Genomic DNA, 57671 nt, shown 5'->3' with positions numbered 1-57671 from the left:
TATTGAACGTTCTTCAAAAAGTTTATCTTATGCAACTACTAACGTATCTGCAGAAGATTTAAACCAGGTTAAAGGAGCAAACGTTTTGAACTCTTTGGCTGGTAAAGCTGCCGGAGTATTTGTTACTCAGGGATCAGGTGGCCCGGGTTCATCTCCAAGGATCGTTCTTCGTGGTAACAAATCTATCAGTGGTGGTAACAGTCCATTATATGTTGTAGATGGTGTTCCTGTTGGTGGATTCTCAGATTTCAACTCTGAAGATATCGAAAGTCTGCAAATATTACAAGGTGCTTCTGCTGCTGCATTATATGGTAGCCAGGCTGCTAACGGTGTAATTTTGATTACAACCCAAAAAGGTAAATTAGGAAAAACATCTGTTAATTTTGCTTCAACTGCAACATACGATAGTCCTTTTGTTTTACCTGAATTACAGACTTCTTATGGTCAGGGTTTAGGTGGAGTAGCTCGTACAGGTATCAATGATAGCTGGGGACCTAAGATCACTACAGGTAATGATTCTCACATAAAAGAATTTTTCCAAACAGGAGAAAACTATTTGAATAGTTTATCGCTGAGCAGCGGAAACGAAACTCAAAGAGTTTATCTTTCATATGCTAATACCAATTCAAAAGCAATGATCCCTGGTTACAAGTACGGAAGAAATAACGTTACTTTAAGAGGAAGCTCAAAAGCGTTCAACAATAAGTTATCCCTTGATGGTGGAATTAATTATATAGGTACTCAAACTAAAAATCAGAATGGTTCATCATGGACGAATAGTCCAATGTTTGGTCTGTATTTATTCCCAATGGGTGATAATATGGATAAATATAGCCCGAATGGTGGTGGTGTTTGGAATGCAACCCGTGGTTTTTTTGTTCAAAACTGGCCTTACATGAAAAATGAGCACAGTTCAAATCAAAATCCTTACTGGATCATTAATAAGATTCAGAACGATTCTTTCAGAAACCGTACTAACATGAATGGTTCTGCAAAAATTGATATTACTGATTGGTTAAATGTTGCAGGTAGAACTACTTTCAACAATTATTCATCAGATAGTGATAGCCGTCAGGGAGCTTCTTCAGATCCAATCAATACAGGTGCTAATGGTGGTTACCAAAAATCTGTCAGCAGTGGTTCAGAACTTTATACTGATGTATTGTTAAGTGCTAACAAAGCATTATCTGACAATATTAAAGTAAATGCAGTAGCAGGTTTCAGTAATACAATTACTAAATCTGATGCTACTTATAATGGAACTAATGGTGCTTCTAATTCACTTTATTATGCGGATTATTTCTCATTGCAGGGTTTAACCGGAAACTTCGTTTCAACTTCAAGTAAAACAAAGAGAATTGATCGTGCTGTTTTCGGAACTGCTTCATTTGGTTATAAAGAAACTTTATTCTTTGATGTAACCGGAAGAAATGAGTGGTCTTCAACCACTGAAACTCCATTCTTTTACCCTTCAGCTGGTTTAGCGTATGTGCTAACCAATACAATAGGAGCAACAGATGCTATCTCTTTTGCAAAATTAAGAGCAACTTATGCTGAAGTGGGTAACGCTTTACCGTTTGGAGCTGCTGCAAGAAATTCTAATTATGGTGTTGGTCCTGATGAGAGTGTTTCTGGTAGAGGTACATTGCCATTCTTTAGTGGTACTGATACGATCACTTTGAAGCCTGAGCGTTCAAAATCATATGAATTTGGAGCTGATGTAAGATTCTTTAAAGATAAATTGAATCTGAGTGTTACTTATTACAATGCAACTACTGAAGATCAGGTATTCACTATTACTGCTCCAACAGGTGCTGGTGCATCAAGTTTCTACATCAATGGTGGAACAATTCAAAATAAAGGTATTGAAGCTTCATTAAGCTATAATGCTTCTTTTGGTAAATTAAAATGGACTCCTTCTGTTAATTTCTCAAGAAATACCAACAGAATAAAAGAGTTAAGTACCTTATTAACTACTGACCGTTTTGTTTTGAACAGTGGTAACAGGTTAACTAATCTATTCCTTCTTCGTCCGGGAAGTGCCTTACTTCAGGGCCGTAAATATGGTGCATACCATGATTTGTTTGGAAAAACTTATCTTTATGATGCAAATGGAGTTCAGCAGTTCAATGCAACTACAGGTCTTCCTTTATTATCTACAACAGATGATCAGTATATTGGTAATGCTAACCCGGATTTCCTTTTGAATTTAAATAACCAGTTTACTTATAAGAATTTCAATGTGTCATTCTTAGTAGATGGTCGTTTTGGTGGTCTGGTATCATCTTCAACTGAACAATGGTTAGATTACAAAGGTCTTTCAAAAAGAAGTGGTGAAGCTCGTGATGCTGGTGGTGTTAACTTAAATGGTAAAGTGATCAGTCCGGAACTTTATTATGGATATATTTCAGCAAAAGCTGATTACGGTGCAGCTGGTTTAGAATATACTTATAGTTCAACAAACATTCGTTTAAGAGAGCTTGCAATTGGTTATACTTTACCTAAATTCAGCAATACATTTAAAAATGTAAATCTTTCTCTGGTTGGAAGAAATGTTTTGTTCTTCTACAAGAAAGCACCATTTGATCCTGAATTAGCTTTAGGTACAGGTAATGGTAACCAGGGTTTTGAATCTTTCCAGATTCCATCAGCAACTTCAGTTGGTCTGACATTAAGAGCTGGATTTTAATATAACTTTTATATAAAAATATGAAAATGAAATATTTCAATAATAACAATTACAAACTCTTGTGCATAGGCTTGCTTGCTCTGGCTGCTCCTTCATGTACCAAAGATTTTGAAGGATTAAATGTCAACACGGGAAACATTTCTGATGCTGATCTTGCAAAGGATGGTGCAGAAGCAGCATTCCTTCTTCCTATCATGATGAATAATATCGTGGCTACAAGTACAGGTCATCAAACTCAACAGAACCTTCAGGCAGAATCGTATGCCAATTACCTTGAGGCTCCGAGTAACTTTATTGGTAATGTGAATCCAACTACCTATGTAACCAGAGGTATTTGGCCTAACTCATACAATGTTTCTACCAATAACGTAATGAACAACTGGTTGACAATGTCTAAAAAAGGATATGATACAAAATATCCTGATTTATATGCAATTGCTCTTATTATGAAGGCAGCTGCTGCTCAGCGTTTAGTTGATACCTTTGGTCCCTATCCATATACTAAATATGGTAATACAGCAGAACCTAAGTTTGATTCACCTGCAGAGGCTTATGCTGCTATTTTTGTAGATCTTGATAAGGCAGTAGTAGCTTTACTTGCTGCTGAAGCTGCTGATAAGAATGCTGACGTTGCACGTTTTTCTAAATGGGATAGATCAAGTTTCAAAGGTGAATATACTAAATGGATAAAACTTGCTAACACGATCAGATTACGTATGGCTATGCGTATTTCAGTTGTTGACCCTGCAAAAGGAAAAGTAGAAGCTGAAAAAGCTGTTGCTGTAGCAAATGGCGGAGTGATGGATGCTGCTTCAGGTTCATTTACTGTTTCTCCTTCTAATGGTGTAAGTCCTTATTTTACTTATACTAATGCATGGTCTGATACTCGTATATCTGCAGCAGTAATTACTTACCTTCAAGGATACGGTGACGGTCGTTTACCTATTTATGCTTTGACAGCTACCGACCCTGCAGTCGCAGGTACTTACAGGGGTATCCGTCCGGGTGTTGACAGACCTTCTAAGACTATCTACGAAAACTATTCTAAATATAATGTTGCTGAAACTTCTCATACAAAAGTTGTTGATGTTGCAGAGAGCTATTTCTTAAGAGCCGAAGGTGTATTGAGAGGATGGAACATGGGTGGTGGTACTGCTAAGCAGTGGTATGAAGATGGAGTCAAAACTTCATTTACTGCAAATGGTGCCGCTGGTGCTGATGCTTACTTACAAAGTACAAGCAAGCAATTAGCTTATGTGGATCCAAAACGTCCGAATAATCAATATGATAGCGCTCCTTTAACTGATAACGTGGTTATGTGGGATGAGGCTGCCAATTTTGAAACTAAATTAGAAAAGGTAATTACTCAAAAATGGATCGCTGTATTTCCTGAAGGTACTGAAGGATGGTCTGAATTCAGAAGAACCGGATATCCTAAATTGTACAATATCATGGCTCCGCAAAATCCAAAATTGCCATTAGGTACATTTATTAAGCGTTTGACTTATCCTACTGCTGTTGCAAGTGCAAGTAAAGCTGCATATGATGCTGCTGTTGCTGCCCATCTTGGTGGAAGAGATGATGAAGATGTTAAGTTCTATTGGATGAAATAATCCGTTGATATTTTCTTTGAAAAAGCATTCCCGCAAGGGAATGCTTTTTTTTTTGCTTTATATTTTGGGGTGATCGGTAATATGTGGCTAATCTTTCTTGTCCATCATTCATTTTTAAAATTTGCTCTCCTATTAATTCAAAAACTATCTAATGCAGAACTGTTTTCCATCTGAGATTTTCAATAAATATGCCTTGACACCAATAATAATTTTGCCTTGTATATAAATTAATACCAATTACATGAATATTCGAAATTTGAACAAAATTTAAGTTTGGTCTATTATATAATATCAAGTATATAATTAGTAGAAGTATTCTAGATAGAGAATGTTAGAGGCTATCTGATCGGACTCAAAGAAGAAAGTTTTTTAAGTCTTAATGCATTTTAGGGCATGTTTTGGGCCTTTTGGAATTTATAAACTTTTCAACATTTGTGAAATAGTCAGGTAAAATAATTTCTTGTCATGTAATATATACATGTAAAATATTGATAATCAATTAGTTGAGTTATATTGACTTTGTAATATTATTGATGGAATTATATTTTATTAAACTTTAGGAAACTAAATAAATTAATTATTTTAGATAGTCTGATTGGTTGGAAATGCTATGTAGTAATTGTAACCATGAGGAGTTTATTCTTATAACTTAAAATTCAATTAAAAAAAAGAATTATGATGAGAAAAATTTACAAACTAGTCGTACTACTATTATTGTGCCAGACCTATGTGTTTGCGCAGAATATTAGTGTTACCGGTAAAGTTACCGACTCTGACAATTTACCGTTACCTGCTGTAAGCATCAAGGTAAGTGGTTCAACTCAGGGAACAAGCACAGATGCTAATGGTAGCTTTACAATCTCGGTTCCTTCTAATGCATCGCTGGTGTTCAGCTACATTGGATTTGCAACCCAAACTGTTTCAGTACAGGGAAGAACAACATTAAATGTTCGTCTTGAATCTGATGCAAAACAACTTGAAGGAGTAATTGTTACTGCTTTGGGTATTACAAAGGACCAGAAGGTCTTAAGTTATGCGACTCAAAAGGTCAACACTGACAATTTTCAAAAAGCCAGAGAATTAAACATTGGTAAATCTTTGATCGGTCGTGTTGCTGGTCTTGATGTTGCCGGTACTTCTTCAGGTCTTGGTGGTTCAACTCGTGTTGTACTTAGAGGTGACCGTTCAATCACTGGTAACAACCAGGCTTTGATCGTTATTGATGGTGTACCTATGGATAACTCGAACTATAGCCCGGGTACTGGTAACGGTGGTCGTGATGGTGGTGATGGTTTATCAAGTGTTAACCCTGACAACATTGAATCAATGACTGTTCTGAGAGGTGCTTCTGCAACTGCTCTTTACGGTTCACGTGCTGCAAACGGAGCATTATTGATCAGTACTAAAAAAGGTAGTGCACAAAGAGGTTCAGGAGTTTCTTTCAATAGCTCTTCTCAGCTAGAATCAATGATGGAACTTTATAATTTCCAGAATGAGTATGGTCAGGGTGCTGGTGGTATTTACAACAGAGCTCAGGAAGGTTCTTGGGGTCCAAAAATGACCGGTCAATCAGTTGCTTTATGGGGTAATGATCCTGCGGATGCTGGAAAAGTTTACAACATGACTCCTCAGCCAAATAACTACAAAGATTTTTACTCTGTAGGAAATCAACTGTCGAATACTTTGGCATTCTCTGGTGGTACTGAAAAGGCTCAAACCTATTTCGCATATACCAGAGTAGATGCAACCGGTATCATTGATAACAATAAGTTAAAAAGAAACAACCTTAACTTACGTCTTACCGGTAAAGTAAGCCCTAAATTATCGTATGATTCAAAGGTTACTTATTTGAAACAGGATATTGACAACAGACAATACACTGGTGAGGCTTATCAGAATAACCAACGTCACATTCTTCGTATTCCGCGTAACATTTCTTTGGAACAGGCTAAAAAGTACGATTACATTGATCCTTCTTCAGGTAAACTGCGTCAGAACTACTGGAATCCAGGATCTAACGGTGGTGAAAACCCATTCTGGACTAAAAACCGTGTTATTTCTAATGATATCAGAGATCGTGTAATGGGATTTGGTTCATTAACGTATCAGGTAACTCCGGCATTAAGCTTAATGGCTCGTGCAGGTTTGGATAAAACCATTGACGCTTTCGAAGGTAAATGGTATAATGATACTTACACTATTGCTGATTTTGGTAACTACCAGACTGAAAATAGAGATGTTACAGAAACTAACTTTGACTTGATTGGTATTTTCAAAAAGAATATCCTTGAAGAATTAACTGTTGATGCAACCTTCGGTGCGTCTCTTCAACATTTAGATAGAACATTCCAATCAACCAATGCTGGTGGATTAAACAGGGATAACCTATTTATTCCTTCAAACGGTCGTGGTCCAACAGATAGTCGTTCATTCGTTCAAACAGAAAAGCAAGGTGTATTTGCTACGGCAGATTTCACTTACAAGAATGCTATTACAATTTCTGGATCTGTTCGTAATGACTGGTCATCTACATTACCAAAAGCAAATCAGTCTTATTTATTTGGTTCAGGAGGTTTCTCAGCGATCCTTTCAAACATCTTTACTTTACCTAGTGCAGTTTCTTTCGCTAAATTGAGAGGTTCTTATGCTACAACTGGTAACGATGCAGCTCCATACCTGACTGCTCAATTTTATAACTTTGCAGCAGGTGGTGCAGCTGGTTTCATCAGCAGAGATGGTACAAAACCATTCCCTACCCTTAAGCCTGAGTTAACAACTGCATTGGAAATTGGTTTAGAAGCAAAATTCTTAAATGATCGTATTGGATTTGATTTGGGTTACTACACCAGTGATTCTAAAAACCAATTGTTCAGAGTTTCTCTTCCTCCAGCTTCAGGATGGAGTTCTGAATATGTTAATGCTGGTTTGGTGAATAACAAAGGTGTTGAATTAACTATGAATGGATCACCAATTGCTAAAGGTGATTTCCGTTGGAATATTGATTTAAACTTTGCTAAAAACATCAATAAATTAGTTGAATTATCTCCTACTTTAAAGACTTTGGCTTTAACAAATGATTTCATGGTATTCCAGCGTGCAGTTGAAGGTGAGTCTTTAGGTCAGATGTACAGTAGAGGTTATCAGCGTGATGCCAGTGGTAGAGTTATAGTAGGTACTAACGGATTACCTTTAATCACTCCTGGAACAACTGTAAGTATAGGTAATTCTCGTCCTGATTGGACTGGTGGTATTACTAATACATTCAACTACAAAAACTTTAGTTTAAGTGCCTTAATTACTGCTCGTGTTGGTGGTAATGTAACTTCATTCACAAATGCGATTATCTATTCTGATGGTCAGGTGGAAGAAACCTTAGCAGGAAGAAGTTCTTATATTTTCCCTGGTGTAACAGCAGCAGGTGCAGCAAATACCGTTGCAACAACTGCTGAGTCATACTGGAAATTTGTAGGTGGTCGTAATACTCCTGTTGGTGAAGTTTGGTCTTATTCTGCTACAAACGTTCGTTTACGTGAAGCATCTTTAAGCTATGCATTACCAAAGAATATATTTAAGAAAGCACCATTCCAGGCTGGATCTGTATCTTTAGTTGGTCGTAACTTATTCTTTATTGTAAATAAAGCTAAAGGTTTCGATCCTGAATCTTCTGCAGGTGCATCTAACACTGCAGTTGGTCAGGAAGGATTCTCCCTGCCTACAACCCGTCAGATTGGTTTGAACTTGAATTTATCGTTTTAATTAATAAAAATTAACAATTATGAAAAAATATAAATTATATATCGTTGCTTCAGGTTTAGCCTTGTTTACTGCAATTGGTATTTCTTCTTGTACCGACAAGTTTGAGGAGTATAATACTGATACAAGCAGATTAACAGAGCTTGATGCATCAGCTGTAGGTAATGCATTTGCAGCCTCTCAGCATAGGGGTGTGATGTTCTCCTGGCAGCTGTTTAACAGTTTGTTTGGTGATTTACAGGCACAGTATTTTGGTAATATCGCACAAAACTTCGGTTCAGACCGAAACGTGATGGTTGGTAACTGGTTAAATGGTGCATGGAATGGTTTTTATAATCAGGTACCAGCATTATATGGTGTATTGGATAATACTAAGCCAGGTGGTCCGGCTGCCAATCCTGCTGTTTATGCAATAGCTAATATCTGGAAAGTTCGTATGTATCAGCCAATGACTGATTATTGGGGACCAATTCCTTACTCTGCTGTTGGAAATGGTTTAAAGCAGGTTGATTATGATGCACAGGATGTTATTTACAAAGATTTCCTGACCACATTAGCTAAATCAACTGCTGATCTTCAAGCATTCAAAGGTAAAAATGTATTGGGTAACAATGACCTTATCTATAATGGTGATGTAGATCAGTGGATCAGATTTGCAAATACTTTACGTCTTCGTATAGCTATTCGTATTTCTGGGGTTGAGCCAGCATTGGCTAAATCAAATGCAGAAGCAGCTGTAGCAGGCGGAGTAATGGAAACCAATGCTCACGATGCTTATATCAAAACTACTGCAAATAACATCAATAGCATGAATCAGGCAACAGCCTGGAATGAGTTTCGTATGAGTGCTGCCATGGAGTCTGTATTAACTGGTTATGAGGATCCTCGTATAACCAAGATGTATGCTCCGATTGAAGGCACAACTGCAACCTATAAAGGTATCCGTAATGGCTATACTCAGGTTGAGTTAGGATTGCCGGCAAATCAGAACACCAAACTTTCAAACGTGAATGATAGATTTACTCCGGCAAATCAAAACACGAATCCATTTGAAGTGATCATGTCCGCTGAAGCCTGGTTCTTAAGAGCTGAAGGTGTATTAAAAGGATGGAACATGGGTGGCGGTACTGCAAAAACTTACTATGAGAAAGGTATCGAAACATCAATGAAGCAGTGGGGTATCTCTGATGCTGCTGCAATTGCTGCTTATACTGCAAGTACAAAAACTCCGATCGCTGTAACAGGCGCTGTAGTTTCACCTGCATTATCTGATATCACAATTGTATGGTCTGCAGATGCTTCTAAGCAATTAGAGCAGATCATCACTCAGAAATGGATCGCTTTATGGCCAAATGGAGTTGAAGCCTGGACAGAATACCGTCGTACCGGTTTCCCGAAACTTTATCCTAGAATGAATTCTGAGAGTTTGGTAGTATCTAAAGATCAGGTTGTTCGTCGTGTACCATATGTAATTGGTGAGACTCAAACAAATCCTGCAGGTCTTGCAACAGGTGTTGCAAAACTTGGTGGTGCTGATAATGAGGCTACCCGCTTATGGTGGAATAAATAATCAGATAGAAATATCTTTAAAAAGCCTTCCCGATATATCGGGAAGGCTTTTTTGCGTATAGCTATTTTTTAAAACTATATAACTGTTTTGTTTGTTTATAATTTTAATTCTTCCTTTCATTAAATAGGTTTATGTTTTATTGAGTCAATTTTTAATCAAATTTTCGAATTGCTGCTCTTGATCGAATTATAATTATGAAAGAATCAAAATAATTTTCATCTGCTAACAACCAAAATAAAATCTGTTTCGTATATAATTGAAAATAAATTCAAAACTTATGAAAAAATAGCTACTCATTAAATTACGAAGGCCTATCCTTAAAATTTTACCTGTAATTGTTTTGACAGGATGCAAAAAGGATGATTTGCAGGATCCATTAACCAGGTTAAGAAGGATTTTCCCTGCCTACAACCAGTCAGATTAGTTTGAACTTGAATTTATCATTTTAATTAATAAAAATTAACAATTATGAAAAAATATAAATTATATATCGTTGCTTCAAGTTTAGCCTTGTTTACTGCAATTGGTATTTCTTCTTGTACCGACAAGTTTGAGGAGTATAATACTGATACAAGCAGATTAACAGAGCTTGATGCATCAGCTGTGGGTAATGCATTTGCAGCCTCTCAGCATAGAGGTGTGATGTTCTCCTGGCAGCTGTTTAACAGTTTGTTTGGTGATTTACAGGCACAGTATTTTGGTAATATCGCACAAAACTTCGGTTCAGACCGTAACGTGATGGTTGGTAACTGGTTAAATGGTGCATGGAATGGTTTTTATAACCAGGCTCCGGCATTATTAGGTGTATTGGAAAATACTAAGCCAGGTGGTAAAGCTGCCAATCCTGCTGTTTATGCAATAGCTAATATCTGGAAAGTTCGTATGTATCAGCCAATGACTGATTATTGGGGACCAATTCCTTACTCTGCTGTTGGAAATGGTTTAAAGCAGGTTGATTATGATGCACAGGATGTTATTTACAAAGATTTCCTGACCACATTAGCTAAATCAACTGCTGATCTTCAAGCATTCAAAGGTAAAAATGTATTGGGTAACAATGACCTTATCTATAATGGTGATGTAGATCAGTGGATCAGATTTGCAAATACTTTACGTCTTCGTATAGCTATTCGTATTTCTGGGGTTGAGCCAGCATTGGCTAAATCAAATGCAGAAGCAGCTGTAGCAGGCGGAGTAATGGAAACCAATGCTCACGATGCTTATATCAAAACTACTGCAAATAACATCAATAGCATGAATCAGGCAACAGCCTGGAATGAGTTTCGTATGAGTGCTGCCATGGAGTCTGTATTAACTGGTTATGAGGATCCTCGTATAACCAAGATGTATGCTCCGATTGAAGGCACAACTGCAACCTATAAAGGTATCCGTAATGGCTATACTCAGGTTGAGTTAGGATTGCCGGCAAATCAGAACACCAAACTTTCAAACGTGAATGATAGATTTACTCCGGCAAATCAAAACACGAATCCATTTGAAGTGATCATGTCCGCTGAAGCCTGGTTCTTAAGAGCTGAAGGTGTATTAAAAGGATGGAACATGGGTGGCGGTACTGCAAAAACTTACTATGAGAAAGGTATCGAAACATCAATGAAGCAGTGGGGTATTTCTGATGCTGCTGCAATTGCTGCTTATACTGCAAGTACAAAAACTCCGATCGCTGTAACAGGCGCTGTAGTTTCACCTGCATTATCTGATATCACAATTGTATGGTCTGCAGATGCTTCTAAGCAATTAGAGCAGATCATCACTCAGAAATGGATCGCTTTATGGCCAAATGGAGTTGAAGCCTGGACAGAATACCGTCGTACAGGTTTCCCGAAACTATATCCTAGAATGAATTCTGAGAGTTTGGTAGTATCTAAAGATCAGGTTGTTCGTCGTGTGCCATATGTAATTGGTGAGACTCAAACAAATCCTGCAGGTCTTGCAACCGGTGTTGCAAAACTTGGTGGTGCTGATAATGAGGCTACCCGCTTATGGTGGAATAAATAATCAGATAGAAATATCTTTAAAAAGCCTTCCCGATATATTTCGGGAAGGCTTTTTTGCTTTTAATATCAGCTAAGCATTTAAATATCATACTTTTAGTACTAATATGGAAATATTTTCTAATGTCCATATAAGGCGCTTTATTCTTAATAATGAGGGTTTTATTTTAATCTAATTTTTTTATATTTAGTGATTGAATTGATTTTTTTCTTCAGAGAATTGGCACATAAAATCTAATAGACAAGACCTGTTTTATTACCTGTATTTTATTGTACTAGCCAGTTTTGTTTTGAAATATTCAGATTAGCTCTATCGCTCAAATTGTATTCATAAAAAGGATTTTTTAAATCAAATAGTATGCTAAAAAACTTATTTTTTGTAATCATTTCATCTCTGTTAATTACTGGCTGCGGAGGAAATGATAACAAATTTTTCACCCAAATGGATAAGGGTGATACTGATATAGATTTCAGAAATATGCTCAAGGAAAGTGAGGATTTAAATGTAATGAACTATTCCTACTTCTATAATGGTGCAGGAGTTTCTGTTGGTGATATCAATAACGATGGGCTTCAGGATCTGTTTTTTACAGGAAATATGGTTAAAAACCGACTTTACTTAAATAAAGGAAATTTTAAATTCGAAAACATAACGGATAAAAGTGGCGTTGCCTTATTACAGGGCTGGTGTACTGGTGCCACAATGGTTGACATTAACGGAGATGGCAACCTTGATATCTATGTTTGTCGTTCAGCTGATATAGACCCAGCCCGCAGAAAAAACTTATTGTTTATAAATAACGGCGATCTCACCTTTACAGAAAAGGCTGAAGAATATGGCCTTGCAGATCAGGGTTATTCTACTCAAGCCTCATTTTTTGATTATGATAAAGATGGGGATCTGGACATGTTCCTGATTAATCACTCTTTACAGAAATACAGTACCGGAGTTCAGGAAAATGTGCAGTTGCGTAAAGAGCAGAACCCGGATTTTGCAAATAAGCTGTATCGGAATGATAATGGTTCTTTTAAAGATATCAGTGCTGAAGCTGGTATTACTTCCAATGTATTAACTTTTGGATTAGGTGTTGCAGTTTCTGATATAAATGCAGACAGCTGGCCAGATATCTATGTTTCAAATGATTTTAATGAACCTGATTATCTGTTCATCAATAATGGAAATGGAACATTTACCGATAAGCTAACAGAAAGCATGGATCAGATATCCATGTATTCCATGGGATCGGATGTGGCTGATTTCAATAATGATGGATTACCTGATCTGGTAACGCTGGACATGCTTCCGGAAGATAACAAAACTCAAAAGATGCATTCTGGTTCAGAAAATTTTGATAAAATGCAATTTTTATTTGAAAAGGGCTTTTACTATCAATTTAGCAGGAACATGCTTCAAAAAAATAATGGAGACGGAACATTTTCTGAGATAGGGCAGTTGGCAGGAATTTCAAATACGGATTGGAGCTGGTCTGCTCTTTTTTCTGACTTAGATAATGATGGTCATAAGGATCTGTTTATTACAAATGGATACGTGAAGGATTATACCGACATGGATTTTTTGAAATTTACAATGGATCAAACAATTAAATCAAGGCAGGAGGGAAAAGAGACCACTGTTAAGGACTTTATTGAAAAAATGCCTACCATTCAGATGCCTAATTATGTCTTTCACAATACCGGAAATGACCGGTTTGAAAATAAAAATAAGGAATGGGGACTTGATCAGTCGGGGATCTCTGCAGGTGCTGCTTATGCAGATCTCGATAATGATGGTGATATGGACTTAATTGTTAGTAATACCAATGATTATGCAGGTATCTACAGGAATAATACTGAACTTTTTAACAAGAATTCCTACTTGAAAGTCAAGTTAAACGGCGACAAAAATAACTCATGGGGTATTGGAGCCAAAGTTATAGCATACAGTAAAGGAAAGAAATACTTTCAGGAGCAGATCCCTGTCCGCGGATTTCAATCATCAGTGGATCCCATATTAAATTTTGGTTTGGGTAGTACAAAGGTGCTGGATTCTTTGGTGATAGTTTGGCCAAATGATAAAATTCAAAAAATGAATAACGTAAAGGTTAACCAAACAATTACTGTTGATTTGAAGAATGCTAGTCAGGCTCCTCAATATCTTCCTTTTCCAGGCTCTGAAGCCTATTTAACTAATTCATCATCAATAAAATATACTCATAAAGAAAACTCTTTTAACGATTTTACCATTCAGACTTTATTACCCAATTATTTGTCAAGGCAGGGGCCATGTATGGCAAAAGCTGACATAAATGGGGATGGAATCGAAGACCTGTTTATTGGCGGAGCAGCCGGACAAGCCGGGTCATTATTCATACAGACTACAGGTGGTCAATTTGTTGGAAAACCTTCTCCAGCTCTCGATGCAGATGCACAATCTGAAGATACTGCAGCAGAATTTCTTGATATAGATAATGATGGGGATATGGATCTGTATGTCGCTAGTGGTGGCTATGAGTTTGCACCGGATAATAATTTATTGCAGGATCGTCTTTATATTAATGATGGTAAAGGTAATTTCTCCAGAAAAGTAAATGCACTTCCGGCCATGTTGATCAGTACCGGAACTGTAAAAGCTTCAGATATAGATGCTGATGGCGATATGGATCTGTTTGTTGGTGGTCGATTGGTTCCTGGAATGTATCCAAGTGCTCCTGAAAGTAAAATTCTTCTCAATGATGGCAAAGGGAATTATACAGATGGAACAGCTCGTATCGCTCCTGAAATTAAGCAAATAGGAATGGTTACCGATGCTATATGGCTTGATTTGAATAAAGATAAACAAGAAGATCTCATTTTAGTTGGTGAATGGATGCCTGTAAAGGTGTTTCTAAATCAAAATGGCAAATTAAAAGATGTTTCCTCTACCTATATAAAATTTGGCTCTACAGGCTGGTGGAATCGCATATATGCAGATGATATGGATAATGATGGCGATAAAGATCTTATTATTGGTAATCTTGGACTAAATGCACAGTTCAAAGCAAGTGAAAAGGAGCCATTGAATATTTATTTCAAAGATTTTGATGATAATGGTTCTATTGACCCAATTTTCTGCTACTATATTGATGGTGTATCTTATCCTGCAGCCTCCCGTGATGATCTTTCAGACCAGCTTCCGGTTATTAAAAAGAATTTTCTGGAATATCATAAATATGCAAATGCAACAATTACCGATCTGTTTACATCAGATCAGTTAAAAGATGCAAAGGTGCTTAAAGCCGAAATTCTTGAAACTATCTATCTTGAGAATACAGGAAATGGATTTAAATTAATCCATTTGCCAATTGAGGCGCAATATGCTCCTGTTTATGGCATAGCATCTTTCGATGCAAACGGTGACGGTAAAAAGGACCTGCTATTTGCAGGAAATAATTCATGGACCAGAATCAAATTTGGACAGTACACAGCTAGTAACGGTACCTTATTAACTGGCTCAGGAAATGGTGCGTTCACCTACGTGCCTCAATGGAAAAGCGGTTTAAATATTCGTGGAAATGTGAGAAGCCTTCAGACAATTGATTCAGGTAAAAAAGCTGGTGTACAGTTTGTTTTTGGTATCAATAATGCTGAAGCACAGGTGATTAAAATTAAGTGACCTGCATGATTTGAATTCTGGGAGGTCTTTTATTAAAATTTAATTTGTTGATTATAAGTATTTTAACAAGTTGATTTAAATTTAAATAGTGTAATGAAAAATAGAAGTTTTGCTTTTTTGCTTGTTGGACTGGGGTCTTTAATTTTAATTTCTTTTACCTCCGGATACATTCAGCAGGAGCCATGGAAAGCACCTGCATCAGCTGATACAATTAAAAGTCCCTTTCCATTTTCTCCTCAGGTAATTAGAGAGGGTGAAAAGCTCTATAACATGCTTTGTGTAACATGTCACGGGCAGAATGGTCTTGGTGACGGGCAACCTGGCAGGTATAAAATAGAGCCTGCAAATTTTCATAGCAGAGTGGTAACTGCTCAGAAAGATGGGGCTATCTTCTGGAAGTTAAGTAATGGTAAAGGAATCATGCCAGCCTATGGCACGGCTTTATCTGAGGAAAAACGCTGGCAGCTGATCGCTTATATACGTCAGTTCGCCAAACAGGATCTTAATTCATTGTCTAAGGCACTTCCAATAAAGAATTATAAGATCGATAAAACAATACCCAGTCCTTATTTTCCCTTGCCTCAAAAAGTTACTAATGCTATAGCCTCCGAAGAGTTAGCATTAATGGTTGATACTGTTGCCAAAGGCCTTAAGAGAGCTTGGAGTATGGCGTTTTTACCAGATCAAACGCTTTTAATTGCAGAAAGAAGTGGTAAAATATTGCGATTTAAGAATGGAAAACAAATTGATACACTTTCAGGGAATATTCCTGGAAGCCTCCGTGATATAAAGCTTCATCCTGGTTTTGAAAAGAACAGATTGATCTATCTTTCTTATTTTATTGAGCCTGTTAAAAGTGCAGGCACAGGTGGTTATACCGCTTTAATGCGTGCTAAATTAGTTGAAAATAAGCTGATTGAAGAGAAAACTCTATATAAAGCCGGCCCATTTAAAAATAATGGCGACTGGTTTGGAAGTAAAATAGGATTTGATAGTAAGGGCTATCTGTTTTTCTCAGTTGGTATTCATAGTGACAGGAAGAATGCTCAAAGTCTTTCAAATTACGATGGCAAAACGATGCGTTTTAATGATGATGGTAGTATTCCCCCGGACAATCCTTTTGTCAATACTCCCGGTGCTTTACCTGAGATCTATTCCTATGGACATCGGATGCATCAGGGTATGCGCCGGGATCCAAAAACAGGAAGAATGATGGTTGTTGAATTTGGGGAATTAGCAGGTGATGAATTGAATATTTTAAAGCCTGGAGCTAATTATGGATGGCCAATAGCAACTTACAGTCTGGAATACAGTGGGGCAATTATTTCAGAAAGTCCACTGAAAGAGGGTATTGAACCACCCATTCATCATTACGCAGTTGCACCATCTGATTTTGACTTTGTTTATGGTAACCGTTATCCAGGATGGGATGGGAATATTTTCATTGGTGGTTTGGCAACTAAAAAACTTTATCGGCTTGTTATGAAAGATGACACTTTCGTACACGATGAAGCTCTTCTGCATAATCTTGGCAGGATAAGGGAAGTTGTATATGGTCCGGATCAGTTTTTATATGCGATGACTGAAGATACAGGTATTCTTGTGAGGTTAATACCCCTGCAGAAGTTATAAAAATATCAGAGATATTAACTAAAATATTAAATAAGAGATACTTATGAAACGAAGAAATGTTTTAAAAGGCCTTGCTATGATTCCTTTGGCTGGAACTGTACTTGGTAAAGAATCTGTATTAGCCGAAACAACTGAAGGTTCTTCCGGAGTTGTTATATCTTCAATGACAACTCAAGCAAAGGGAATTTCTACTGTTACCTCTTTCATGGCTGAGGATAATATATTTCGTTCAATTGGGGTGGAACCAATAATCAATTGCAGAGGTGCATATACCATCATTGGAGGTTGCCTTGAACTCCCTCCGGTTCGGCAAGCCATGGAAGCCGCTTCGCATAATTTCGTTCAGTATGATGAATTGGCAGAAGGTATCGGACAGAGATTAGCTGACTTAACCAAATCTGAATGGGGAATGGTTTCTGCAGGTTGTGCCGCAGGAATGAAACATGTAACTGCCGCTTGTGTAACTGGTGGCGATCCTGAAAAATTAATCCGTATACCTGACCTTTCAGGTTTTGATAAAAATGAAGTGATCATTCCTTTATATTCAAGAAATACCTATGATCATGCAGTTCGTAATATTGGAGTGAAGATCGTTCATGTTTCAAATGCTGCTGAACTAGAAAAAGCGATCAACTCCAAAACAGCCATGATCTATGTAAATGCTGTAAATGGATCATTTACAGGTCAGCCATTTTCTCTTGAAGTGATTGCCAGTGTAGCTAAACCGAAGAATATTCCTATTCTTATCGATGCTGCTGCAGAAAATCTGACAATCCCTTCAGTTCATATCAAAAGAGGAGCAGATGTTGTTGCTTATAGTGGCGGCAAAGCGATCAGGGGACCACAATGTGCTGGTTTAATGCTTGGAAGAAAGGATATTTTACAATCTGCATGGCAGGCAAGTTCACCTCACCATGGTCCTGGACGTGATAATAAAGTTGGCCGTGAAGAAATGATTGGTATGATGGCGGCAGTGGAAACCTGGTTAAAACGTGATCATGATGCTGAGTATAAAAGCTGGATGAACAGGTTAAATACGATTGCAAAAAAAGTGCTTACTATTGAAGGTATTAAAACATCCATTTCAGAACCTGTTGAATTATCAAATAAGCACCCAACATTATGGGTTTCATGGGATCCGGCGAAATTCAATGTGACGGGCTACGAAATCGCCGAAGAGCTTGGAAGTACCAAGCCAAGGGTCGCAGTTGGATCTAAAGATCAAAGTGACGGAACTACTTCTATTGATCTGGTTTCAAGTCATATGCAGGAAGGTGAAGATAAAATGGTGGCAGAAAGAGTATTTGAAATTCTAAACAGAAAACGAAGTCCTAAATCTAGTGCGATGGCTGCTCCATCAGGTAATATTAGTGGTCTATGGGATGTCGATGTTAAATTTTTCAGCAGTATTATTAAACATAGCCTCAATATTCAGCAAGATGGGAACTGGGTTAATGGATCTCATAAAAGCCAGTTTGATGAAAGAAGTATTGGCGGTACGATTGAGGGCGATCAGATTAAATTAAGCAGTACTCTTTCTAAGCCCGGAGATCAGATCACGTTCTATTTTTCTGGAAATTTAAACGGAGATACTTTTTCAGGTGATATTCATATGGGTGAATACCGCACTGCAAAATTCACTGCTAAACGCAATTCTCTCAAACCAGTTCGACGAAAAGTTCTGGTTCCAAAGGGCCCACCATTAGCAACCTGATCCATTTGAAAATATCCGGTGTCAAAAGCCGGATGTTTATTCTTATTATGTGTATTTCACACATCTTTGCTGTTTTTTTTTATTTTTATACAAACTATTTCAATATTGATATGAGAAGGATATTTCTGATCTTCTTTGCATGTATTCTGCTAAGTGGCTGTGCAACTAAAAATGACTATGATTCTGTTTTCGCGAATCCCGAATTATATTCAAAGGCGGTTGGGGAGTTAACTGAAGTTATAACTCATGATATTTTTACTCCACCTGTAGCCAGTAGAATTTATGCCTATAGCAATATCGCTGCATATGAAGTAATGGCCACTAAATCGAAGGAATTCAAATCCCTAAGCTCGAAATTACCAGGATTCAAATCTGCTCCATTACCAGATAAGGGAATTAATACTGAATTGTCAGCTTTATTGGCACTTTCTTATGTTGGTCAGGAATTGACATTTTCCAAAGATTCTGTCCAGAACATAATTGATGATCATGTTCAATTGGCAATAAACCATGGTATGCCTGAAGAAATGATCGAAGCATCACAGAACTATGCGAAGTTAGTAAGCAAATCAGTTTTGGATTGGAGTAAAAAGGATAATTATAGACAAACTCGATCTGCGGTAAAATACACTGTGAATAGTACTGATGAGAGCAGGTGGGTGCCAACTCCACCGGCCTATATGCCTGCAATTGAGCCAAACTGGATGAAGATAAGGACGGTATTGATCGATTCTGCCAGCCAGTTCCTTCCAAAACCTCCGGCTGAATTCAGTAAGGTTAAAGGCACTAAATTTTATGACCTTGCTTTGGAAGTTTATGAAACAGGTAAAACATTAACTGTAGAACAAAAGGCAATTGCTGATTTTTGGGATTGCAATGGCTTTAAAGTGAATGTTTCAGGACACGTTATGTATGCAACTAAAGCGATGACCCCTGGTGGCCATTGGATGGGAATTACCGGGATAGTTTGTAAAAATCAAAAAGCAGACTTCGGAAAAACTGTTTTTTCATACACTGGAGTCTCAATTGGTATAATGGATGCTTTTATTGCCTGTTGGAATACAAAGTTTACATATGACTTAATCAGACCTGAGACTTACATTAATCAGCACGTAGATAACTCATGGAAGCCATATTTACAAACTCCTCCATTTCCTGAATATACCAGTGGACATTCTATCATATCCAGTACTTCAGCAACAATATTGGAGAAAATTTATGGAAAAAACACTCCCTTTGTTGATGATACTGAAAGAGCCTGGGGCTGGCCAGACAGAAAATTTGAAAGTGTTCAACAGGCTGCACAGGAGGCTGCTTTAAGTCGCTTATATGGTGGAATTCATTACAGAGAAGCCATGGAGGAAGGATTAGTCGAAGGCCGAAAAATTGGTGAATTTATTCTCGGAAAATTATATTAATTAATCATCATTACGTTTTATGAATTGAAGCGTAATGATGTTTTTGCAATCCTTTCATATCTTTTTTAAAAGAATTTAGCCGCCCGGTTTAATTGTTTTTACAACTATTGTGTAACAATTCTCTCTTCAAATCTAAAAAATCTGCTTGCAGGCATCCAATTTGTTATTTTAATTTAAAATCCGGGATTTTTTAAATAGAATTGTGCTGTACAATTTCGTATAGCCTATAATTAGTATTATTAAAAAAATGAAAAGAATTTTAGTACTGGGTGTATGTGCCCTTTTTATTGCCTGTAATAGTTCTTCAGAGAAAGCAAGTGAGTCCGATACAACTTCTCTGGTTTCTGCAGATACCAGTGAAGTTATTACTGTTGCAGATAGTACTGCCTCAGCTACTGTAAGTACTGTTGCAGTTGCTTCTGAAAATAAAACTGCCGAAGTTAAAGTAAGTGAAACTGTAACTGCAAAACCAGTAGTAAAAGAAAGTCAGCCGGCAGCGGTAGTTAAAGCTGTTGAGAATACTGATAATGCTGATATAAAAAAGGGTGAGATGCTTATTTCAAAATCAGATTGTTTTGCTTGTCATAAGGTACAAGATAAACTTTTAGGCCCATCTTATAAAGAAGTTGCCAATAAATATGAAAAAACGAAATCTAATATAGATTACCTGGTAAATAAAGTAAAAACCGGAGGCAGTGGTGTTTGGGGGCAAGTTCCAATGTCACCACATCCAGCTTTATCAGATGATGACGCCAGAGCTATGATTCTGTATGTTTTGAGTTTGAAATAGCTTTTAACACGGGTAAATTGGCGTTAAATCTTTTGAATGATAAGCGATCAATGCCAATATCTGGAACTTAATTTGATCCTTATTACTGTAACATTATACTATGTTTTTGAACCAGGGTTCAATGAAGTATAGATTGCATGATTATATTTATTGCTTGATAGGGGATACCCCGTTTTTTTTACTCATATATTAAATCTGATTCTAATTCTAATTGAACAAAATATGGTCTTCCATTTAAATAATAAGATAGCTAAGGCATTGTGCTTGTCAATTTTATTGTCCGGTTCTGTTCTGATCAGTACAGCTCAGGAGCTATTTGTTTCGAGTGAATTAACACCTGCAAAAAGCTTCACCTCAGGTGCCGAAGGACCAGCTGTTGGACTAACAGGTACTGTTTATGCTGTTAATTATGGAAAACAAGGTACAATCGGACAGATTACTACTAATGGAAAAGCAAGTTTGTTTATTGAGCTTCCTGCCGGTAGTATTGGAAACGGAATTCGTTTCGATAGTAAAGGTAATATGCTGATTGCAGATTATACCAAACATAATATCCTTAAAGTTAATATGTTAACCAAAGCTATCAGTGTTTTTGCTCATAATTCCAGAATGAGTCAACCTAATGATATTGCTATCGATAATAAAGACAGATTATATGCCAGCGATCCGAACTGGAAAGAAAATACTGGTAGGATCTGGCGTATCGATACTAATGGTAAATTTACGATGCTCGACAGTATGGGGACCACTAATGGAATTGAAGTTAGCCCGGATAATAAATTTTTATATGTTAATGAGTCGGTTCAGCGCAAAGTCTGGAAGTATGATTTGAATGAAAAAGGAGAAATAAGTAATAAACGTCTTATTCACGAATTTCCTGATTTTGGAATGGATGGTATGAGATGTGATGCTGATGGTAATTTGTACATAACAAGACATGGTAAAGGAACTGTTGCCAAGCTATCTCCAGCTGGAAAGTTAATCAGGGAGATTAGCACAATAGGTAAATTGCCAAGTAATATTGCATTTGGAGGTAAGGACGGAAGAACTGCTTACATTACTCTTCAGGATAAAGGTAATATGGAAAGCTTCAGGGTTGATAAGCCCGGACGCGAGTGGGTAATGTCAAAAAAGAAATAATATTAATTTAATCAATTTACAATAAAATGAAAACAGAAAGAAGATCAGTACTGAAGAAATTATTTGCTTCTGTAGTAGGTGTTGCAGGGATTGGTGCTGTAGCTAATGCAAAAGGGCTGGCTGCTGCTCCTGAAAAAGAAGCCGGAAATATCACCAGCATACAAAATGTGCCGTTATTTTCCGGGCATACTATTCATAATGGATTAGTATACATTGCAGGTAAGGGTGCACATACAGATCCATTTGACATTAAATCTCATACTGATATTGTATTAAAAGAACTTGAAAAAGAATTGATCAAGGCTGGGACTTCTATGGAGAAAGTATTAAAAGTAACTGTATATCTTAATGATATAGCAGATTACAAAGGAATGAATGAAGTTTATAAAGGTCGTTTTGGAAAGAAGCCACCAGTTCGTACTACAATAGCTGTTGCTAAAGGTGGTGTACCGGGTGATTCTCTGGTTGAAATGGATGCAATTGCTTACATCTAGTCGAAATTAAGGTCTCAACTTTAATATAAAATTTTACAGCCAATACAGATCTTCGGAAATTGTATTGGCTGTTAACTTGTCTAAATGAAACTTGACAGTTTCGAATATCTTCTTTTGAGATCTGTTTGATGCATTGATTTTACCTTAATAAGGTTTATGAACCAATGTGAATTTGGCCTTAGAATATTTTCTAAGTGATTTTTAATATCTATTATGCGAATGAAAAATTTCAATATTTTTAAAATATTACTACTCAGCACTGTATGTCTTTTCATACTGACTGCAGCAAACAATTATTCTCATGACTCCAAAGACTATCATACCATAACTTCTTTGGGCGATACTGTGAAACAGGAAGCCTGGCTTGCTCCGGAATGGGCCGATACAATAAAAAATAAAGTGCCTGTTAACTCTGAAACAATTGCAAAAGGTGAAGAACTTTATAATATGTATTGTTTCTCTTGTCATGGTGATACGGGATATGGCGATGGTCCTGCAGGGGGATCCATGGGTATCAGACCAGCTAATTTTCATGACCAGAAGGTAATAAAGCAAAAAGATGGTGCTATTTTCTGGAAATTAACAAATGGGAAAGGTAATATGCCTCCTTTTAAGGAGATCCTTACCGAAGAACAGAGATGGCAAATGGTAACCTATTTAAGAGAATTGGGAAAACAACAATAAAAATTCTTTAAATGACTCGTACATTTCAACTTAGTATAGTATTTGGACTTATAGTACTTCTAAACCCATTACTTCTTTCAGCACAGAACACAAATACCCGAACAGGACGACCAGCACCTGTAAAATTAACGCCTGCTGCATTAAGAGCTGATATTCAGGTTGAAAAGTATATGGCTGTTGGCCCAAAAGCTGTCAGATTACTAGTTCATCCACAAACTGGTATCTTCTATTATACAGATTTTGATGGAGGGATTTATAGAATTAATACAACATCAGGTACACCTGTATCTGAGATGATCTTATCTGCATCTGATCATGGTATCACCCGTCTTCAGGGGGCTGTTTTTTCAGGTGATAAATTATTTCTGTGTGGGAATATCAGTGTTAATAATGGTAAGGGTACTAAAGGTAGAATGGTTCGTTACGATATGGTATCAACAGGCAAACCAGTTATGAGCGTAGTATTTAATACCGTAGAATATGGTACTAATGCGACAACGTTTGATCATGGATGGAATGCTTTGGAGATAAGTCAGGATGGCAAATACATTTATGCAAACACCGGCGCACGTACAGATCATGGCGAAGTTCAGGATAATAAAGGAGCCTACCCAAATGCAAGAGATAATGCCCTGACTGCTAAAATATTCAGGTTTCCAGTGGATGCATTGAATCTTGAATTACCGAATGACCTGGATAAACTCAAAGCAGCCGGATATATATATGCCGAAGGAATTCGTAATGCATATGATATTGCACTTGATCAATCAGGCAATTTATTTGCGGTAGTAAATTCATCGGATTACGATCATAATGAAGATATGTTTTGGATACGGGAAGGACGCCATTATGGTTTTCCATGGGTGATGAGCGGTTTTGAAAACCCGCAGCAATATGCCGACTGGCAGCCAAATCCTGATACTGATTCCTTTATTCCACGTAGTTCTCATGCCTGGGCAGTAAAATATTTCAGAAATGACCCGGAATTCCCGGGGATCCCGGAAGGTGTGAAATTTTCGCCGGGAGTTCAGAACCTGGGTCCGGATGCGAATGAATACAGAGGACATTCCGGTAAAATTCTGGATGGAGATAATACAGGTGTAACAACCAGCACATTTACTCCGCATAGTTCCCCTCTGGGCCTGGTTTTCGATACAAATAAAGTATTATCTAAAGATTTTAATGGGGATGGCTTTGTATTAAGAAACTCCCTTGGAAGTCGTTCCAGCATGATGAAGCCTTTTACAGATCAGGGTAGGGATCTGCTACACCTTAAATTGAGCTACGATAGCGGAAGTGATAATTACTTTGTAAAAACAACAAGAATCGTTGATTCCTTTAATAATCCAACAGATGCGATCCTTGTGGCAAATGCACTATATATAATTGAATATGACGCCAGAGAAGCTAGTATCTGGAAGATTACCTTACCTGGAGGATCCAAAAAGATCAGGAAAGCTAAAAAAAAATAAAAGAATTCATTCGCCATGAAGGGTTTGATCATTACTAAACTATTGTACCCAAATGATCAAAAGCCTTAATTATAAATATTTTTTGTTTATTTATATTATCAAATTAAAACTATGAAAATTAAAGTATTAGTGTTTACAGCTTTGTCCCTTGTTTCGGCAACAGGATTTCTAACAGCACAGACAATACCAAAAGAAGAATTAACTTTTCTAACCTCAGAATGGAAAGGCGATCGTTTTCCCGATGGCCGTCCGAAAATTGCGGATAATTTACTGGAAAGGGCGAAAAAAATAGGAATTGATGATGCCTGGCAGGTTTTAAAGGTTATGGGTTATGTAAATCAGTTCGAACATGGCTGGAAAACTTTGAATGATGAAATGATCACAGGCAGAGTTGTTACGGCAATGTATATGCCAAGCCGTCCGGATATTGAAAAAAATCTTAAGGAGCGTGGAGCAAAACAAGGCCGTGTTGGAAATACAAATTCATGGCCAATTGCAGTTTTAACTAAAGGAGATGTTTATGTTGCTGATGGTTTTGGTAAGGTTGTAGCAGGTTCTCTTATAGGAAGTACATTAGCAACTTCAATCTATACTAAATCAGGAAATGGTGTAATTTTCGATGGTGCTGCACGTGATGTTCAGGGACTTGAAGAGATACAAGGCTTTAATGCCTTTGTTAGAGATTTTCACCCGGGTTTTATGGAGGATATGGTATTAATGGGCTTAAATACCCCAATCCGTATCGGACGAACAATGGTTTTACCCGGCGACCTGGTAATTGCAGGTAAAATTGGTGTTTTATTTGTTCCGGCACATTTAGCTGAACAGGTGGTATCAACTGCCGAATTTATCGTAAGAAGAGATAAGTATGCCTTTGAAGTTATAAAATCAGGAAAATATTCTAGCGGTCAGCTCGACAGTGAGTGGACAAGCGCTATGAAAGATGATTTTATTAAATGGATGGAAAAACATCCTGAAGAAGGTAAAATGACCAGAGCTGAGCTTGATGTAATAATGAGTAAAAGAACCTGGTAGATTATCAGGAAATAAATAACCTAAACCTTAAATCTTAAATTTTGAAACAGTCAAACATTTATTCTCTAGCATTAGGCATAGCAGGGCTAAGCTTGTTAGCAGCTCTTTTCTTCCTTTCTCAGGGTAATCAGGCAAATGCCGGACCATTATTAATCCTATTTTTTACAGCTTTGGCAATAGGGGTGAGAGGTACAAAAACTTTTAAAGCATTTTCTTATACCATCTGGATCTTCACAGCGGTTACAGCATCAATGTTTTATCCTCAGTACTTCACTTCAATAGGTGATTTTCAATTAAAATTAATGATCGTTCCTCTTTTACAGATCATTATGTTTGGTATGGGTTCACAAATGAGTTTTGAAGATTTCACGGGTGTAATAAAAATGCCAAAGGGGGTAATTATTGGTGTAGGTGCACATTATATTATAATGCCTTTGGTTGCTTTTGGGATTGCACATATATTTTCATTTCCACCTGAAATAGCCGCCGGAATTATCCTGATAGGTACAGTGCCAAGTGGTTTAGCGTCCAATGTAATGTCTTATCTGGCACATGCTAATCTTGCGCTTGCTGTAACGATTGGTGCTATATCTACTCTGATATCACCGTTTGTAACTCCATTGTTAATGCAATGGCTTGGTGGACAGTATATTCAGGTAGACTTCTGGCACATGATGCTTGATATTCTTAACATGATCATTCTTCCAATTGTTGCAGGTTTTATATTTAACCTTTTCTCTAAAAATGAAGCCAGCCAGAAATCGAAAGTCATTCAGCTAATTGGTTATTTTGTTGTTATTTTATTGACAAACCTGGTATACATTAAATCAAGTGGTTCAGATTTTAATGGTTTCTTAAGCGCCATTGGAAAATCCTTGTTCTGGTTCTATATTTTACCAATGCTTGGTGCTATTATACTTCGTAAAATGGTAAAAGGTGATGATCAATGGATGGGTAAAGTACTTTCTATGATCTCAATGGTTGGAATTGCTGTAATCATAACTATCATTACTGCTGCCGGTCGTGATAGCCTATTGAAAGTTGGTTTATTGCTTATTATTACAAGTCTGCTACATAATTTAGCTGGTTATGTTCTTGGGTATGGCGTGTCCTGGGCAGCAGGTATGCCAGAGAAGGATAGACGTACGGTGGCTTTTGAGGTAGGTATGCAAAATGGAGGACTGGCATCAGGATTAGCTCTTCAGATGGGTAAAATAGCTACAGTAGGGCTTGCACCGGCAATTTTTGGTCCATTGATGAATGTTACCGGATCAGCCCTTGCAAGTTGGTGGAGAAGCAGACCACCTGCTGAAGATGTTCCTGCTGAGGGTTCTGTTAAATAAAACTAAAAACAAATTGAATTTAATTAAATAGATCTGCCAGGTTTATTTCAAAATAAAATGAATATATGAAAGGCGCTTTTGGATTATTAATATTATTGACATTTTCTGTAGTCTCATTAAATGCACAGTCAAAACATGAGAAGGCTGTGGCCGCTGCTGTTGAAAAGTTGAACAAGGCAATTATAGATCCTGAAAAAAATCTACTTGAAAGTATAGCATCTGATGGATTATCCTATGGTCATTCTGGAGGAAAAGTTCAGAATAAGGCCGAATTCGTAGATGATCTGATTAACGGTTCATTTAATTTTTCGAGCATTACTCCAGTTGAACAAACTATTTCAGTTTCTGGAAAAAATGCCATTGTCAGACATATTTTTGTTGCCAAGGCAACAAATGCCGGTGTACCAACCGACCTTCGTATTGGGAATGTTATGGTTTGGAGAAAAGAAGGCGGACAGTGGAAATTACTTGCCAGACAAGCCTTCAGACTTCAATAGCAAATTCTTGTAAATTATAGGAATGCGCAAATGTTTATTTTGCGCATTTTTTGTTTTGTATAAATTGTAATTTTTAATTAAAAATGGTAAAACCTGATAGTTTAATATTTGACCTGGATGGCACTTTATGGGATGCGTTGGATACCTATCTGGCATCCTGGAACGAGGGTGCTAAAGCTGAAAATTTAAATAGAATATTTACCCGTGATGATTTGCATTATGTGATGGGCTGGGAGAGATCAAAAGTGCTTGATCATATGTTTCCCGGTACTTCTATTGAAAGGCAGGAGGAAATTTATCGAACCATCAATGAATACCGTATGAAACTTATGCCCGAGATGGGAGGTGTTTTATATGAAGGGGTTCGGGATGGATTGATCAGGCTTGCAGATAAATATCGCTTATTAATTGTCAGTAATTGTCCGAAAAATCTGATCACAGAATTTATGAAATGGGCTGAAATTGAGCAGTATATAACTGATGAGATGGCTCATGGTGTCAACTCAATGCCTAAACATCATAATATTAAATTGTTGGTAGATAAACACAACTTAAAGAACCCTGTCTATATTGGTGATACTCATGGAGATAGTATAGAAACCAGAAAGGCCGGACTTCCATTTGTACTATTAACATATGGATTTGGTACTTCTGATGATTACGATCTTAAGTTTGATGATTTTAACTCGCTCACAAACTATTTTATGAGCTTATGATTTGAATTAATTCAAGGTATTTTATTTAACATAAATTATTTTAAAACATTGCTGTCCGGTTAAATTAAGGAATAGCAAGAAATCTTCATTTACGCAATAAATGGGGTGCATTATTAATAATTCGAAAAGCAAGCCCCCCTGTAACCTTGCCACCCTCTATCGCCGGGTGGGCTCGTTACTTTTGAAGGCCAAAAGTAACCAAAAGCCTTTTTCAATCCCTAGGTGCCCTTTGCCACAAGACCACCACACATCAAAAAACAGGGATCGCTGCTTTTGGGGGATACCAAAATATGAAAGCCGTCCAGGTATGATCCCAAAATCTAATGCTCTGAGGTGCTATATGAATGAACTGCATCTGTTTTTTGATTTTTCCGGCACTGGGGATTGAATCGTCCTTAGGTTCCGTTTATCTGATATGAATGGTAGCTGAGGGCAGTGCGATGGGTAACAACCGTTCATAAATTACCGGTATTGCTGATTGCAGAGATCGGCCTCCTGGGATTTGGCAGTAAAGACGTGCTTTATCCTTGCATTAACGATCATATGTCACTGCCTTTAAGTAATCCGGAGAAGTGTTGCAGATCAATTCATATTATTCACATCCCTTAACACGGCTTGGATTACACCGATAGGATAAAGTGTGTTTTTACAACAAATACCGGGAAGCCGCGGCTCTTTTGCTTACTTTTCCAGCTGAAGGGAAAAGTAAGTGCCATCTCCCGCGGCAAGAGCGGGATAATTTCATTTTTAATTGATAATTCACATTTTTATCCGGACACTAGTGATTTTAACACAGAAAAAATAAGGGACTATGAAAAGATCATTCAAACTTGTCGGACTAATATTGCTGGGTTTACTGGCATTCTTCTTCATTTTTGTACCGCGAATGATCGATAGTTCAAAAAATAAAATATCTATTGAAGGTCCTTTCGAAAGGGTTTCATGGTATGATTCAATTCCCTTTATTGCTGATCTTCATTGTGATGCCTTGTTATGGGATCGTGATCTACTGAAGAAACATGATTATGGACATGTTGATCTGCCTAGGATGCAAACTGCAAACATGGCATTCCAGGTTTTTACTATTGTTAGTAAAGTGCCAAGAGGGATTAATATTGAACAGAATGACAGTCATTCTGATCAGATAGGATTGCTAAGCTTTGCCCAGCTACAGAAACCTGAGACCTGGTTCAATGTAAAGGAGAGAGCATTAAATCAAGCCCGGTCTTTGTATGGATTTGCGGATCGCTCAGAGGGCAAATTCAGAGTGATTACGAATAAGGATGAATTGCAAAAATTCATTACTGACCGTGAGTCTGACCGTAGTTTAAGCTCTGGCATGTTGGGACTTGAAGGGGCTCATTGTCTGGATAATGATATCAAAAATCTGGATGTTTTCTACAAAGCAGGAATTCGTTACATAGGTCTTGCTCATTTCTTTGATAATGAGTGGGCAGGATCTGCACATGGTATGAAGAAGGGTGGTTTGACAGAAAAAGGTATTCAACTGGTGAAAAAAATGGATAGTCTGCACATGACCGTTGATCTTGCACATAGTTCCCAACAAACCATCGAAGATGTGTTTAAATATTATAATGGTCCTTTATTAGTATCACATACAGGTGTTAGGGGAGTCTGCGATAATCAGAGAAATCTTTCTGATGAGCAATTGCTTAAAATAGGCGCACGTAAGGGACTTGTTGGCATTGGCTTATGGGAAACTGCTGTTTGTGGAAAAGATGCCGCTGCAACAGCCAAAACGATCAAATATGTGGCAGATATGATCGGTGTTGATCGCGTAGCACTAGGTTCTGACTGGGATGGGGCCTATGAAATGCATTTTGATGTGACTGGTGCACCCTTGATCGTTGCAGAATTGCTGAAACTTGGTTTTACCAGGCTGGAGATTGAAAAAATTATGGGAGGAAATATCAGGGATTTCTTTCTTAGTAATTTGCCTGATTAATTTACATTGATATTTCCCCCCGTATTGATACTTTTTTAATAATTCTTAATTTCCTGTCTCCATTTCACTATTGATAATAGTTTTGAATTCCTCATTTGAAATATATTGAGGAGTATAGGTACCGCCTGCATTAATTATGTTTTTATAAAATGATCGTAAATGATTACGACTTCCTTTTGCAAGCATTTCATATACATAACGAATATCCTGATTATCAATGTAAACTAATGCCTTATTAATATCATATAGATCTAAATCCTCTATAGTTGCACCAACTTTGTAGGCATTTAAAGTACTTGTATTGCCCTCAGATACCAATTGATCGTACAATGCCTTCAGTTGTATATTCTCGAATTCTCCAGTTTCATTTGCTCCAACAGGATCCTCCAGATTATACTTATTCAATAAATTTAATACAGCCAACATATGAGTACTTTCACTTTTTGATATATTATTGAAAATATTAACACCCCATTTATTAAAAAGCGTTGTATACACATCCATCGCTAATTTCTCCTCTTCTCTTAAAAATGAAAGGCTTTTCAATTCATCGACACTTAAACTCTCTTTAGGTAATGTATTTATCTGCGACTGGATATCAATTTTATTGAGATTTCCAGTATTATTATCATTATTGACAGTATTTTTATCTTTAGTACATGAGCCAAATGCAATAATGATTGCTGTCAGAATTAAACCTAAACCGGTATTTTTTAATTGATTTTTCATGACATTGATTTTTAATGTAATTAATATCATAAAGGTAAAGCTGAAAAATTCCATTCGAGGTTACTTATGTTACCAATAAATTATGATCATTTTGTAATTTGAAGAGAGCAGTTTAATAGTATATTTTTGATTTAAATAAATTAATATAATCTGTTAATTATTGTAAAATACCTTTCTTATTATCTATAAATAAAATTATCGCTTTTATGAAATTCACTTCTTTTATACTTTTTATTTTCATTTTCTTATGCTCTTCCTGTGATAGAGAAATAGAACCAAAAGATCTTTATGGAAGATGGAACTACATAGCAGTTGAAAACTTTAATCCGCCTGATAGCCTTACAAGGAACGAATTAATAGAACAAGCCCCTGCAATTGTATTTTCTACTGGTAATAAGCTTGTAATTGAATGGGGAGGAAAGCAGTTATCCCATGGAACTTACAAAATGGATGGCAAAATGATACGCTATACCGAATCACTCGAAGGTGGTAAAAAAAGAGAATTTCCTTTTTTGATTAAAGAACTGGGAGAGGACGAGCTGGTATTTGAAACAATGGAACAAAACTACACCAGGGTTAAAGCAAAAAAACGCTGACAGATTTAAAAATCCTGTCAGCGTTTTTATATGATAAGTATTGAAATATTATTTCAATTTTTTCTTAGTTGAGCTTGCAGGTTGAGTTTTGGTCTGCTGCTGTTGCCTCATGTAATCTTCCATTCTTTGCTGAAATCCTGATTTTTTCTTTTCTGATTGAGGCTTCTTTTTATTCTCCTGGATCTGTGCATGTATCTTATCATCATTCACAAACATTCGGATTATATATTGTTGAGCAAAAGTCATCATGTTAGCCAGGAAGTAGTAATAGTTAAGTCCTGAAGGGTAACTGTTCAATACTCCAAAGAAAATGATCGGGGTGATATAACCAATGTATTTCATCTGACCAGTAGCTCCTGATACCTGATTGTTGAAATAAGTATAGATCAGAGTAGAAATGGTCATCAGGATACACATTAAACTGATGTGGTTTCCAAGGAAGGGTAAATTGAATCCCATCTGGAAGAAGGCATCAAAAGTTGAAAGATCTTCCATCCATAAGAAACTTCTCTGCCGCAGTTCAAATAAGTTAGGGAAAAAGAAGAAGAATGCCATGATGATAGGAAGCTGCAGCAACATCGGCAAACAACCTCCAAGTGGATTTACACCTGCTTTCTTGTAAAGTTTTAAGTATTCCTGCTGTAGGAGGGTAGGGTTATCTTCACCAACTTTACCCTTGATCTCATCCATTTCTGGTTTAAGGATACGCATCTTAGCCATTGACAGGTAAGACTTGTATGTTAATGGTAATAGAACCATTTTAAGTAGAATGGTCAATACCAGTATGATTAGGCCATATCCCCATCCAAATCCTTCAAGGAAGTTAAATACAGGTAATACCACCCATCTGTTGATATACAATAATGGCCAGTAACCAAGGTCTATCTGTTTTTCAATATCAAAACCCTGCTTCTCAAGAATATTAAGCTGATTCGGGCCAAAATAGAAGTCCATTGGAAATGCAGTCTGATCCTGCCTTTGAACCGGTATCTGCATATTTGCTGCGAAGCTCTTTACTACACCTGCATCAGGGCTGGTTGTTACCGTTAATTCGCCCTTATCAAAACTGTTTTTTGCAATCAGTACATTTGAAAAGAAGTGTTGTTTGAATGAAAACCATTTAATCTTTCCTTCATTTAACTCTTTGGTCTCAGACTTAGTTAAATTAAGGTGGTCCACACTCTCGTCGCCTTGTTTAAAATATGCACTTGAGTATTTTTGCTGCTCACTGGGCAGGTCTTTTTCTTTTTGTTTTAGTACAGTTTCCCAGTTAAGTGTTATACTCTTTTGGGTAGGTGCAATTACATCCTGCATACCTTTGGTAGCAATGGTCAAACCAACATTATAGCCCTCGCCTTTAAGACTGTAGATATAATCGATGTACTTTCCTTCAGAATGAGTAAGCCTCATTGTTACTGAAGAGGAGTCAGTTTTGCTTACTGATAAAGAATTCACTGATGGGGTAAAGTAAAGCTCGTTGGTATTGATATTTTGTCCTGCAGCACCGAAGATCAATCCAAATTTATTGCCTTCACCCTCAAACATAACCAATGGTTCTTTAGAGTATGTTTTAAAGTTTTTAAGCTCAACCGATGCTATTCTTCCACCGCGACGGCTGATTTTTACTTTAATTGATTCGTTTTCAATAACTACAGGCTCGCTGCTTCCGGATTGGGCAGACCCAAATGGACCTGATTTGATCAGGGTTGAATCTATTGCAGGTAAGGCTACTGTTTTGGCGGTATCCTGAACAATTACAGGCGATTCTGCCTTTTTTATCCTTGCTATTGAATCCTGACTTTGTTTTGCTTTTTCCCTTTTGATATCTTCATCTGAGGGTTGCATTAAAAAAGTTGAGCCTACTAATATGATTAAAATCAAAAAGAGACCCGTAAATGTATTTCTATCCATTACGTTTAATAATCTGTTTTGCTATAATGCTTTTACTTCTTTTTTGAATGAAGAATTGAAGCGGCGACAAAGTTAACAAAAAGTGGGTGAGGATTATCAACTGTAGATTTTAATTCGGGGTGGAATTGTCCAGCAACGAAAAAAGGATGATTTTTCAACTCGATGATTTCAACCAGATTGTTTTCAGGATTTATACCTGAGGCTATCATGCCTGCATTTTCGAATTGCTCTAAATACTTATTATTGAATTCATAGCGATGGCGATGACGTTCAGTGATTCTGGTTTTACCATAAATTGCAGCTGCTTTAGTGCCTTTTTTCAGATCACATGTATAAGATCCCAAACGCATGGTACCACCTTTGTTTTTTACTTTTTTCTGCTCCTCCATCATTGAAATCACCGGATTTTTGGCGTTCTCATCTATTTCACTGCTTTGCGCATCTTTAATTCCAAGTACATTTCGTGCGAATTCTACAACTGCACATTGCATCCCAAGGCAAATTCCGAAGAATGGAATCTCATTTTCTCTGACATATTGAATAGCCTCGATCTTGCCTTCAATACCACGACTTCCGAATCCGGGAGCAACAAGTACACCATCAAGACCTTTTAGTTTTTCAGCAACATTTTCTGTGGTTATACTTTCTGATTGAATGCACTTTACTTTAACCTTGCATTCATTTTTAGCCCCTGCGTGAATAAAAGATTCATTTATCGATTTATAGGCATCGGGTAATTCAACATATTTACCTACCAGGCCAATAGTAACTTCATTGGTTGGGTTTTTTAAACGTCCCAGAAAATCCTTCCAGCTTTCAAGATCAGGTTCGTTTTTTTGAGGTAGTTTTAATTTACTTAAAACAGTCTTGTCTAATTGCTCCTTCAACATAAGCAAAGGAACATCATAGATCGTAGTAGCATCTATCGATTCAATTACCGCATTCAGATTAACATTACAGAAAAGGGCGATTTTTTTGCGTAATTCCTGAGGTATGTGATGCTCTGTACGGCAAACTAAAATATCTGGTTGAATACCATATTCAAGCAGCATCTTAACAGAATGCTGTGTAGGCTTAGTCTTCAGCTCACCTGCAGCAGCCAGAAAAGGAACCAAAGTTAAATGTATAACCAGAGAATTGCCTGAACCAAGTTCCCAGCGTAATTGTCGAACAGCTTCGATAAATGGCAGCGATTCAATATCACCAACAGTTCCACCTAGTTCAGTAATTACAATATCAAAATTGCCTGTTTCACCCAATATTTTCATATTGCGCTTTATCTCGTCAGTAATATGGGGTACAACCTGTACTGTTTTACCCAGATAAGCACCTTCACGCTCTTTATTGATCACATTCTGATAGATACGACCTGTTGTGATATTATTTGCCTGTGAGGTAGGAACATTCAGGAAACGTTCATAATGTCCAAGATCAAGATCCGTCTCAGCGCCATCTTCGGTAACATAACATTCGCCATGTTCATAGGGGTTTAAAGTTCCCGGATCGATATTAATATATGGATCGAACTTTTGAATGGTTACGCGGTAACCTCTGGATTGCAGAAGTTTTGCAAGAGAAGCGGAAATAATACCCTTTCCTAACGACGAAGTAACGCCGCCCGTAACAAAAATGTATTTAGTCATGATATCTGTAGGATTTCTAAAAGCTTTTATTGAGATAACAGAAATTATCCTGTTGAAGGCAATAAAAACATCGTATTGTACGGGATTCAAAATTAGGAAAAATTTCCATATAGATTTTATTTGTTGAGAAATTTACGGGTGTTAATAAATCAGTTGACATTTGATTATTAATAATTTTCAATAGATAATTATTGGAGAAGTAGCCTGATTTAATCAATATTCTCAAATTTTAGCTTCAAATTCAAACTGGAATATCCAATTACCAAAGTCCTTTGTTTTAACTACCTTTGTCTTTATTTAATAATTATTTCAGCAACTTGACATTTAGCGATTTTAACTTTGATCCTCAATTACTTGAGGGTTTGCAGAGTATGGGTTATGTTAAACCTACTCCAATACAAGCACAGGCAATTCCATTAATACTTCAACATAAAGATCTGATCGCCTGTGCACAAACCGGCACAGGAAAAACAGCGTCCTATTTATTACCAGTATTGCAACATATCAGTACATCGGATAAAAAGCATACTAAAGCTCTTATTCTTGCTCCTACACGGGAGCTTGCTCAACAGATCGATCAACAGGTAGAAGGCCTTGCCTATTTTGCAGGCATAAGTTCCATTGCTGTTTATGGCGGTGGTGATGGTATGATCTATGAACAACAGCGCCGTGCCATGATGGATGGTGTGGATATTGTTATTGCAACACCTGGAAGATTAATTGCACACCTGGCCTCCGGGGTAATTAAATTGGACCATCTTCAATATCTTGTTTTGGATGAGGCTGACCGCATGCTCGACATGGGTTTTTATGAAGATATTTTAAGGATCATCGGTAATTTGCCTAAAGAACGTCAGACATTGCTTTTCTCGGCAACTATGCCTCCGAAGATCAGAACTCTGGCAAATACCATTTTGAAAGATCCACAACAGATTAATATTGCTCTTTCTCAGCCTGCAGTTGGTATTTCTCAGCAGGTTTACATGGTTCATGATAATCAAAAAGTTAAACTCATTAGCTCCTTGCTGAAAGGAGGGGATTATAAGAGTGTTTTAATTTTCTGTTCCCGTAAGGAAACAGTTAAAGATCTGAACCGAACTCTCCGCAGAGAAGGTATCAAATCGGAAGCATTTCACTCAGATCTTGAACAGGAACAACGTGAGACTGTTTTAAGAGCATTTAAAAGCAGGGTTTTGCCTGTGATTATTGGAACCGATGTTTTAAGCAGAGGAATTGATGTTGAAGGAATCAGCCTGGTGATAAATTTTGATGTGCCACCAGATCCTGAAGATTATATCCATAGAATTGGAAGAACAGCAAGAGCCGAAACGACAGGAACAGCCATTACTTTTGTCAATGAAAAGGATCAGCGAAAATTCTCATTTATTGAAAACCTGATCGGAAAGGAAATCCCTAGAATGACATTGCCTGAAGAACTTGGTGAAGGGCCGGTTTATAGTCCCACAACCAGAAGGCCTTCAACAGGAGGTAATAACAGGAACGGAAAGAAAAAGGTCTGGGTTAAGCGAAAGGCTTGATTTTATCATTTAGAACAGCTATTTTTATGTCAAATGCCCTTATTTCATATAGGCATATAGGCATATAGGCATATAGGGCTATGCTATATTGATAGTTTGTGATTCTTAATTTATTCTTTGAATGATAAGTCTCGAAAACAATTTCCTAAAGGTTACTATTAATTCAAAGGGTGCTGAATTAAGTTCCCTCTTTAATAAGCTGAATGGACTGGAGCATTTATGGCAGGCAGATCCTTCTGTTTGGGGATTTCATGCTCCCAATTTGTTTCCGGTAGTGGGATCATGCATCGATAATCAAATCCTGATCGATGGTCAAAAATACCCTGTGAAAAGACATGGTTTTGCACGTCACTCCGAATTTGAACTAGTTGATTCCACAAGTACCAAGGCTAAATTCATCCTGAATTATTCGGAATCTACACTTGCAGTATTTCCGTTTAAATTTGCGTTTGAGGTAACATATGAGCTTCGGGATTCAGAACTCAGTGTTTTATATCATGTGATTAATCTTGATGATCATACCATGTATTTTTCTATTGGAGCTCATCCGGCTTTTAATATTCCATTTTACGAACATGAGGATTACACTGATTATTATTTAGAATTTGCAGCCACTGAAGTGCTGGAAAAACATCTTCTGAATAGTGATGGTTTTTTTACCGGCAATACAGAGAAGCTTGTTACAGAGTCAAATAGGATTAATCTGAGGCCGGATCTATTTAAAAGCGATGCCCTTGTATTCAAAAAACTTGTTTCAAGAGAGGTGCTGATTAAAAATCATAAGACCCCTAATTTCATTTCTATTTCTTTTCCTGATTTTACGTCATTGGGAATTTGGGCACCGCCTGGAGCTGACTTCGTTTGTATAGAACCATGGTTAGGCTATGCAGATACAGAAGGTGAATTGAAAGATTTCAGCCTTAAAGAGGGTATACTTTCTCTTGAAAGCTCCAAATCTTTCAAGGCTGAATTTATTATCGGTGTGAATTAGTCTGACATTATTTATTATTTGTCTTTCGCCTTTAGTTTATCCTGGTTCTTGCTTTCCCGGATCATGTCTTTCATATTATCCATTTCAGGGCCATCTTTTAAGGCTTTCCAATCAAATTTCTCATCAAATGGATCAAGGGCTTTCTGCGGATCAAAAATTCTGGCGTCTACAGGAACAGCCTTGTATGGAGTGAAATCCGGAGTTTCTGTAAACATATCTCCAAGATCACTGGCAGATGCATCGTACTGATTCAGGTATGGTATTCCCAGGATATTCCAGAATGTCTTAAATATGCTTCCAAAACTTGTGTGAGTATGACTTACATGATCTCTCCTGATATATGGCGATACAGCCATTAAAATACTTCGGTGTGCATCAACATGATCCACTCCATTTTGGGCATCATCTTCTGTAATTACAATGAGCATATTTTTCCAATAGGGGGTATGGGAAAGAAATTCAACTACCCTGCCCAATGCCAGATCATTATCGGCCATATAGCTCTCCCGGAAAGGATATCCTGCTTTAGGACGTTCAGCTGCACCATGATCATTGGGTAAAATAACAGTCAGAACAGCAGGCATAGCTTCTTTACCTTTACCCCATTTCTCATTAAACTCCTTTTCAAATACCGTAGCTCTGAATTGATCAGGAATAGCCATATTGTAGGTTGGATAGGAATAGGAGGTCTTGGAATACAATGATTTTGGCATTGGGTAATTCGCAATATGTTTGATCCCTCCATATTTATAATGGTCTTTATAATCACCGGGCTCGAACATTACTCCAAAACCAAAATTGAAATAGTTGATCTGATTTCTGGCCAAATGATCCCACATGGATCCTGCTTCATTATAATCTTCAGGAAAAATTGCTCCTGCCGATCCATTGATACCTAAATTACCTGGTGCATTCGAATCTTTTTTATAAGTCCTGTTATCTCCATAACCTGCTGCCGTAGTTGCCTCAACCCATTGGTTAGGGTAGGTGTTAACAAGCCATCTGTGCCCATCTGCAGATACATCAGCATCTACATAAAAATTATCACTGATTGCAAAGTTTCCGGCAAGTTTCTGATGATTGGGCATGATATCAGCATTCTCAATTCGAATACTTTTGTCACTGTTACTGAATGTTACTCCCTTACCATATCTTGAAATTGTAGAGTCGCCTTTTGCTTTTTTTACCTGACCAAAAACTTCATCATATGTCCGGTTCTCTTTGGAAATGAATACGATATGTTTTATTGGAGATTCTTTTTGGCCAGGATAAAGAGGAACCGGATTTTTCTTTCGCCAATCAAAGGATGGATCAGATTCATCTTTGATCAGGAAATTATTAGCTATGACCTCTCTGGTGGTATTCAACAATTCTTTATCCACAGGAATATCTGTAACCTGTACATTTCCATTCATCAAACTGCCAATATAACTTCCTGCTGAACCTTGTTTAAATGTTAGTCCGCCATTGGGTCCGCTTCCAAACCCTTTAGCATTGGCGATGATCAGCTTTTTACCGTCAGGTGATACTTTTAGTTTTGCCGGAAACCATCCTGCCGGAATATGGCCGATCACTTTCAGTGTTGGGACATCAATTACCGCTATTGCATTAATTCCTGATTCGGCAACATAAACCCGTTTCTCATCCGGGGAAACTGCCAGTCCAAATGGAATTATGCCTCTTAGCTTACTTAGTTTTTCCTCAGTACTAAGTTTGATATGTGTTATTATTTTTTGTTTACGACTATCAAGAACGGTTATGTTATCGTTGTTACCATTACTGATAAAGACATAATTACCTGCAGTAACAATCGAATTCGGACTTGAACCACCGACTGCCGGAACTCCGTCAACTATTTGTCCGACAAGGTTACCTGTCTTAGTTTTTGAGAATACCCTTGGTTTCAATGGGTTATTGACCTGTACAGCCCAAACTGAGAATGATTCAGGTGCATTCACCGGGCCAAGTCCTTTCACCTTGATGGAATCATTTTCAAAGCCTTTTTCTGCTTCCGGGGTGTCATATGCAAAGGCTGGTTTATCTACCGATGTATTTTGCCATACTCCCTTGTCTTTCCGTTTTATATAACTGTACTCAAACATTCCAACATTAGCTACATATACCGTGTTTTCATCTTTTGAGAGAGTTATGCCAAAAGGGTATCTTCCTACGGGGCAAGATGATATGAGTTTATTCAGTTTTGTGTCAATACAGATCATCCTGAAACCGATCTGGTCTACAGCATAAAGAAAGCGTCCGTCCTTGCTCAAAACCATATCGCCAATAAAACCATGGGAATAATCAAATTTAATGCTCTTGGATCTGCAGTCGATTGACCCCAGTGACTTGCCTGTTTCAATATCAAATTTGTATACTTTATTAGCCTGTCCGCCAGCTACATAGACAATTTTATTGTCGGGTGATATGGCCAACCCCATAAACACCGATTCAATAATACCTTTATCTCCTTTTGGTGATTCAGGGACCTGCATGATCTCAGGATTTTCTGATTGAATGTTTTTCAGGATACTGATTGAAAGCGGACTTGTACCCGAATTTGCTGTAATCGCTATATTTCCATCATTACTGATTGCAAGTCCATAGGGGTGGGGAGCAACCTGATGCGTTTTTCCTGAAGGACTGATGATCCGGCCATTAGGAAGAATGGTTTGTCCATTTTTACGGATAATAACATATTCATCACCTGCTGGCGCTGAAATTATAGCTTTAGGAACCTGAGAATAGCAGGTCGCAGAAATTAGTGCAAGAATAATAAAGCCTGTGATTTTTTTCATATTGAACTATATTGAAAATAAGATTGAATGTCGCTGGAGCTTATAAATTAATCAAAATACAAAGTATTGCATTTCTATCCGTATACATATTAAAATCATGTTATGAGATTGTATATTTTTAAAGGGAATTTATGTTTTTGATTGAACAAATAATTAAAAATGAAAAAATCCAATCTGCTTAGTCTGATCTCCGCATACGTGCAAGATATTGGTCCATATCATCCTCATAGATCATTTCACACTGCCAGCCGATTTTTTCTGCAATTTGTTGAAGCATGGGAAAATCAACATAAAGCCACTTAAACCACTTGCCCTTAATTGATTGATATTCATATTGGTATGAAATTTCCCCATAATAATTGCTGGCAATAAATTCATCAGCTTTGTACAGATAAGCAATATCAGAAGAATCAAAAATTACCTGTCCGCCTGGCAATAAAAGCCGCTTTAAATAATCCAGAAAGTTATGAAGTCCTTTGATATCACCGCAAAGCCCAATTCCATTCATTAGCATTATTACTGTGTCAAATTGCTCAGATTCAAACTGAAGGATATCAGCATTGATTACCTTTTTAACACCCCTTCTTCGCATGATATCACATGCTGATTCTGATATTTCGATCGCCGTAACATCGATGCCCCGATTCTGTAAAATTAAAGCATGGCTGCCTACACCGGCCCCGATATCCAGAGTATTGCCTTCACAAAGTTCAATAGCCATGGATTCAAGTTCTGTCAACTCATTTTTAGTCCTGTAAAAAATATCCACAGGCATATCTTCCGGCTTTCCATAACTGTTATGCAGCCATAATTTGCCTTTTTGTCTTCCCTGATAATGATCCTTTAAAACTCTGCCGAAAACATCCATTATTATGTGTGATTATATCTAAAAAATATTTTTGAGATATAAAGCTGTTAATTATTTTTTGGTGTTAATTTTAGCAAAAATACAGCTTATGATAAGATTATCCTTATTTTCTGACTAATGTCCGGATACTAAGAATATTATTATTAAAAGGTAACAGTTTTAATGATACAATACTAATATTATTAGTATATTGTCGATTCGTTTTTTTATCCGGATGTTTCATTTTATAAATTTAAAAGCATGTCAACAGAAGTAAAATGCCCTTCATGCGGCCATTCATTTCCTCTCGAAGAAGCAATTGGTAAGGAATATGAGCAGGAGTTACGTGATAAGATGATTGCCTGGCAGAAGAAGAAGGATGAGGAATTTCTAAAGAAGGAAGAGGATTTTAAATTTCAGCAAAAAGCACTTTCTGTTAAATATGAGCAGCAGCTGGCTCAGGAAAAGATCAATCTTGAGGAAGCGGTTCGTAAAAGTATTGCTGTAGATTTTGAGAATAAATTAACCTTTTTAGAAAATACCAATAAAGAGAATCAGGAAAAGTTAAAACTTGCCGGTCAGAAGGAGCTTGATTTTATTAGAAAGGAGCAGGAGCTTAAAACCAGAGCGGAAGAAATGGAATTGGAGATCCAGCGGAAAATGCAGGCCGAACGCAACCAGATCGTTGAGCAGATAAAAAAACAGGAAATTGAAAAAAATCTGCTAAAAGAAACAGAGCATCAGTTAAGAGTAAAGGAGCTGGAAAAGCAATTGGAAGATCAGAAAAAGCTGGCTGATGAAATGAGACGCAAAGCCGAGCAAGGTTCTATGCAATTGCAGGGCGAGGTTCAGGAACTAATACTGGAAGAATTGTTAAAGAGTACCTTCCCCTTTGATACTATAGGTGAGGTAGGCAAGGGTGTTCGCGGTGCGGATTGTATTCAAACTGTAAGGAATAAATTCGGTCAGGATTGTGGCAAAATTATCTATGAAAGCAAGCGGACCAAAGATTTTTCAAACGATTGGATAGATAAGCTCAAAAAGGATATGCGGGGGGCCGGAGTTGATGTGGCTGTTATTGTCACTCAAAGCTATCCCAAAGGCATGAATTGTTTTGGTGAAAAAGATGGTGTATGGATCTGTTCTTTTGAGGAAGTAAAGGCTGTAGCATATGTTTTAAGGGATGGTATTCTGAGACTTTATAATTCTTCCAAATCACAAGAGAACAGGGGGGATAAAATGCATATGCTTTATGATTATCTGACAGGGACTGAGTTTTCAGAACAATGGAAAGCCATTCGTGAAGGTTATATGAGTATGCGTTTGTCTATCCACAGAGAACGCGATGCAATGGAGAAAATGTGGAAAATGCGTGAAAAGCAATTAGATAAAGTGCTGTTGAATGCATCAAGTATTAAAGGTTCTATTGAAGGAATTGCAGGTGCAGACACGATATCGCTGAGCTTATCGGATGATGAAGATGAGGCTCTGCTGCTTGAATAATAATTGACCAGGCGATAATAGCGTACCGATACCTTTCTATCCCAATTGGATTATAAATACATCATTGACTTTGAAATTTAATAAGCCAATTGAGCTCGATATAGTTTAATGGGCTAGTGTAAAGCACTTTATCCAAAGAAACCTTCGTTGAACAAATCCTTATAAATAATCCTCAATTCAAATAATCATATCTTTTATGCAAAGTTGTGCTATTGGTTAAGATTTTGTCGTTGCTTTACATGAAATTTTATTTTTGTATTGATTTTTAAATTTCTTTTAAAAAGACGAGCTATATATTAGATATTTTAGAGTCAAGATTTACTAAATAAACTGGCGGAAGATAAAATCCACATAAATTAGGAACAGGAAATTATTATCTTAATGAAGATCTGTTTGCTTTGCTGACTCAGAAATGATAGCAATATCATAAGGCGATTGTTATTAATGAGATTGGTTATTACCAATGTTAATGAATGGGCAGGTTAAGGTTGGCGGGGCGTATGAAGAAGATGAGGGGGAATTGGGGATAGTTGCGGAGGATTCTGTATCGTATAATGTATCTAATGATGAAATATAAAAAAACACAACCTACAATTTCTTATCAAGACTTCTACAATTTAGCTAAATCAGCAAATAGCTTCAATAGCTTAACAGGTAAATTTTATGATGTGATAAGCATCAATGACTCAACGATGAACTTTGTTCGTAAGTCCTCGGGAATGCAATGGAAGATGGATTTAAAAGGCGTTCATCAAGCTTACTTGGAACTGAACGATTTTAAAACAGCCAATTTTAAGCCTTATGTGCCTCGTACACATTCACCGGCGTTGGGATTATTATTGCATTTGATGTTGTTGGTGAAGTAAGTTGTTAGAAGATGGAAGAATTTTATGAATACCTTGATAACTCAGTGCTGGAAATTTCCAAACAATTTAACATTAGTAATTTAATTGCAATTCAAGATGTTTATGATGAAAACGATTATTGGACTCGTTTAGCAAATTTTAGTTTTTTTAATAAGATATTTGATGAACATCGCTATCATTTTCTTTACGAAATACAAGGATTAAGTTGCCAAATTCACTTCGGCCTGGCAAACTGTTTTTTATTCAGGGATAAGATAAGTGCCAAACAAGGTAGGCCAAATGTTTATAATCATAGATACACATTTATGATCGAATCTACCATTCATTGTATATATGCTTATTGGAATAGGGTGGGACTCGTTTTAAATACTTATTTAAAAACTCTAAAAGATATCAAACGAACATATTTTTCAGGGGTGGTTCAGCAACTTCGACTTGATTACCCTGAGTTGTTAGGAAACCCATATTACCTTTGGATTAACGATGTAAAAACGAATTTGGATGACTTAAATAGGAACGAATTTGCACATAATAATTCTCTGATTATGCAGAATTTTCTTCCAGAATCTTATGAAGGTCAAAATCAAATAGATTTATTAGCATTCCCGGAATTGCTCTTATCGCATAACAAATATATAGTTGAAGAAATAGACAATTTGGTGAACCTGATAGAAGTATTGGAAGGAATAGTGCTAAAAAAATAAATATGAAAGTTAAAATAATATTCATTATTTTTTTTCTCAGTTTGGGCTATGCGACAGCCTTTGCGCAAGTTTCGACCATGATAAATAATTTTAAAATAGCTTATGTTAATGGAGATATTGACAATTATATCGATGAAAGTGAAAGAATTGTTGATGGTTTGACTCAAGAAGAAAAGAATAGAGGCCAACGTATACTTGAATTATTTAAGTTATTAACAGGCAAACAACAAGACATGTCAAATACTGAATTCAATAAAGCATTAGCGGATGTAGGTATTGGTACTATTTTAGAAAAAAATATTAATAACCATCTCATTTTGATTTATTTTAATGCAGGTGCAAAACGTACTTATTTGGTTTTTAATCAAGGTGCTAAGGGTTATAGGTTTAAGTTAAATGGAACTTATCATTCCTCAACAGGTAATTCTTCGAACAGTTTTGATGGAGGGATTTCTGCTCTTCACGTCAGATCAATACAATATACTACAACACCATATAAATACTCCGTAATCTCTGTTACAGAAATACCATCAATTTTTTAGCTTGTTGATCAATAAATGACTCTTTTAGTAAAGAGAAATACGAAGAAATAAATTAACATTGTTTTGGAACAACTGAAAGAGCTTTTCGCAATTAAAATCCATGAGTGTTATCAAACAAATAGCACTCCTTTGCGTGTAGAATGCGAAGATGGCTCTCAGTATATAGTAAAAACAGTATTTAATAAGAATCCACCGTTAATCGATTTAATTAATGAGGTTCTTTGTAACTATTTCCTCCAGTTATGGAAAATTCCAGTGCCTCAACAGGCACAAATTACCATAGACAAGGAATTAGTAGAATATTTCGTAAAAGAAGGTAAATACATGGATAAGAGATACGAAAATTACCATTTGTATTCTCCTCAGTTTTTTGGAACAGAATATATTAGTTCCGTAACTGAACTGGATATTTTTAATTTAAACCTTAAAAATAAGTTTGATTTTAATAAATACACTAATCCGGTAGACTTTATTAAAATTGCTGTTTTTGATAAATGGATTGGCAATATGGACAGGCGTAAGGGAAATCCTAATTTACTCTTAGCTGCCTCTGGGGATGGTTTTACCTTTATTCCGATAGACAATACGCAAGCGTTTGCTTATCAGCCTAATTATAAAGATTTGAAATTAGCTATAATGGATAGGGCAGACAATAACTCTATCATGTTAACACCCATGTTCAAAAGTATTTGTAATTTTGTTAGTGTGAATGAGGTAAAAAACTTATCATCTGAAATTTTATCAAATATTAATGATACTTTGGAAAGTATTGATGATGTTTTAGAATGTGTCCCAAAACACTTTGGATTGAGTAAAGCGGGCAAACAGAAAATAAAAGAAATCTTATCAAACAAGGAAAGAAATAAAACAATTTCAAGTATCTATTTAGGTTATTGCAAATGAAATCATTCTATAGCATCGTACGGTTTATAAATAACTCGCTAACCAACGAAAACTTAGCGGTGGGGATGGTTGTGATTTCTGGCAAAGATGTTTTTTATAAGTTTTCAGTTGAAAAGGTTAGTCTTGTGAAAAAAATCAATCCCCTAAATGTTTCATTATTAGAATATACACTCGATAAAATCAAATCTTTTATTGATGATGAAATACTCTCTAATAAGCCTTTGTTTAGTGATTTAACTTTTAACGTTGAATATTTAGAGCGCTTATCCATATATAATAACGGTTTTTTAAAATTTGACAAGCCATCGGGTATTAATATGTCTTTTGATAAAGAAAAGTTTGATAATTTCTTCAAAAGGTATATCGAGCTGAATATTGAGATACCACCCAAACCAATAATTGATCGTACGTTTACTAATGCGGTAAATAAAGCTTTTATCGTGCCTTTAAAAGATAAAATTGATATTAATTACAAAATGAAAAAAGGGGTTATACCTAATTTATTTTTTGATTATAGGTTAGACGGTATTGGAATGAACGGAGTGATTTACACTGTAAAATCTATTGATTTAAATGCTGAGCCACCAATAGATAAACTAAATACTCAAGTTACTGATTTAGAAAGTCTTAACCATCGTATAGATTTATTTGGAAGGGGAGAGTTGAGTATTCAGCCAGAAGAGAATAAACATTATTTAGTAGTAGATAAATACCAGGGAAAAAAGGCTTCTTATAGAAATTTATATGAGATGCTGAAATCTCAATCACCTAGCGATTATTCATACTCTGTCATTGGAACTAATGAACTTGCAAAAGTAACCGAGGACATCAAGAAAACCGGAGCAAAAAAGTTTTCTGAGGTTCTAAGTGAAATTCAATAATTGTCTTTCCTAAGACTATGAAACCCAAAACTCCCCCAAATACACACTATCCGATTGCCTGCTTCGGTCGGCAGCGATAAAAGCCAGGTAAACATGATAGGGGTAAGGCGAGGGATGAACAGGTACCAGTACTTCACCGGAAGTCCTGTCACTGCCCAAAACCAGGCCATAAGCACCGTTTTTCAGATCATAAGCCATCACCATGGCCTGATCATGAAGAAAGCCTCTTTCCCTAACCGGAGTCCAGCTGATACGGAAGGTATTCGGTTCCTGCATGCTGCATTGTATATTTTCGGGAAGGGGTAAATTTCCCGAACTGATTTTTACAAGCGCAGGGTCAATCCGGATTTCACCATCAATTACCTGAATACAATTCTTCATTAGCCATGATTTGGCTGCTGTAAATCCCTGAAATCGTTCATTATAGCCCTTAAATCCAACCCTAACAAAATCTGTAACAGGTTGTAGCCAGGCTTGTGCAGCCGCAAATTTTTTGCGGTTAAGAGCCTCGCCTTCCTTTGGCTTTTTGGTCCTTTTTTTATAAAGACCCTTCATATATCCTATACCATTTACAGTATAACCTATCACAGCCCCCGCCTTTCCTACAAAGGGGCCATTGATACCATTGATTAATCTTGCCATAACTCTTCGGTTTATGTCTATACTAAATATAGGAAAAGTTCCGGAGAAATTCAAATTAAACACTTGGTAACCAGGAATTAAACCCGTACTAAACACGGATATACTTCTGTTTTATTTGTGTTTTGTCCGCGTTTAGTCCGCGTTTACTCTGTGTTTCTATATAATCAGGCATCCATGTGTCTCTTACATGTCTCGGCCTATTAACTTAAATCTCAATACTCAATACTTAATACTCAATACTATTCTGCTACCTTTGCATTTCAAAATAAAAAATCTGTTTGCATGGTCTTGTTAGAGAAATTAAAGCTGAGTAAGCCCTTGGTCAGAGCGATGACTGATGCAGGCTACCTGGGTCCCAAAGAAATTCAGCTTAAAACGATGTCCCGTATTCTGGGAGCACAGGATATTATTGCCATTGCACCTCAGGGCTCAGGTAAAACAAGTACTTATGTTCTTGGTTCATTGATGCGCTTAAAATATGGCTTTGAAGAAGCTCCCAGAGCTTTGGTGCTGGTTCCGGATAAAGAGCATGTTTTAGCGGTAATTGAACGATATGAACTTTTAAATAAAAATAAAACCATACGGATCGTAGGATTATATCCTGAAGGAGGAATGGAATCGCAGATGAATGCTCTTGCAGATGGTGCTGATATCGTGGTTGCGACTCCTGATCGTGCAAGGGCTATCTATCTGAAGCTGGGGCTGAATCTCAATAAGATCATGATGTTTATAGTGGATGATGCTGCAGAAATAGTGAAGCGTGGCATGCAATTACCTGTTGCCGAACTTGCCAGAAGTATTGTAAAATGTCAGCATTTAATATTTACGGATGTATTTCATGATAAACTGAATCTCCTGACCAGTCAGTTTATGAACCAGGCAACAACTTTTGAAATTGATGACCTGGGAGAGCAAAAGCTGGAGACTATCGACCAGATCCTTTACAAGGTTCCGGATTTTAAAACGAAAGTCAATCTGCTCAATCTTTTATTAAAAGACAAAGACGTATTTAGTAAAGTGCTTGTGTTTGTAAATACGAGACTTACTGCCGAAAAGGTATTTAAAAGCCTTTTTAAATACCTTGATAAAGAAATTGCGATCTATAAACCCTTGTTTTTCGATCATCCGGGTTTTGACCTGATCGATGATTTTAAACAATCTGAGGATACAAGAATATTGCTTGTAGCGGATGATCTTAAGGAATCATTAGACCTTAATGATATTCCATTTATTTTCCATCTGGAGATGCCGCTTGAAATGGAAACTTTTATAGGCAGGATCGTAAAGAACACTTCCATTGAGAGCGGTGAAGCTCTCGCCATTAGTTTTGCAACTGATCTGGAACTGTCAATGGTGAAAAAGATCGAGCAGGCTATTGGCCTCCCAATTCCATTGGCTGAATTACCTGAAGATCTTGTTATCGAAAAGGACAAACCTAAGAAGACTGTTAAAACTGAAGTTCAGGAGACTGAATCAGGTTCAGCATTTCATGCCAAAAAACAAAGCAACATAAAAGATTATAATTACAGCTCCAGAGAAAAGGCAAAAATGAAATTTAAAAACAGGTAGTCGCGATTTTATTGTACCAAATGAAACGAACGATATTGTCCTTTTTGATAATTTTTATATTCAGCTTTTTCGCTGAAGTTAAAGCCGGTTCTGCACCAAAAAGAATCCTAATCTTTTATAAAACGGCAGCGTTTAAACATCTTTCAATTCCATCAGGAATAGCTGCTATATCCAAATTAGGACGGGAGCATAAGTTTCAGGTTGACACCAGTTCCAATGCTTCTGTTTTTAATAAGGAATCACTGAAAAAGTATAAGGCAGTTGTCTTTTTAAGTACATCAGGTGATATGCTGGATAGCATACAACAGCTCAATTTTGAAAATTACATTCGTTCAGGGGGTGGATATATGGGAATTCATGGTGCCTCAGCTGGAGAATATGGATGGTCATGGTATGGAAGACTAGTGGGTGCAGTTTTTAATGGACATCCTGTACAACAGCAGGCAACATTTAAGGTGATTGATCCAAATCATTCTTCCACACGTCATCTGCCCGCATTATGGAATATAAAAGAGGAGTTATATAATTTCAAAAATATCAATCCTGATATTCATGTGCTTTTAACCGTTGATGAGTCAAGTTACAAAGGTGGAACAAATGGAGCTTATCATCCTATGGCCTGGTATCATAAATTTGAGGGCGGCAGAGCATTTTATACTGCTTTAGGCCATGCAGATGATAAATATACAGAACCTCTTTTTCTGAAGCATATTCTAGAGGGTATTCGATATGCTATGGGGAAATAATTCAATTTTATTTACCGGTTAATTGAAAGATATTTGATCAAAGATGCTGTGTGGAATATGGTGAGAGGTTCCAGCCTTCGCTGGAATGACAAGCGTTGTTTAGGGGGAGGGGAGATTCCAGCCTCCGCTGGAATCGCAATGCAGAACCGTATAATAGATAGTGTTACCCTTTACTCATTTTTTTTCTTTATGTATTTCGCGGATTGCTATTTTGGGGAATGAGGGAATATTTTGTTTACATGCTTGCTAATAAATATCATAACGTTTTGTATATCGGTTTTACTAACAATATCCGTAGAAGAGTATACGAGCATAAACTAAAGCTCGTTTATGGATTCACGAGTAAGTACAATTGCAATATTCTGGTGTGGTATGAAAAATTTACTGATGTGAACTTAGCTATCGCCAGGGAAAAACAATTAAAGGTCTGGCAACGATCCTGGAAAAATAATTTAATTGAAAAACATAACCCTGACTGGTATGATCTTGCTGTGGATTGGTTCGTTAAAAGTAGTAAGTAACCTGAGCCGATTCCAGCGAAGGCTGGAATCTCCTCTCCTCCCTATCTGTTTGTCATTCCCGCGAAGGCGGGAACCTCCCGATCCTTAACTTAATTGTATCGTCCTAAAAAAAGTTTACAGTTTTTGATTTAATCCTGAAATATGTTTACAGGTTGACATTGACCGCGGCATGAGCGGGATGATTTTAATTTTAATTGATCATTTACATTTTTATCCAGACACTAGTGATTATCTTTCTTCCAAATTAAAGATTGATAAAAACCTCACATAAATTAAAAACCAGAATGAAGAAGCGCAAGATTGCAGTAGCTATAACAGGGGCAAGTGGTTCTATATATGCGAAGGTATTATTCGATAAGTTAACAATCCTGAAAGATCAGATAGCCGATCTTGGAATCGTTATGTCGGATAATGCTAAAGATGTCTGGACTCATGAACTTGGTAATAATGCCTACAGTGGATATGGATATAAGTTTTTTGATAAAAGAGACTTCACAGCGCCTTTCGCATCTGGTTCTGCTGGTTTCGATACTCTGATCATTTGCCCCTGCTCGATGGGAACATTGGGCCGCATTGCAGGAGGTATTTCTGATGATCTGATAAGCCGTGCTGCCGATGTAGTTTTAAAAGAAAGGCGTAAACTGATCCTTGTGGTAAGAGAAAGTCCCTATAACCTGATCCATATCAATAATATGAAAACGGTTACTGAAGCAGGCGGAATCATTTGTCCGGCAACTCCTTCATTTTACAGTTTGCCTCAAAGTATTGAAGAGGTGGCTGAAACTGTTGTGAACAGAGTTATAGATCTTGCTGGTTTTAATCATGATTCCTATCGCTGGGGAGATCAATAAATATAGCTAATTCAATTGCTGAGGTATCATACTAAGCATTTCAGGCACATTTCTTATCTTTGCCAGAATCATGAGTAAAAAGGTTGCATTTTATACATTAGGCTGTAAGCTTAATTTTTCTGAAAGTTCGGCAATCGGACGGCAATTCAATGATGCTGGCTTTGAAACTGTACCCTTTACCGATCAGGCAGATGTTTATCTTATAAATACCTGTTCAGTTACGGATCATGCAGATAAAAAATGCCGTAAAGTAGTAAAAGAAGCATTAAAACATTCTCCAAATGCCTATATCGCTGTAGTTGGATGTTATGCTCAGCTGAAACCCAAAGAGATTTCAGAAATTCCTGGAGTTGATATTGTACTCGGTGCTGCAGAGAAATTCATGATCATCGATTATATTACCGACCTGACCAAACAGGAAAAAACTCAGATCTTTAATCAGGATATTTCCGAGGCAAAAGAATTTATCTCGTCCTATTCTTTTGGCGAAAGAACCAGAACCTTTTTAAAAGTTCAGGATGGTTGTGATTATACCTGCACATTTTGCACTATCCCATTAGCAAGAGGAGCGAGCAGAAGTGATACTATTGCTCACGTTATCGATCAGGCAAATGAAATTGCATTATCTGGTGTGAAGGAAATTGTACTTACAGGTGTAAATCTTGGCGATTTTGGTATCAGAGATGGTATTCGTGAAGATAAATTCTTCGATCTGATTCAGTCTCTGGACAAGGTGGAAGGAATTGACCGAATCAGGATATCTTCAATTGAACCTAATTTGCTATCTAATGAGATCATAGAATTTGTATCTCAATCCAATAAGTTTGTTCCTCATTTCCATATTCCTTTACAATCAGGTTGTAATAAAGTTCTCGCTCTTATGCGCAGACGCTACAAAAGAGAATTGTACTCAGAAAGAGTTGCAACCATTAAAAGCCTGATGCCTGATTGCTGCATTGGTGTAGATGTAATTGTAGGCTTTCCGGGCGAAACACATGATGATTTTCTTGACACCTATAATTTTTTGAATGAGCTGGAAGTTTCATACCTGCATGTTTTTACCTATTCAGAACGTGAAAATACTCCTGCTGCTGAGATGAAAGGAGCAGTGCCAGGTTCTGTACGTGCAGAACGAAGTAAAATGCTTCATATATTATCAGAAAAAAAACGCCGGGCTTTTTACGAAACACAAATTGGAAAGTCAACCGAGGTTCTTTTTGAAGCTGATCATAAGAATGGGTTCATGCATGGCTTCAGCCGTAATTACGTGAAAGTTAAGGCACCTTACGACCCTCTGCTTATTAATGAGATCAAACAGATTAAGTTTGAAAATATTGCATCTGATGGCGATATGGAAATCTCTGAGCCTGCTGAAAGCTTAGTTCATTAAAACCTTTTCGGTCATTTTCATATTATTCTCTCCAGATTTTATAGATTAGCTTAACATTGTATATCCTTTCAAGATTAGACAAAATATATGTTTCCAACCATCACGCACCTGATTGAATATTTAACAGGTTTACACATTCCTCTCCCGATCCAGACCTTTGGTTTTTTTGTAGCAATCGCATTTGCAGCAGGTTATTGGGCACTTTCTCAGGAATTTAAAAGAAAGGAGAAACTTGGACTTGTTCATCCTTTTACAAGGGATGTTAAAATAGGAGAGCCCGCATCGATTCAGGATCTTGCTTTAAATGGAGTATTCGGCTTTTTTGTTGGGTATAAACTTCTTGACGGACTTCTAAACTATACTGCTTTTGTTGCAAGTCCACAGGAATTTATCCTCTCAACCAGAGGTAGTTTTTTGGGAGGATTGATTTTCGCTGCTTTATTTGTTTATTGGGCATATGCTGAGAATAAAAAGGAAAAGTTAAGCCATCCTAAAATTGTTAAAGAAACAGTACATCCTTACCAGATCATGGGCACCTTATTAATGTGGGCAGCTATCTGGGGATTTCTGGGGGCTAAATTATTTCACAATTTCGAATACTGGGATGATTTTGTAAAAGATCCGATTGGGGGGCTTTTATCTTTCAGCGGACTTACCTTTTACGGTGGTTTGATAATGGGTGGGGGAGCAGTGCTTTATCATGCCAATAAATACGGTGTCAAGTGGATCCATATGCTTGATATTGCTGGCCCCGGAATGATGCTCGCCTATGCTGTAGGTCGTATTGGTTGCCAGCTTTCTGGTGATGGTGATTGGGGTATAGTGAACCTGGCTACAAAACCTGCCTGGTTAAGCTGGGCTCCGGATTGGGTTTGGGCATTCAAATATCCTCATAATGTGGTAGGAGAAGGTGTTCCAATTCCCGGTTGTATTGGCCCTTTTTGTAATGAATTACCATTGCCAGTCTTTCCAACCCCTTTTTATGAGGTTTTAATGGGTTTAGCGATTTTCGCTTTATTGTGGGGTTTCAGACATAAAATAAAGACTCCGGGTTTGATGTGGTCTATCTATTTGATATTTAATGGAATAGAACGTTTTCTTATTGAATCGATTCGGGTTAACTCAAAATATCATGCATTGGGTTTAAGTTTTACTCAGGCTGAACTTATTTCAACAATTCTGGTTCTTTTGGGCATTGCAGGTATATTCTGGTCCATGAAGAATGGAAATAAATACGCTGTTTCCTGATCTATGGAACTTTCTAAACTTACCGGGGAAGTAATTTCATTAGCAAAAGAAGTTGGAAAATTTATCCGTGCTGAAGCGCTTGTGTTTGATCGTGACAACGTAGAATACAAGGGATTACATGATATGGTGTCCTATGTAGATAAAACAGCTGAAATTAGACTTGTTAAAGGTCTTTCTGCCTTATTACCGGAAGCAGGTTTCGTTACGGAAGAAAAAACCAGCAGTAAAAAAGGTGAAAAATACAATTGGATTATTGACCCTTTGGATGGAACCACCAATTTTATTCATGGAGTTCCAACTTTCTCTGTCAGCATTGCTCTTCAATGTGATGAGGAGCTTGTTTTAGGAGTAGTTTATGAGATCAATAGGGACGAATGTTTTTCAGCATGGAAAAATGGAGGCGCTTATTTGAATAATAAGCGTATCTCAGTATCTAAAGCACCAGCAATTGAGAATACATTACTGGCAACCGGGTTTCCTTTTTATGAATTCGCAGATATGGAACCTTATTTGAATGTATTAAGGGTATTAATGCAAAAATGCCATGGAATTCGCCGAATAGGCTCTGCTGCAATTGATCTTGCCTATGTAGCTAGCGGGAGGTTTGATGGATATTTCGAGTACAATCTAAACTCATACGATGTAGCCGCAGGTATCGTCCTCGTAAGAGAGGCAGGTGGTCATATTTTTGATTTTAAAGGGGGTGATCAGTGTATCTTAAGAAGAGAAATAATTGCAACAAATGGGCATATTTCAGAAGAATTTGTGAATATAATCAAGCAATATTTTAATTAAATTTACATTAATGTTAATTTATAGCTCGAACGATTATGTCAATCACTAAAAAAATATTAATAGCTCTATTGGGAGTTTTAATAATCATTCAGTTCATTAAACCTGCAAAAAATCAGTCAAGTGCGCCAAGCCCAAATGATATTTTTGCAAATTTTCAGGCATCAGACAGTACCAAACAGCTGATTCGTACATCCTGTTATGATTGTCACTCAAATAACACAGTTTACCCATGGTACGCAGAAATACAACCTGTTGCCTGGTGGCTTGCAGATCATGTTAATAAAGCTAAATCTGAATTGAATTTCTCTGAATTTGCAAGTTATACCCCTAAAAAAGCGGATCATAAACTGGAAGAGGTAATAGAAGTAATTCAGGAAGGAGAAATGCCATTAAAGTCCTACACACTGATACATGGAAATGCAAAATTATCAGAAGCCCAGAAAACAGAAATAATCACCTGGGCAAAAGAACTTAGAAATCAGATTAAGCCTAATATTAAATAAAAATCTGAACATAAAAAAAGCCCTGAACTATCAGAGCTTCTTTAAAATGATTTAATATTCTTTATAAAGCTTCCGAAACTACTTCTGTAACTTCAGGAACCATACGTTTTAGTAAATTTTCAATCCCAGACTTAAGAGTTATTGTCGATGACGGACATCCGCTACAAGAGCCTCTGAGTTCAACGGTAACAATTCCTTCTTTAAATGATCTGTAACTGATCGCACCGCCATCCTGTTCAACTGCCGGGCGAACATAATCATGTAGTATCTGCTGAATTTTTATTTCAGTTTCTGAACCTTCAAAACTTGCTAATGCTTCTTCCTTCTCTACTATATTTAGTTCTGACTCGACAGCACCTTTGACAAATTCTTTTAAAATTGGTTCAATATCTTCCCAGCTTGCTGTTTCAGATTTAGTAATCGTAACAAAATTACTGGCGAAAAAAACGCCGGTTACGAAATTGAATTTAAATAGTTCCCTTGCAAAATGTGATTTTTCAGCACTTTCCTTTGTTGCAAAGTCAATGCTGTTATTAGTTAATAGTTTATTTACTAAAAACTTACGCGTTGCGGGGTTGGGGGTAATTTCTGTATATACGTTTGTTGTTGAAGCTGCAGTACTCATAATAATAAGATTATATACAAAATTAACATTTTTTAAGTGTCGAATCTGATCAAATAAAGTTATGACACGTGAATGACTGCCTGAATCCCTGTGTAATTAGCAGGTGAAATAGATTTAAGTTCTGCCTTTACCTGATCTGAAATGTCAAGCCTGTCAACAAATTCAGCGATAGTATTCCTGTTAATTTGCTGATTGGTACGCGTTAGATCTTTGAGAGCTTCGTATGGATTAGGATAACCTTCTCTTCTCAAAATGGTCTGAATAGCTTCTGCAACTACAGGCCAGTTAGCTTCCAGATCTGCATTAATTGCTGATTCATTCAGTAATAGTTTATTGAAACCTCTTAAGGTTGATTTCAATGCGATCAGGGTATGAGCAACCGGTACTCCAATATTTCTGAGTACGGTTGAATCAGTTAGATCACGCTGAAGTCGTGAAACAGGAAGCTTTGCGGCGAGATGCTCAAAAATAGCATTGGCTAAACCTAAATTACCCTCAGAATTTTCAAAATCAATTGGGTTAACCTTATGTGGCATTGCAGATGATCCAACTTCGCCGGCTTTTATTTGCTGCTTAAAATAATTCATGGATATATATGACCACATATCCCTGTTTAGATCAATTAGTATATTATTGATACGTTTCATGGCATCACAATGTGCCGCGAAATTATCATAATGTTCAATCTGAGTGGTGTATTGCGATCGGTTAAGCTTTAAACGCTCATTTACAAACTTATTTGCAAACTCTGTCCAGTTTATGGCCGGGTAGGCAACATGATGGGCGTTGAAATTTCCGGTAGCTCCACCGAACTTGGCAGAATAGGGAATGGCCTTTAATTGAACTAACTGAGCCTCAATTCGCTCCACAAATACCTGCAATTCTTTTCCCAAAAGTGTTGGCGAAGCAGGTTGTCCATGAGTATGTGCCAGCATTGGTATTTCTGACCATTCCGACACACGTCCCTTTAAATGAATAAGTAATTCATTAATTGTTGGTAGATATGAGTTATGGATAGATAATTTAAAAGAGTGAGGAATAGCAGTATTATTGATATCCTGAGAGGTAAGCCCGAAATGAATAAATTCCTTGTGCTCATCCAATCCCAATTCTGAGAACTTATCTTTTATGAAATATTCAACAGCCTTCACATCATGGTTTGTTGTTTTTTCTATTTGCTTAACTGCTTCAGCATCCGAATCAGTAAAATTATTGTATACAGCTCTTAAGGATTCAAAATTAGCATGATTAAAATGCTTCAACTGTGGTAATGGTAATTCACAAAGTGAAATAAAATACTCTATTTCCACATATACCCTGAATTTGATCAATGCAGCTTCTGAGAAGTATGATGACAATTCTTTTGTAGAATTGTGATAGCGGCCATCTATAGGAGAGATGGCAGATAATGCGGATAATTTCATATATCGGTTTTTTGCGAAGTTACGATTTTTGAACTATATCGTATAGATCCTGTATTTGTCATCCCTGAGTATTTGTATTCAATCTTTTATTCTTACAGGAAATATATTTTCAGGAAACTTTGGAATTTTAAAATGTTTCCATAGTTTTACGCCGGATAAAAAAAGAATAACAATTGGACGTAAAAGAGTATATAATTGCTGAGTCTGACAAGCTTTTCTGCCAGTATGGCTTTAAGAGTGTTACAATGGATGATATCGCAAAGCATTTGGGGATGTCTAAGAAAACGATTTACAGTCACTTTAGTGATAAAAATGAGATCGTGAACATTGTGATTGAAATTAAACTTAACTCTCAAAAATGCCTTATCAGAGATAATATTGAGTGTGCAGAGAATGCTGTTCACGAAGTCTTCTTCGTTGTAACAAATATGAAGGAACAATTATCTAATATGAATGCTACATTATTCTATGATCTGCAAAAATATCATCCCAATGCCTGGATATATTTTAAAGATTTTCGTGAAAAACATTTATTTACCACCATTCATAATAATTTAACGTGAGTTCGATATAAGAAATCAGATTTTCAAGAATTATTTTTAGTTTATAACTATTTGATAATGAATAAGTAAGCATATTTTATTATATTTAAGTGTCGAATTTAAAACAAATAATCTATGCTTACTCTTGATAAAATTACAGAAATTTTCTTCCTGGC

General features: G+C 36.9%; 45 protein-coding genes (1 of these 45 running past the window's edge). 37 read left to right on the top strand and 8 right to left on the bottom strand.

What is annotated here, in order from left to right:
* The 19 genes from BLR27_RS09045 to BLR27_RS08955 form a co-directional block, all read left to right on the top strand.
* On the top strand, positions 1 to 2689 hold the 3' portion of the coding sequence (locus BLR27_RS09045) for a SusC/RagA family TonB-linked outer membrane protein (protein ID WP_176767653.1). 329 nt of this gene lie to the left of the window's left edge; the window shows 2689 of its 3018 coding nt (coding positions 330-3018); its start codon lies beyond the left edge, outside the window; it ends in the stop codon at positions 2687 to 2689.
* Between the two features lie 26 nt (positions 2690 to 2715).
* Positions 2716 to 4302 (top strand): SusD/RagB family nutrient-binding outer membrane lipoprotein, encoded by a 1587-nt coding sequence (locus tag BLR27_RS09040; protein WP_176767652.1) that lies wholly within the window; start codon positions 2716 to 2718, stop codon positions 4300 to 4302.
* A gap of 675 nt (positions 4303 to 4977) precedes the next feature.
* Entirely contained in the window at positions 4978 to 8058 is a 3081-nt protein-coding gene (locus tag BLR27_RS09035) for a SusC/RagA family TonB-linked outer membrane protein (RefSeq protein ID WP_245704486.1), read from the top strand.
* Between the two features lie 19 nt (positions 8059 to 8077).
* Positions 8078 to 9625, top strand: coding sequence for a SusD/RagB family nutrient-binding outer membrane lipoprotein (locus tag BLR27_RS09030; RefSeq protein ID WP_090704031.1), 1548 nt, complete (start codon positions 8078 to 8080; stop codon positions 9623 to 9625).
* A gap of 468 nt (positions 9626 to 10093) precedes the next feature.
* Positions 10094 to 11641: a SusD/RagB family nutrient-binding outer membrane lipoprotein gene (locus tag BLR27_RS09025; RefSeq protein ID WP_090704028.1), complete on the top strand. Its 1548-nt coding sequence runs from the start codon at positions 10094 to 10096 to the stop codon at positions 11639 to 11641.
* A gap of 354 nt (positions 11642 to 11995) precedes the next feature.
* A complete protein-coding gene (locus tag BLR27_RS09020) occupies positions 11996 to 15289 on the top strand; it encodes a VCBS repeat-containing protein (RefSeq protein ID WP_090704026.1) in 3294 nt (1097 codons plus the stop codon).
* Positions 15290 to 15382: 93 nt separating this feature from the next.
* Positions 15383 to 16921: a PQQ-dependent sugar dehydrogenase gene (locus BLR27_RS09015; RefSeq protein WP_090704024.1), complete on the top strand. Its 1539-nt coding sequence runs from the start codon at positions 15383 to 15385 to the stop codon at positions 16919 to 16921.
* 43 nt (positions 16922 to 16964) lie between these two features.
* Positions 16965 to 18635, top strand: a complete 1671-nt coding sequence (locus BLR27_RS09010; protein ID WP_090704022.1) for an aminotransferase class V-fold PLP-dependent enzyme — start codon at positions 16965 to 16967, stop codon at positions 18633 to 18635.
* Between the two features lie 110 nt (positions 18636 to 18745).
* Positions 18746 to 20053: a vanadium-dependent haloperoxidase gene (locus BLR27_RS09005; protein WP_176767651.1), complete on the top strand. Its 1308-nt coding sequence runs from the start codon at positions 18746 to 18748 to the stop codon at positions 20051 to 20053.
* Between the two features lie 247 nt (positions 20054 to 20300).
* The gene (locus BLR27_RS09000) at positions 20301 to 20843 is read left to right on the top strand and encodes a c-type cytochrome (RefSeq protein ID WP_090704019.1); all 543 of its coding nucleotides are present in this window, start codon (positions 20301 to 20303) and stop codon (positions 20841 to 20843) included.
* 222 nt (positions 20844 to 21065) lie between these two features.
* Positions 21066 to 21983, top strand: a complete 918-nt coding sequence (locus BLR27_RS08995; protein WP_090704017.1) for an SMP-30/gluconolactonase/LRE family protein — start codon at positions 21066 to 21068, stop codon at positions 21981 to 21983.
* Positions 21984 to 22009: 26 nt separating this feature from the next.
* Positions 22010 to 22477, top strand: coding sequence for a RidA family protein (locus BLR27_RS08990; protein ID WP_090704015.1), 468 nt, complete (start codon positions 22010 to 22012; stop codon positions 22475 to 22477).
* 219 nt (positions 22478 to 22696) lie between these two features.
* The gene (locus BLR27_RS08985; protein ID WP_176767650.1) at positions 22697 to 23161 is read left to right on the top strand and encodes a c-type cytochrome; all 465 of its coding nucleotides are present in this window, start codon (positions 22697 to 22699) and stop codon (positions 23159 to 23161) included.
* A gap of 11 nt (positions 23162 to 23172) precedes the next feature.
* Entirely contained in the window at positions 23173 to 24633 is a 1461-nt protein-coding gene (locus BLR27_RS08980; protein ID WP_090704009.1) for a PQQ-dependent sugar dehydrogenase, read from the top strand.
* Between the two features lie 111 nt (positions 24634 to 24744).
* Positions 24745 to 25668 carry an RraA family protein gene (locus BLR27_RS08975; protein ID WP_090704007.1) on the top strand — a complete coding sequence of 308 codons (924 nt, stop codon included), beginning with the start codon at positions 24745 to 24747 and terminating at the stop codon, positions 25666 to 25668.
* A 41-nt stretch (positions 25669 to 25709) separates the two neighbouring features.
* Complete coding sequence (locus tag BLR27_RS08970; protein ID WP_221406316.1) at positions 25710 to 27011, top strand: bile acid:sodium symporter family protein; 1302 nt, start codon at positions 25710 to 25712, stop codon at positions 27009 to 27011.
* Positions 27012 to 27076: 65 nt separating this feature from the next.
* Positions 27077 to 27508 carry a nuclear transport factor 2 family protein gene (locus BLR27_RS08965; RefSeq protein WP_090704004.1) on the top strand — a complete coding sequence of 144 codons (432 nt, stop codon included), beginning with the start codon at positions 27077 to 27079 and terminating at the stop codon, positions 27506 to 27508.
* A gap of 83 nt (positions 27509 to 27591) precedes the next feature.
* Positions 27592 to 28224 carry an HAD family hydrolase gene (locus BLR27_RS08960; protein WP_090704002.1) on the top strand — a complete coding sequence of 211 codons (633 nt, stop codon included), beginning with the start codon at positions 27592 to 27594 and terminating at the stop codon, positions 28222 to 28224.
* Positions 28225 to 29035: 811 nt separating this feature from the next.
* Positions 29036 to 30190 (top strand): dipeptidase, encoded by a 1155-nt coding sequence (locus tag BLR27_RS08955; RefSeq protein WP_090703999.1) that lies wholly within the window; start codon positions 29036 to 29038, stop codon positions 30188 to 30190.
* Between the two features lie 45 nt (positions 30191 to 30235).
* On the opposite strand, the gene BLR27_RS08950 is transcribed toward BLR27_RS08955, so the two are convergent.
* A complete protein-coding gene (locus BLR27_RS08950; RefSeq protein WP_090704174.1) occupies positions 30236 to 30919 on the bottom strand; it encodes a DUF2202 domain-containing protein in 684 nt (227 codons plus the stop codon).
* Between the two features lie 206 nt (positions 30920 to 31125).
* Between BLR27_RS08950 and BLR27_RS08945 the strand changes: the two genes are divergently transcribed.
* Positions 31126 to 31515, top strand: coding sequence for a hypothetical protein (locus BLR27_RS08945; protein WP_090703997.1), 390 nt, complete (start codon positions 31126 to 31128; stop codon positions 31513 to 31515).
* A gap of 48 nt (positions 31516 to 31563) precedes the next feature.
* Here the strand turns inward: BLR27_RS08945 and yidC are convergent, their stop codons facing one another.
* Both yidC and BLR27_RS08935 read right to left on the bottom strand, forming a co-directional pair.
* The gene (gene yidC, locus BLR27_RS08940; protein WP_090703995.1) at positions 31564 to 33426 is read right to left on the bottom strand and encodes a membrane protein insertase YidC; all 1863 of its coding nucleotides are present in this window, start codon (positions 33424 to 33426) and stop codon (positions 31564 to 31566) included.
* 32 nt (positions 33427 to 33458) lie between these two features.
* On the bottom strand, positions 33459 to 35069 hold the full coding sequence (locus BLR27_RS08935; RefSeq protein ID WP_090704172.1) for a CTP synthase: 1611 nt from the start codon (positions 35067 to 35069) through the stop codon (positions 33459 to 33461).
* 317 nt (positions 35070 to 35386) lie between these two features.
* On the opposite strand from BLR27_RS08935, the gene BLR27_RS08930 reads away from it, so the two are divergent.
* Together BLR27_RS08930 and BLR27_RS08925 are read left to right on the top strand one after the other, a co-directional pair.
* Complete coding sequence (locus BLR27_RS08930) at positions 35387 to 36607, top strand: DEAD/DEAH box helicase (protein ID WP_090704170.1); 1221 nt, start codon at positions 35387 to 35389, stop codon at positions 36605 to 36607.
* Positions 36608 to 36728: 121 nt separating this feature from the next.
* Positions 36729 to 37598 (top strand): aldose 1-epimerase family protein, encoded by an 870-nt coding sequence (locus BLR27_RS08925; protein WP_090703993.1) that lies wholly within the window; start codon positions 36729 to 36731, stop codon positions 37596 to 37598.
* A gap of 14 nt (positions 37599 to 37612) precedes the next feature.
* Here BLR27_RS08925 and BLR27_RS08920 read toward each other — a convergent pair whose 3' ends face one another.
* Together BLR27_RS08920 and BLR27_RS08915 are read right to left on the bottom strand one after the other, a co-directional pair.
* Positions 37613 to 40393, bottom strand: a complete 2781-nt coding sequence (locus BLR27_RS08920) for a hypothetical protein (RefSeq protein ID WP_090703991.1) — start codon at positions 40391 to 40393, stop codon at positions 37613 to 37615.
* A 178-nt stretch (positions 40394 to 40571) separates the two neighbouring features.
* Entirely contained in the window at positions 40572 to 41261 is a 690-nt protein-coding gene (locus tag BLR27_RS08915; protein WP_090703988.1) for a class I SAM-dependent methyltransferase, read from the bottom strand.
* 240 nt (positions 41262 to 41501) lie between these two features.
* Between BLR27_RS08915 and BLR27_RS08910 the strand changes: the two genes are divergently transcribed.
* The 6 genes from BLR27_RS08910 to BLR27_RS08885 all read left to right on the top strand — a co-directional run bounded on the left by BLR27_RS08910 (position 41502) and on the right by BLR27_RS08885 (position 46639).
* On the top strand, positions 41502 to 42743 hold the full coding sequence (locus tag BLR27_RS08910; protein WP_090703985.1) for a DUF2130 domain-containing protein: 1242 nt from the start codon (positions 41502 to 41504) through the stop codon (positions 42741 to 42743).
* Positions 42744 to 43306: 563 nt separating this feature from the next.
* Entirely contained in the window at positions 43307 to 43609 is a 303-nt protein-coding gene (locus BLR27_RS08905; RefSeq protein ID WP_143007718.1) for a hypothetical protein, read from the top strand.
* An 11-nt stretch (positions 43610 to 43620) separates the two neighbouring features.
* Complete coding sequence (locus BLR27_RS08900) at positions 43621 to 44313, top strand: hypothetical protein (RefSeq protein WP_090703981.1); 693 nt, start codon at positions 43621 to 43623, stop codon at positions 44311 to 44313.
* A gap of 2 nt (positions 44314 to 44315) precedes the next feature.
* The gene (locus BLR27_RS08895) at positions 44316 to 44855 is read left to right on the top strand and encodes a hypothetical protein (protein WP_090703979.1); all 540 of its coding nucleotides are present in this window, start codon (positions 44316 to 44318) and stop codon (positions 44853 to 44855) included.
* 63 nt (positions 44856 to 44918) lie between these two features.
* Positions 44919 to 45758: a HipA family kinase gene (locus BLR27_RS08890; RefSeq protein ID WP_090703978.1), complete on the top strand. Its 840-nt coding sequence runs from the start codon at positions 44919 to 44921 to the stop codon at positions 45756 to 45758.
* Positions 45755 to 46639 carry a hypothetical protein gene (locus tag BLR27_RS08885; RefSeq protein WP_090703976.1) on the top strand — a complete coding sequence of 295 codons (885 nt, stop codon included), beginning with the start codon at positions 45755 to 45757 and terminating at the stop codon, positions 46637 to 46639. The genes BLR27_RS08890 and BLR27_RS08885 overlap by 4 nt, the downstream gene beginning before the upstream one ends.
* Positions 46640 to 46654: 15 nt before the next feature.
* On the opposite strand, the gene BLR27_RS08880 is transcribed toward BLR27_RS08885, so the two are convergent.
* Positions 46655 to 47281, bottom strand: a complete 627-nt coding sequence (locus tag BLR27_RS08880; RefSeq protein ID WP_090703974.1) for a DUF6266 family protein — start codon at positions 47279 to 47281, stop codon at positions 46655 to 46657.
* Positions 47282 to 47563: 282 nt separating this feature from the next.
* On the opposite strand from BLR27_RS08880, the gene BLR27_RS08875 reads away from it, so the two are divergent.
* The 8 genes from BLR27_RS08875 (at position 47564) to BLR27_RS08840 (ending at position 54904) form a co-directional block, all read left to right on the top strand.
* Complete coding sequence (locus tag BLR27_RS08875; RefSeq protein ID WP_245704485.1) at positions 47564 to 48850, top strand: DEAD/DEAH box helicase; 1287 nt, start codon at positions 47564 to 47566, stop codon at positions 48848 to 48850.
* Between the two features lie 20 nt (positions 48851 to 48870).
* Positions 48871 to 49596: a ThuA domain-containing protein gene (locus BLR27_RS08870; RefSeq protein WP_090703972.1), complete on the top strand. Its 726-nt coding sequence runs from the start codon at positions 48871 to 48873 to the stop codon at positions 49594 to 49596.
* Positions 49597 to 49835: 239 nt separating this feature from the next.
* The gene (locus BLR27_RS08865; RefSeq protein WP_245704484.1) at positions 49836 to 50117 is read left to right on the top strand and encodes a GIY-YIG nuclease family protein; all 282 of its coding nucleotides are present in this window, start codon (positions 49836 to 49838) and stop codon (positions 50115 to 50117) included.
* Positions 50118 to 50401: 284 nt separating this feature from the next.
* Positions 50402 to 50968, top strand: coding sequence for a UbiX family flavin prenyltransferase (locus BLR27_RS08860; protein ID WP_090703964.1), 567 nt, complete (start codon positions 50402 to 50404; stop codon positions 50966 to 50968).
* 70 nt (positions 50969 to 51038) lie between these two features.
* Positions 51039 to 52358, top strand: a complete 1320-nt coding sequence (gene mtaB / locus BLR27_RS08855) for a tRNA (N(6)-L-threonylcarbamoyladenosine(37)-C(2))-methylthiotransferase MtaB (RefSeq protein WP_090703959.1) — start codon at positions 51039 to 51041, stop codon at positions 52356 to 52358.
* Positions 52359 to 52445: 87 nt separating this feature from the next.
* The gene (locus tag BLR27_RS08850) at positions 52446 to 53606 is read left to right on the top strand and encodes a prolipoprotein diacylglyceryl transferase (protein WP_090703955.1); all 1161 of its coding nucleotides are present in this window, start codon (positions 52446 to 52448) and stop codon (positions 53604 to 53606) included.
* 3 nt (positions 53607 to 53609) lie between these two features.
* Entirely contained in the window at positions 53610 to 54401 is a 792-nt protein-coding gene (locus BLR27_RS08845; RefSeq protein WP_090703952.1) for an inositol monophosphatase family protein, read from the top strand.
* Between the two features lie 35 nt (positions 54402 to 54436).
* A complete protein-coding gene (locus BLR27_RS08840) occupies positions 54437 to 54904 on the top strand; it encodes a heme-binding domain-containing protein (RefSeq protein ID WP_176767649.1) in 468 nt (155 codons plus the stop codon).
* A 61-nt stretch (positions 54905 to 54965) separates the two neighbouring features.
* Here the strand turns inward: BLR27_RS08840 and BLR27_RS08835 are convergent, their stop codons facing one another.
* Together BLR27_RS08835 and purB are read right to left on the bottom strand one after the other, a co-directional pair.
* Entirely contained in the window at positions 54966 to 55529 is a 564-nt protein-coding gene (locus BLR27_RS08835; protein WP_090703948.1) for a NifU family protein, read from the bottom strand.
* Between the two features lie 59 nt (positions 55530 to 55588).
* Positions 55589 to 56953 (bottom strand): adenylosuccinate lyase, encoded by a 1365-nt coding sequence (gene purB, locus BLR27_RS08830; protein WP_090703945.1) that lies wholly within the window; start codon positions 56951 to 56953, stop codon positions 55589 to 55591.
* A 173-nt stretch (positions 56954 to 57126) separates the two neighbouring features.
* On the opposite strand from purB, the gene BLR27_RS08825 reads away from it, so the two are divergent.
* Positions 57127 to 57516 carry a TetR/AcrR family transcriptional regulator gene (locus BLR27_RS08825; RefSeq protein ID WP_090703941.1) on the top strand — a complete coding sequence of 130 codons (390 nt, stop codon included), beginning with the start codon at positions 57127 to 57129 and terminating at the stop codon, positions 57514 to 57516.
* Positions 57517 to 57671: the final 155 nt, after the last annotated feature.

Source organism: Daejeonella rubra (assembly GCF_900103545.1).
Classification (GTDB): domain Bacteria; phylum Bacteroidota; class Bacteroidia; order Sphingobacteriales; family Sphingobacteriaceae; genus Daejeonella; species Daejeonella rubra.
The sequence above is the reverse complement of the archived record's forward strand: the minus strand, read 5'-3'. Positions and strand labels throughout refer to the sequence as shown.

Excerpts from the sequence above, each read along its gene's own strand:
- BLR27_RS09040 (WP_176767652.1), top strand. The coding sequence starts at position 2,716 with ATGAAATATTTCAATAATAACAATTACAAACTCTTGTGCATAGGCTTG.
- BLR27_RS09035 (WP_245704486.1), top strand. The coding sequence starts at position 4,978 with ATGATGAGAAAAATTTACAAACTAGTCGTACTACTATTATTGTGCCAG.
- BLR27_RS09030 (WP_090704031.1), top strand. The coding sequence starts at position 8,078 with ATGAAAAAATATAAATTATATATCGTTGCTTCAGGTTTAGCCTTGTTT.
- BLR27_RS09025 (WP_090704028.1), top strand. The coding sequence starts at position 10,094 with ATGAAAAAATATAAATTATATATCGTTGCTTCAAGTTTAGCCTTGTTT.
- BLR27_RS09020 (WP_090704026.1), top strand. The coding sequence starts at position 11,996 with ATGCTAAAAAACTTATTTTTTGTAATCATTTCATCTCTGTTAATTACT.
- BLR27_RS09015 (WP_090704024.1), top strand. The coding sequence starts at position 15,383 with ATGAAAAATAGAAGTTTTGCTTTTTTGCTTGTTGGACTGGGGTCTTTA.
- BLR27_RS09010 (WP_090704022.1), top strand. The coding sequence starts at position 16,965 with ATGAAACGAAGAAATGTTTTAAAAGGCCTTGCTATGATTCCTTTGGCT.
- BLR27_RS09005 (WP_176767651.1), top strand. The coding sequence starts at position 18,746 with ATGAGAAGGATATTTCTGATCTTCTTTGCATGTATTCTGCTAAGTGGC.
- BLR27_RS09000 (WP_090704019.1), top strand. The coding sequence starts at position 20,301 with ATGAAAAGAATTTTAGTACTGGGTGTATGTGCCCTTTTTATTGCCTGT.
- BLR27_RS08995 (WP_090704017.1), top strand. The coding sequence starts at position 21,066 with ATGGTCTTCCATTTAAATAATAAGATAGCTAAGGCATTGTGCTTGTCA.
- BLR27_RS08990 (WP_090704015.1), top strand. The coding sequence starts at position 22,010 with ATGAAAACAGAAAGAAGATCAGTACTGAAGAAATTATTTGCTTCTGTA.
- BLR27_RS08985 (WP_176767650.1), top strand. The coding sequence starts at position 22,697 with ATGAAAAATTTCAATATTTTTAAAATATTACTACTCAGCACTGTATGT.
- BLR27_RS08980 (WP_090704009.1), top strand. The coding sequence starts at position 23,173 with ATGACTCGTACATTTCAACTTAGTATAGTATTTGGACTTATAGTACTT.
- BLR27_RS08975 (WP_090704007.1), top strand. The coding sequence starts at position 24,745 with ATGAAAATTAAAGTATTAGTGTTTACAGCTTTGTCCCTTGTTTCGGCA.
- BLR27_RS08965 (WP_090704004.1), top strand. The coding sequence starts at position 27,077 with ATGAAAGGCGCTTTTGGATTATTAATATTATTGACATTTTCTGTAGTC.
- BLR27_RS08960 (WP_090704002.1), top strand. The coding sequence starts at position 27,592 with ATGGTAAAACCTGATAGTTTAATATTTGACCTGGATGGCACTTTATGG.
- BLR27_RS08955 (WP_090703999.1), top strand. The coding sequence starts at position 29,036 with ATGAAAAGATCATTCAAACTTGTCGGACTAATATTGCTGGGTTTACTG.
- BLR27_RS08950 (WP_090704174.1), bottom strand. The coding sequence starts at position 30,919 with ATGAAAAATCAATTAAAAAATACCGGTTTAGGTTTAATTCTGACAGCA.
- BLR27_RS08945 (WP_090703997.1), top strand. The coding sequence starts at position 31,126 with ATGAAATTCACTTCTTTTATACTTTTTATTTTCATTTTCTTATGCTCT.
- yidC (WP_090703995.1), bottom strand. The coding sequence starts at position 33,426 with ATGGATAGAAATACATTTACGGGTCTCTTTTTGATTTTAATCATATTA.
- BLR27_RS08935 (WP_090704172.1), bottom strand. The coding sequence starts at position 35,069 with ATGACTAAATACATTTTTGTTACGGGCGGCGTTACTTCGTCGTTAGGA.
- BLR27_RS08925 (WP_090703993.1), top strand. The coding sequence starts at position 36,729 with ATGATAAGTCTCGAAAACAATTTCCTAAAGGTTACTATTAATTCAAAG.
- BLR27_RS08920 (WP_090703991.1), bottom strand. The coding sequence starts at position 40,393 with ATGAAAAAAATCACAGGCTTTATTATTCTTGCACTAATTTCTGCGACC.
- BLR27_RS08915 (WP_090703988.1), bottom strand. The coding sequence starts at position 41,261 with ATGGATGTTTTCGGCAGAGTTTTAAAGGATCATTATCAGGGAAGACAA.
- BLR27_RS08910 (WP_090703985.1), top strand. The coding sequence starts at position 41,502 with ATGTCAACAGAAGTAAAATGCCCTTCATGCGGCCATTCATTTCCTCTC.
- BLR27_RS08905 (WP_143007718.1), top strand. The coding sequence starts at position 43,307 with ATGATGAAATATAAAAAAACACAACCTACAATTTCTTATCAAGACTTC.
- BLR27_RS08900 (WP_090703981.1), top strand. The coding sequence starts at position 43,621 with ATGGAAGAATTTTATGAATACCTTGATAACTCAGTGCTGGAAATTTCC.
- BLR27_RS08895 (WP_090703979.1), top strand. The coding sequence starts at position 44,316 with ATGAAAGTTAAAATAATATTCATTATTTTTTTTCTCAGTTTGGGCTAT.
- BLR27_RS08885 (WP_090703976.1), top strand. The coding sequence starts at position 45,755 with ATGAAATCATTCTATAGCATCGTACGGTTTATAAATAACTCGCTAACC.
- BLR27_RS08880 (WP_090703974.1), bottom strand. The coding sequence starts at position 47,281 with ATGGCAAGATTAATCAATGGTATCAATGGCCCCTTTGTAGGAAAGGCG.
- BLR27_RS08875 (WP_245704485.1), top strand. The coding sequence starts at position 47,564 with ATGGTCTTGTTAGAGAAATTAAAGCTGAGTAAGCCCTTGGTCAGAGCG.
- BLR27_RS08870 (WP_090703972.1), top strand. The coding sequence starts at position 48,871 with ATGAAACGAACGATATTGTCCTTTTTGATAATTTTTATATTCAGCTTT.
- BLR27_RS08865 (WP_245704484.1), top strand. The coding sequence starts at position 49,836 with ATGCTTGCTAATAAATATCATAACGTTTTGTATATCGGTTTTACTAAC.
- BLR27_RS08860 (WP_090703964.1), top strand. The coding sequence starts at position 50,402 with ATGAAGAAGCGCAAGATTGCAGTAGCTATAACAGGGGCAAGTGGTTCT.
- mtaB (WP_090703959.1), top strand. The coding sequence starts at position 51,039 with ATGAGTAAAAAGGTTGCATTTTATACATTAGGCTGTAAGCTTAATTTT.
- BLR27_RS08850 (WP_090703955.1), top strand. The coding sequence starts at position 52,446 with ATGTTTCCAACCATCACGCACCTGATTGAATATTTAACAGGTTTACAC.
- BLR27_RS08845 (WP_090703952.1), top strand. The coding sequence starts at position 53,610 with ATGGAACTTTCTAAACTTACCGGGGAAGTAATTTCATTAGCAAAAGAA.
- BLR27_RS08840 (WP_176767649.1), top strand. The coding sequence starts at position 54,437 with ATGTCAATCACTAAAAAAATATTAATAGCTCTATTGGGAGTTTTAATA.
- BLR27_RS08835 (WP_090703948.1), bottom strand. The coding sequence starts at position 55,529 with ATGAGTACTGCAGCTTCAACAACAAACGTATATACAGAAATTACCCCC.
- purB (WP_090703945.1), bottom strand. The coding sequence starts at position 56,953 with ATGAAATTATCCGCATTATCTGCCATCTCTCCTATAGATGGCCGCTAT.